Source organism: Paenibacillus sp. P4_A9 (assembly GCF_056402415.1).
In genome coordinates, this window is sequence record NZ_JBFUHL010000031.1 from 1 (window position 1) to 55,683 (window position 55,683).

Here is a 55,683-nt window from a genome sequence, read left to right on the forward strand (position 1 = left end):
TCTCATATTAGAGACTTAATAGACTCTTAATATCTTTAATTATTCTTTAAAAAAGGACGGAATCTACTCCGTCTTATGTGCATTCGCCAAATCCGCTATTTTCTTACTTGCCAGATACTTCTCCAGCTGTTGCTCGGCGTCCATCACAACCTGCTGGATCTGACAACCGCTTCCGTGATTAAAGCTGCATTCGAACAAGGAGGCGGTCCCTTCGATCGCTCGAATAATATCGAGGAAGGAGATTTCTTCCTGCTTAAGTCTAAGTCGATATCCACCGTTTGCACCAGGTGAGGACTGAATAAGGCCTGCCTTGACTAACTTGGTCATCAACTTAGATAAATAGGTCTGTGAGACGCCTAGCTTCTCAGCCAGCATTTGCACGCCAACAGGCTTATCAGACGCTGATGTTACCAGATAAAGCATGGCATGCAGCGCATAGTCGGTCGCCTGTGAATACTTCATTCAGCACCCCCATTAAAGACTATGTGAATCTATAATAGCTTTAATTGAATTGGAAAGCAAGTGCTTCCTCCCAATCTGCCCCCCACTACCAATAGAGACAGTGGATACAAGAGTTACCCTCCCAACCTTATCAGCAACTGGACGATCTCTTCTTTCTTCCAACCAATTGCAATATCAAGTGGCGTCTTATTATCCTTTGGTGTTTTACCATGGATGTCAGCACCACGGTGCACAAGCATCTCTACCATTGTCGTGGAATCGCACCCAGCAGCCCAATGCAATGGTGTACCGAGGAAATGGAAACCTGAAGGCATTGCGCAGAGATCAGCTCCTTGATCCAGTAAGTACGCGGCACACTCTACTTTGTCATTGATAACGGCATAGATTAAGGCTTGCTCCAACAACTCATTCTTACTGGCCTGCGGCTGGATTGCTTTGTTAATCGGTTCCGTGTGTGAACTTGCGTTGGGGATTAATTGACCATCAGCATGAAAGAATTTCTGCATCAAGTCGATCCGGCCTAGTCCCGCTGCGAACTCTAATGTCATATTGGCACCTCGCTTTACTAACACCTCTGCAACTTCAATACACCTGTAGAATAAAGCTTGTGCTAATGGTCGGAGATCATTATGTAAGCCATTTACAGAGGCACCTGAATCAATCAGAAACTCTGCCATGGCGACGTCATTCGAACTTACTGCCCATTGTAAGGAAGTCTCACCCACTGCAGGATCAATGGCTCTGGCATTAATGTCCGCTCCCGCATCTATCAATACTCTCCCCGATTCAATCTCTCTTGGAAAATTCCCCGGCCAATCACATAAGTGATTCAGCAACGTCCTCCCTTGCAACGAGCAAGCGTTTGCTAAATCGGGATGTTCAGTCAACAGTAGCATGAGATTCTCCACATCACCACTCTTTATTGCCTGAACAGCAATTGGAAAGACATCTGCCAACGCATGAATATTTGTTGTATCATCACAATTTTTGGCCAATCTGGTCACCTCATATTCGATCATTGATAATTAATTTGTTTCACTTGTGTTCTTGCTAAAATATCTCCAATCCTTCTTTGTGTGAGGAATAGTAGATCTTCTTTTCATTTGTTATGTGCCTCTTTCTTCATTCGCTTAGTTGCCTCTGATCTGCTCTTCCGCAAATTTATAAAATGCCAAAGCATCCTCTCCACTAGGGAACCCGGCTTGGGCCATTTTATCGCTGCCGCCGCCTTTGCCATTGAAGCTTCCCAAATGAGCTTTGAAAAATGCTCCGCAAGCCTGCGAGTAATTGCCATTATGGGCAAATACGACTTTGTGCTCGGAAGTATCCACAAACAATATTGGCAAATCTGTTTTTGAAGCAAGCATAGTCGCTAGGCTCTGCATGTCCTTCAACGATTTATCCTCGAACTGGCAGGCAACGACTTCCTTACTTTCMGCTAAAAGCTCCTGCGCCAAATACTCATCTAGCTTCTCTTTCAGCTCAGCTAACTCCGTCTGAACCTGCTTGTGTTCTTGCTCCCACTTCTCAATACGATCCATGATTTCATCTTTACCAGTGTTAAATTTGCCAGACAACGCCCCCAGAATTCGGACATTCTCGTTAAATTCAGCGAGTGCACGGAAACCACATAGGAAATAAATTCGTGTATTTCCCTTCTGTTTTTCCGTTTTCACAAGCTTAATCATCCCGATTTCACCAGTTGACGAGACATGTGTACCGCCGCATGCGTTATACTCAACGCCAGCCATCTCAACGATCCGAATGTTCTTCGTCACCTTTGGTTGTTTGACTAGAGGCAGCTGTGCTAGCTCTTCAGGGGTTACGAAATAACTGCTAATCGCATGATTCTCGTAAATCTTCCGGTTCACTTCCGTCTCAATTGCCGCCAGCTTCATCGGCTCAAGTTCAAGCGTCTCCACATCGATCGTGCAGTAATCTGTCCCGAGATGAAAGCTCACCGTATTAGCCTCATACAGATCTCGGCACACAGCCGAAAGCAAATGTTGTCCGCTATGCTGCTGCATATGGTCGAATCGGAGTTGCCAGTCGATTGTGCAATTCGCACTCCTTCCTTCTGGCATTCGTTCTAGCTTGTGCAGGACTTCGTCCACCTCCAGAAGAACGTCCAACACGGGAATTCCGTTGATTTCACCTATATCACAGGGCTGTCCACCCCCATGCGGGTAAAACGCAGTCTCCTCCAAGAGGACATAGATGCCATCTTCTCGTTCGACCTTTTGGTTGATCGTTGTTTGCCATTCTTTCAAATACGCGGAATTATAATATAGCTTTTTCGTCATGATGTTTGTTAACCTCTCAGTCCTATACTAAATCTCGATATGCTCAGATACTCTCGCTTCCAGAATTTCAATTAATTCTTCATCCATGAATTGATAATCATCAGGAATATCCAGAATTATGATCTGCTTGCTCGCGATTTCCATTTGAAATTTATCTTTTAATCTTCGCAAATGCTTCTTTTCCATCACAAAGATAAGATCTGCCCATCCAATATGGCCGTCAGTCACTCGAATTCTTGCGCCTTCTTCGGTGCCCGCTGATTTAACCACGTAATCGTTACGCTTATCAAATATTTTCTCTGCCGTTAAACTTCTCCATTTGTTTCTACTACAGATGAATAATAATTTCGTTTTAACCACTCCCGAATTGAGCTACACTCGAAGCTACGGATATATCTTTTCCCCATTTTCTAACATCAAAATAAATTCCTTAATCCGCTTCACCCGCGTCTCTTGCTTCTTCGCCGTATGAATCCGGAAGGTGATGGCATATTTATTTTGTCGATCCAGCGTATCGTAGAAGGCCTTGGCCTCGCTGCTTTTCTCCAATTCCAAAGCAAAGTCCTCTGGGATGGTTGCATTACTTTGCGGTTCATAGGCGTTCTCCCACTGCCCGTTCTTCTTAGCAGCTTCAATCGCCTTCAAGCCAAACGGCTTCATTTTCCCATTTGCAATCAGTAATTCAGCTTTATCTTTATTCACTTTGGACCAAATGCTTCTGACACCACGAGGTGTAAATCGTTGGATATATGACTGCTCGTCCGCTTTTTCTTTCTGACTATCAATCCACCCGTAACACAATGCGCTCTCAAGCGCCTGATCGTACGAAACAGAAGTGATTCGAGCACCTTTCTTCGCGATTTGCATGCGAATGCCAGGTGAAGTGCTATGATGAAGCGCAAGCCACTTTTCAAAAGCAAGCTGATCCTCAAAAAGAAGCTGCGGTAATTCGTTTTTTGGGTTCAAATGTTTCCCCTCCTAGTTGTCGTACGAACAATTGTGCACATCCATTACACTTTCACCAAGAAAATCTATACGCTTTCATTATACCTTTAACTCGCTCTCCTCGCCTAGGAATCCTAAGATTTCTAGCGCCATTTTCAAAATAACACGATTATTCTCATACCCATTCAAATTGTGTAATGCCCAAGCCTCCGCCGCGTCGTGCCACTGAACACCTCGGATTTCCTCCGTTTGAGCTTTGAGATCCCCACTTACTGCCTCGACTAAAAAATAATGAGTTTCCTTCTCAACATGCCCAAACTCCGTATGTTCGAATTGATAATAATTGATTATCAGGGGTTGAATGATTTTACCTACAATATTGGTTTCTTCTTTAATTTCCCGAAGAGCGGCATGCTCAATCGTCTCTCCTTCTTCCATTCGACCTTTTGCAAAAGCGAGTTTCCGATAACGATCCACAATAAGCAAAATTTGAACATCTTGTCCTATATTACGGTAAACGACACCGCCTGCTGAGATTTCCTTTTTCGTCATACGTTCAATCTTCCTCCAGTCGAACGAAGCTCTTCCTCTCCATTTTACAAATAGTACCAACAAAAAAGCAACCAAAGCGATTAGCTTCGGTTGCTCGCATGTGATTATTTCGTTTCTTGCAGCCATAAAATGCTCGTTACACCGCGTGGGTAATACTTGCTTCCCGTGATTTCACCGGAAATAATTTGATCACTCCAGCTCCAAATCGACAGGGTTGGGTGCGTCAACCAAGCAACATGGGCTGCATCCGCTGCAGCTCCCGTTTCATCCCAAGCCAAGTCAAGGATTTCACGTGCTACGAATTGGCACAAATAAATTTTGCTTAACCAGGAGTTATTACTTGTTGAGGAAAGCTTCCAACCGCCATCCTCGAATAGGCAGGTGCCTTCTACAAGCACTACATCCAGATGCTTTTTCAAAGCTTCGATATAAAACCCATAACGACCATTTACATCGAGCGCAGACATATTGCCTGTGAAGTATGGGAATACCAAACCTTCGATCGCGGGAATGATTTTGGAATCATTACCTTCACCGACAACGGCAGGAATGTAACCTTCTTCGGTGACGAAAGACGTTACCGTTTGTGCGCACTTCAAAGCCTGCTCACTCGCGATAAGAGCCAGATCTTCTCTGCCATTTTGAGCAAAAATACTCTCCATAGCCACGTACGCTGCCCAACATTTGCCCGCCATATAAATATTGTTACGCGATTGTCCAAGTGAGACGTCCAAGCTGTCATATGTTGTGATTTCTGCTCCGCCCATGGTGCGTGTGCTGTCCAGTGACATAACACCATTGCGCAGCTCCGGATTCGGATGATCGCGATTGATCATGCTCGTTAAACATTTTTCAAAAATCGCTAAATTCGCTTGCAGCCACTCTTGATCATCGGTATGTGCCACATAGGTGGCTCCACATAACGTCCAGTTCACCAATTGCTCATGTGTCATATGCGAGAAGCAATCGTCCAAACCGTAAAGCTCATAAGCAGAATAACTAGGACGAGAAAGTGTATTAGCTACCCCCATGTCATGCGTAAAGGAGAGACCACCCGGGTATTCTGTAGGGTCGCCTGGGAAGCAAACCTTATCTTCATAGCTATACCGTTTTACGAACATATCCAACTCATTACGAACCGTCCATGGATTCACAGCCAGCTCATAAAATAACYGATCAACCGTCAAATCGAACGTGTTCATCATCCGATATTCGCCTTCATTGACAATCCAGAATTGCTCATCATCCATATCCAGAAGCTGCGTGTTACCATTGTAGCTGCGGATCGCATGCGCAAGCATGAATTTCTGATCAGCCGACAAGCGAGAGTTCTCTATGTTTGAGTCTGAGCTTTGAGCAAGCGCAGCAAGCTTATCGAAATTGCCCAATGCGTAATCAGCAACGGCTTCAATATTTTTGAATAAACGCGCATACGTATAGGATGCATCACGACCCGCGGTAACGATGCCAGAACGATGAAAGCATATTGCGAACTGATACGTGCGCTTCTCACCCGCAGGCGTATCTGCGAACAAGGCGCCAACCGTACCAAGACCGAAGGTTAGGTTTTCAACTATTTTCATCTTCAAAATATCTTCGATACTGAAATACATCCCCGAACGCACCTCTGGATCTCGGGAAACAATCGCCGTAATCCGGCCTTGTCCAACACCCGCGGCACCTTCCATCGTATCATCCAACCTACGCATAGCACTGTACGGATCTGTCCCTTGATACCCGAAGAAAACTCTTCTAGAGGACTTGCCTTTGGTATTATCAACGGTAATGCTAGCAAGAACGGCTGGGACGAGAGCTAAGCGAAGCTCTTCATCACTTGCTGTTGTTGGATCAGGAACCGACTGTGCCGGTGAAATGATACTGAATTCCAAATCGCCAACTTTCCACGTATCCGTGCTGACTTTGAAATCTCTACGAATCTCCTCTTGTGCAAATGGAAACAATAGCTTCTTCTTTTTCGGCTTCGGATCTGGATTCTCGATATCATAACGAAGGCTTTCGTCTTCACTAACCTGCTCAAAGAAAGGCAATGCATCATAAGTGCCGCCTTCGATGGATTCTAATCCAATATATATATTTTGCTTAGGCGGACGCGCTTGTTCTAAATCGAAGCCTCCGCTTTTGCCTGGAAATCCAAGTGTAAAGCTTGCAAATGCGCCAACTGGCGAATGGTGTGCGTTGAAAAATTGATTCTTCATATAAGGATGATGCTCCTCTCGGTCATTTGCCCTTATTATACAATGATCGAAACCTTGAACCCATGGGCATTACGATCTTTCATTTGGACAAAAGAAACATTTGATTTCCACCCTGTTTAGGTGAGATAGTTATCGTAACGAACAGATCACAACCATTTCAAAGGAGCCTTATACATGGAAGTATTTCAACAAGAATCATTACCCAGTGGTCTCGAAAATGTCGTACATGGCGGCATGCTGCCCGATGTTCAGACATCTTTTCGAATTTTTGCCGCACATCTTCGCAAGGTTAACGCGCAGTGGTCATTCCCTGAGCATCAACATCCGATGTTTGAGTTGAATCTCGTCATAGACGGCTCACAACGTATGCGTGTTGGCGAGAAGTATTTTGTACAGAAGCAGGGAGACTTGGTTTGGATACTTCCGAATGAAGTGCATGCAAGCTTGGGAGCTGTCGATGGTAATATGATGGAGTACGTGTGTGTGCATCTTGAGGTAAACGATCCTTGGTTTCGTCAGCAATTAAGTCAAATTAGGCAAATTGTTCACCCCTCTGGCAGCAAAATGGAGAGCTTACTTCGCCCCATTCTTATGGATCTAGCGCAAATAGCCAGAGAAAATGCCTCCAGCGGACTGAGTCTGAAGCTGCAGACGATGCATGCTTCGTTTCGCATTTTTACCGCGTTAAGCGAGGTCTTACTAGATGAAGCTGTGTCTTCTATCCAGCAAACCGGAGAGTCAGGCTTAGCCGCGCAGCTGGCAACGATGATTGAGCGTCAAGCTTCAATGACGATGAAGGAGCAGGAGCCTTTCCGGATTACGCTCATTGCGAAGCAGCTCGGTTATACACCTGCGCACTGTAATCGTGTTTTTCACAAAGCTTACGGGGTCTCGCCACGAAATTATTTAAGTACAATAAAGCTCCGCCAAGCCAAACTAATGCTGATGGATCCGACACTTTCGATCGAGTATATCGCGGAACAGCTGGGTTACAAGGATTTGTCTCAATTTAGCAAACAATTCAAACGATGGACAAATCTATCCCCCACCGCCTACAGACATCTCTCTTGGTAAAATAAGTTGGGTATTGCTGAAGAAACCATAAGTTTTTCAACCTTCTCCTGTTCTATACTCATAGATATTTCTATGGAGTTATCAAATAAGGAGCCATACATATGAAATTAAGCGCTTATAAATCCTTGTGGGAATGGAATGGTATCTGGGAGGGGAAATTAGCACAAGTTGCTGAAGCTGGTTATGATGGTGTTGAATACACGCCTCCTTCCGACCCTAAGGATGATCAGCAGTTTCGAAAAGACTTAGACGACATGGACTTGTCGTTCATTGCACAAGTGGTGACTCGGGGGCCGAATCACATAGACTCTTTCCGTGAGCAAGTGCATCGCGCAGCTGAACTTCGACCTGTTCTGATCAACTCGCACAGCGCAGCCGATCGTATGGCTGCTGACGAGCAGCTTCGCTTCTTCGAAGCGGCGCTGCGTGTGGAGCAAGAGATTGGCATTCCGATTGCGCATGAAACGCATCGGGGGCGGGCTTTTTTCACGCCGTGGCAAACTGCCGCGGTGTTGAAGCAGTTGCCTGAGCTTTCGATCGGCGCGGATTTCAGTCATTGGTGCGCAGCCTGTGAAAGCATGCCGAGTCCGGAGGACGAGGACGTCAAGCTGAGCTTAGCGCGAGCCATCCACATTCATGGGCGCGTCGGGTACCCGGAGGGCCCACAAGTCTCGGACCCCAGGGCGCCTGAATTCGCCTGGCATGTCGAGAGATTCATCGACTTATGGTTGACGATTTGCCAAAACCGTTTCAATGCCGGAGCAGATACGATGACTTTCACGCCCGAATTCGGCCCGCCGCCGTATTTGCAGGTGCTGCCTTTCACACGACAACCGGTGACGGACTTGTGGGAAGTGAATTTGTGGATGTTTCAGACGTTTAAGACGAGGTTTGAGGCGAGGTTTACATGAGAAAAAGGAAGCCTGGGACGTGGAGACACGTTGGAGGGCTTCCTTTTTTGAGCTTATTACTATTTTAAACTGAGCTTCATATTTATTTTCTTTGCCTCTTCTGTGAGAAGTGATATCGAATATTTACCCTTAACCCCCTCGAGTTCAATAAGACCAGTAGTTGAAGGAGAAATTACTTTCTCCCACATAACCATATTCGATTTTATGACTTGGAGAGTTACCGTCCCTGTTTCAACCGTAAATTCATATGGAATACTGATTTTCCCGGCGGTTTTTATATTAAAATTTTCAATCTCATACGTACCTTTTAGAGTACCAATACTGACTTTAATATTTCCATTCACATTTGATTTACTTGTAAACGTCGACACATTATGGTTAACCACGAAGTCTCCACCGAAAGCGGTAATAAGCTTAATCGTCGTCACAGCAAGAATGAAGATCGCAAAACTGATTATGAAAAGCATTAATCGTTTATTCAATTGTAGGATCCCCTCTACCACTATCTAACTTTTTTCAATTAGAATCTTTAATTGTTTATTCCTATAATTCAAAAATCTCTTCATGTATCTTTTCAAAACAACTCGCTCAACCAACCATCCGATCCCACCCAATGGCGCCTCGAAACATAGCGTATCCTTCATTAAGGTGCTGTTTCCTAAATCGATAAACTCATGTTCGTGTCTCATACTTTTGAAAGTGCCCTGCAACATTTCATCAACAAAGTGATAGGGTCGAACGTAATTCGATATGAGTGACTTGTGCTTTTGCCTAATTAGGAAGTGCCTTGCCTGAAAAGTGACCGTTTCCCCTCCACCTATCATGCCAGTAGTTGTTCCAGCAATCGCTCTTTCCCTGGTGTGAGGCCACACGGTCTGCGTATGTATATCAATATTTCTTGCCATGTCAAAGCAAACATCAATCGTTGCTGCAACTTCGATTTCTGTGGATATCCTTATCACTTGGATGCACCTCTTGATTTTACAAATATCAACTTAGATTCCTAGTTTACAAATGTTACTTTAACTCGTTTTGCTCTTAAAAAATACAAAATCCATAAGAAACTCGCTAATCCAATAAAAATGGATACGTAATATGAATTTGGTATTAAATGATTCCGGAATATAACGTCTCCAAGAGCTACAAATCTTATTAAAATACAAAATGCTTCAAAGCTAATAATCATCTTTGGCGTGTACTTCTGCTTGTATACGAATAACAATAGAATTAACCCTGAAAAAAGTAATTTTATTATTGTTCCAATAGAAATGATGACTTGTAACCAACTTCCTTCAATTACACTACTAGAAAATTGCCTAATTACTGTAATGGATCCCATGCCATACAATGCTGTACTTATTATCAAAATAATTACATAAACAAGTTACCATCCACCTATTGGTTTAGGGTAGTTCTCTTTCAGTAAATCAGACATCATGACATCTCCAAGTTCAAATTATATGATTTCTCACTATTTTCTATAATTCAATTTATTACAACCATATCCCTGCGTGTTTAGGAACAAAAAAACAGCCTCCCAATAGAAGGCTGCCGCGAAGTCGTTAGTTACTTATAAATTCCTGTACCCACTCACCATTATAATAAGCAACGCCAATTTGAGTGAAATTAGGGCTTAAAATATTTTGACGATGACCCGCGCTGTTCATCCATGCTGTCATGACGGCTTCAGGTGTTTGTTGACCCTTGGCGATGTTTTCACCAGCGTAGGAATAACGAATACCGTATGAGCTCATCATATTAAAAGGCGAACCGTATGTTGGCGATGTATGATCAAAATAACCGTTGTTGTACATATCCTTCGCTTTATCCAGAGCCATCGCGGTAAGCGCGCTATTACTAGTTAAAGGCTTCAGTCCAGCCTTAGTTCGTTCTTGGTTAACTATGTTTACCACTTGGCTAGCAAAAGTAGATTGCGTTGGCGCTGGCGTAACCGGTGGTTTGGCAGCAACATTTGTGCCCGTGCTTCCAGGAATATTGAGCTTCATTCCCGACCAAATTACGTTCGGATTAGCAACTTGAGGGTTTGCCTTGATAAGCGAAGATAGACTAACGCCATACTTCTTCGAGATCAACCACATGGTATCATTGCCTGCTACCGTATGAGTCCCTGTTGCAGCAAATGCCGCGTTCGCCCCTATAAGGACGCTCAATCCTAGTGCACCTGTAACGACAAGCTTTTTGTAACGATTCATACTAAACATCTCCTTTTTGCGGCCTGCGAGGTTAGCTGTCGGATTCGGATCAAAGAGTAATCACCCGGCCGCGGATAGCGGCTTCACCCCAAAGATTGGGTCCCCCGTGCTTCAAAAAAAGCTTCGGCCTTCTAAGTTTTTTGATCCAATATGGATCTAACCGATTGTAACATGTGAAATCTTCGAAAACATGGCTCAAAATTTTCCATTTGATTTATGTAAGCGGAAACAATCTTCGCATAACTACCCGCTTTCGAAAAATTAAACTTGATACAATGAGCCCAAGAATGAATCCCGATATGGGAGACACAACCAATATTCCTAAAAGATTTGAACTTGATGTTAAAACCACCTTGGTGATTACCACGACAATTGTTACTAAAATAACAACTAACCAATACATGATCTTACTCTTCAAACCTACTCTTTTGAAAGATCTTTTTGTATAAGGGCTTTTGATTATTAAAAATAGGAGTAGAAGCATCTGTACCAAGATACCAAGGGTTGAAAGTAGGTGTTGTAGTAACTTGTACAATGGTACTGAAACATATAAATGCTGTAAAACAGTAAAATTCCTAACAAAATAACCTGATTGATGTGTGAACGAATCGACAAATACATGACTATAGAATCCAATTACTACGGACAGTAAGAAAACGATCCAATTCTTCCTATTTCGTAGGTCAAAGTGTTTAATCGAGCAATAAGCAATGACATCGATATGTAAAAACGAAGGTAAATGAACGGTAATCACCTTCATAATGATCTGTAGTAAGATTACCATGACAATACATATAGGAATTGCTTGTAGCAATAACCCCTTAAATGTGTGTCCGATTGTTTGATAGGGCTCAAGAGCAATAAAATACTCAAAATCAGGTGACATACTCCCAAGAATAAGACCCAATAAACTAAAATATCGGGGTTTAATAAATTTTATCGGAAAAGAATACAACGGATGAGCAAATGTAAATGGCAAAAAATCACCCCCTGTACAAACCATTCAAATTAATTAGTACTTTTTTCTAGTTCATTTGGTATCCTATTCATTTTAGTCATCTGATCAGTACGTAAATAAATGTTTGAATCTACACTTATAAACCAAATATAATTCTTCAATAATATTTCCCTATTATTTAATGTGTCTGTGTATCCACCAAGTAGATTGAACTTTTCGACATCAAACACCACAAACTTTCTAGTTAACATTCTTGTAGTTATTATTCTAACGGAATTTCGGCTTTTATTAAGATAATATCCAGAACCTAATTGATTAGTTGAAACCCATTGATCTTGCAAAGTATTCGTAGAAATAAATACATCAATATCTTCAACTCGAGTTATCCACTTGTTGCGTTTGATTTCAACTATTTTAACATCTGAAAATCGCAATTTTAATGCCGCAATAGAAGTGAATATAGATTTCTCTTGACTAATCCCAATAATTACAGCTCTCTCAAATATACAAGTAATAAAAATTATTAAAATGAATATTACGAGTATAGCTATCCCCTTTCTCATCATGCACTCCGTTACTTCCTCTCCACATTTCATGAGAAAAACTCTGACATCTATCCACCGCTACCTGGTACCACGAAGTTAAAATATTGCCCAATCGAAGCATCTTTACAGCCATCCAACTTATAAGAAACACCTCTATCTACTTTCTCTGAAATAATACGTGTACATTCTGTTTTCAAATGTTGGTTGCTACCAAATGTGTCATCTGAATCATCATAGGTGAATGAGATCTTATCCTTTTTATATACAAAATCATAATATACGGGATCACCCTCAATGGTCATTTGCATGATCCGAATCTGACTCTCAACGTGCCCCTCCACGTTTTTCAAGAATTGATTGAAACGATCAAGATTAATGATTCTGCCATGGATATTAATGACGTCTCCTTTTGCGGTCCCTTTGTCTATATCGTACTTCGAATCCGAACATGCACTAAGTAACAAACAACTCAAGACGATCAACATTCGTCCGTTTCTAATCATCTTTGTTCCCCCTTACCGTTCCATCTACATGTTTGACGAGAACAACACTGGAAATGTTTTGTAATTTTGAAAAAACTTCAGAAAAAGCATATCCGTCAGTTTCCTTCCCAGAATTCAAAACATGATATACTAATGCTAAATTCTCACGTTCTTTCGCAGTATGTTTACAAGGAGTGGTTTCCAATGTTGAAAAAGGAATTAAGCATTGCGCTAGGTACAAACAATCAAGCCAAACGAGCTGCCGTGTTCTTGGCTTCTGGTATTGAACCGATCTGTCGCACTGTCCCTTCCGGTGTGTCCGATCAGCCGATGACAGAAGACGAAACCATCATTGGTGCAATTAATCGCGCGAAAAATGCGCTTGAAGCTGAGCCCGAAGCAGACCTTGGACTTGGCCTTGAAGGAGGGCTTTCCTATGATGAAGTACATACAAAACAATGGTATCTTTTCTCCGTTTGTGCCGCTTGGGACGGGAAGCAGCTTTACGTCGGTAAAGGGCTATATTTCCCCATCCCCAATGAAATTGGAGAGAAATTGAAGCAAGGCGGAAGCGAGCTGCGACATATTATTGATGAATTGAGCAGCACGGTTGGGAGCAATCATAAAGAAGGCGCTTATGGTTTGTTTACCAACGGGCGAATTACGCGGAGTGAAGTTTTTCGGGACGCGGTTATTGCCGCGCTGACACCGTTTCACTCTTCTTTTTATAAGTAATGTTGTGCTAAGAGAGCGTGCAGGAGAAATGTTCAAAGATGCTAATGTACACTTGAAAAAAGGGTGCCCCTCGCCATTTTTTGGCTTGGGTCACCCTTTCACTGCAGCCCAATTTCACTTGACGCTGCTATACTCCTTATAGAATGGCGCAATGCGATCAATCCGATTTGTCCAAATTCCGCCGGAATAGTTTGACGGAAGTCGCTCCAAATCCTCTAGCGTATCAAACCCGGTTGAAAACTCCGAGCCATTGCCACCAACCACGATAACTCTTGTGTCCACTTTATCCATTCGGTTTAAAAACTTGTTCGGCCATCCCCAAAGTAACGGTGCCAATTTTTCAGGTATATGAATTTGTATATGTTCGCATGCAGCAGGCGTAACACCTGTCCAACCATAGCCAAGGTACGGGAGTAGGCAGCTTTTCATCGTATCTACAGAAATGACGCGCATGTCAGGCAGCTTTTCCTTCACAATGGCAACAGGTACGTTGCCGCCATAAATTGTCAATTGGCTCCTACGTTCTGGCGATAATTTTGTCAAGATTTCAACCAGCAGGTCCCCTTCATGGGGATCATCCGTTTTAATATGAATGAGAAACATTTTGTCTGGAAACTGTGCGAATACGTCCGTTAACGAAGGCATTAATCCGACTCCTTTGCCTCGAAAAGGGTACGTTTTTCCATTGTCGGCCGTGTAGCCGTAGCCAATATCCACCTTTTTCAACTCAGCCATCGTGTAATCTTTCGACTGGCCTTTGACATTCGTCCGACAGTCGAGTGTCCAGTCATGAAAGACAGCAAATTGATCATCTTTGGTCACATGGATATCGAATTCAACCTCATCCGCACCAGCGTCAAAAGCTGCTTGCATCGAAGGGATCGTATTCTCCAGATAGGGATGCTCGGGTTCAAAAATACGTTCAGCCGTACAAGTATCGTTCTTCAGATTTTCAGTGTGGAATGTTTGCGCGAGCCCGCGATGAGCCATCAGAAAGAGATCCCGACTTCGTTCCTTGGCGAGTAACGATGTGTTATTCACGTAGATAAATCCAATCAGAATAAGCAAAGCCCAAACTATTTTACTTTTATATAACTTTCTAAAGCGTTTCATTTGTCCTCCGTTGTAATGATTTGCAATTCGACATGCTATATGGAATTCGTGAAATGCTTCTTATTTCCTTTTTACTGCAGACGAATTAGTCCATGAACAAATAAAACCCGATAGAGCTTCATTCTGAGCTCCACCGGGAATCTATCCATCTATAAAGCTAGCGAGCCCTGTTTTTTCGCTTATGATAGACAAACCACGCTACTCCGATCGTTCCTGCCGCAAGTAAAGCGCTAAAAAATAAAATATACCAGAAATGAAATAACTGCAACTGAATCCCTCCTTTGTGAAAATAACCCCCACCTAACCTTATATTAAGATGGGTCACAGGAAGCTAAATTATGTATATTTGGCATAGGATAGTTGTAGGAGGTGCTGCTACGTGGATAATAAGCGTGCATGTCGACTCATCCGTTCATCACGAACCTCTCATGGGAAGCAAGGCTTTGATTATGCCGAGGCGATTTCCAAAGAAAGTGCTGATTCGCAAGGTATTTGTATGATGCTATTAACCATTCTTCCAGGTCAAAGAGCAACGGCTCATCTTCATCAAGACCATGAAACCGCCATTTATATGCTGGAAGGGAAATCGTCCATGTGGTATGGGGAAAACTTGGAACATCATATGGAGCTGGAAAAAGGTGATTTTCTCTACATTCCAGCAGGAATGCCTCATCTCCCTTATAATCCGAGTGAATCAGATTCTTGTACTTGTGTTATAGCCCGAACCGACCCCAATGAACAGGAGAGCGTGCTCCTGCTTCCTGAGCTTGATGCGTTATGGGATTCCAAAAAACCATAAGTATTAAAAAAGCAGAGAATCCACTAAGGAATCTCTGCTTTTCCTATTTCACATAAACGCTAACGTGTTCCCTGTTTCCAGCAAGCTCTTTAAGTTGCTAATAATGGCTGGCCAGCCGTTGTTAAAGCCTTCGAAGGTGTCGTCTCGCTCCACGATATCTCTTTGAACAAGATTTTCATGCTTTAAGGTTAACTTTACAGTGTCATTCATCGGTTTTAGTTCGAAAGTTACTCGTGTCGGTTGCGGACGTTCGGTTGTATCTGCAACATAATGCCAGGTAAACGACAATAAACGATTCGGTTCACATTGCAAAATGATACCATGATCGGTCACTTTCCCTTCCCGCGAGTAAGTGACGGACGAGCCTTCTTGCCAATCGGATTGGACAGCCGTTCCGAAAAAATATTTTTCCGTAAAATCCGTACGTGTCAATGCAGTCCATAACTTCTCGGGTGTTGTTGCGATATAAGACACATAAATAAAGGTTACATCAGACATTTGGATTCACCTCTTGCTCCCTAGTTTTCTTCAAAATCATGCCTACTAACCATTTTATCAGCTACCAAAAAAATAATCTGCCTCTAACGGACATGACAGACGTTATTTGTGTTACACCTGTGTCCGTTAGCCCTTTCTCCTACCCCGGCTACAGCTCACTCTACAACAAAAAAAGACCCGCGCTACGCACGGATCCCATCTTAAATCTTTTTAACAAACTCCGACTTTAATTTCATCGCTCCGAAATCATCGATCTTACAATCAATATCATGATCACCTTCGACCAATCGAATGTTTTTCACTTTTGTACCGATTTTGATAACGGATGAAGTCCCTTTTACTTTCAAATCTTTGATGACTGTAACGGAGTCACCATCCTGTAATACATTGCCGTTCGCGTCTTTTACTACTTTCTGATCGTCACCGTTCTTCTCATCTTCACTTACTGATGACGACCACTCATGCGCACACTCCGGGCACACAAGTAAATTACCATCTTCATACGTATAGGCCGATTGGCACTTGGGGCAGTTAGGCAACTCTTCCATGCTGTCAATTCCTCCATTCAATAGTGCTTATAGTGCCACAAAATAGGCGAAATGACAAGACATGAACGACCCGCCAACCTACATGCCACCTATCCCCACTACTCCTTCTTCACCTTATATCTACTAACGGTAGTGTCTTTTTCCTCGCCTTCATTGCCAAATAACAAGCAGTTAAGATCGCACCCGATGTCCCGCAGATGATGTCCCACATGGTATCGAGTAAGCTCCCATTTTGTGAATTTAGACCGAGGAGGTGGTCTGTTGCGAACTCATATATTTCCCAAACACCCGCCATCGCGATGGAAAAGAACAAACAAAGCCACACCGCGACATGCGATGCAGAGGGTTCTGCCCCCTCTTGATGAGCAGTTGCTTTACTATAAATTAATAAGCCGATGAAGCATAGTATCACGCCCGAGAAGAGATGTTCCATTTTATCCAGATAGGGAATGACGCTATAATAGCCGAATTCGTTGGCAACGAACATCGTGACGAAAATAAACAGCAGCACACAGAACCGCAACGATGTGAACATGGTTGTCTTCGTCCATTTGACAACAAGTCGAATGAGCTGCAGAACGGCTACAATGAGCACCGCCTGGAACATTTTAGCCCAGTTTCCTTTCACCAAAAAATAGACAAAACAACCGCCAGCCAGTATGTACATCGCTAGTTCAAAGAGATCATTCCATCGATCCTTGCCCTTCATCTGATCCATCTCCCTATTGCAAAATGAGAAAAAGGAAGCACCTTTGCCTGTATTTTTCCAATTACTTATTTATCCTATGCCTTTGTTTGAACGAAATGAATTCTCTCTCCACAAAAGAAAAATCCCGCCTGTCCGCATTAAAGCGAAGGGCGGGTTCATTCCTGCTTATTTTTTGTCTGCAAGCCAAGTGGACAACGAACTAACTTCATCTTCGGAAAGCTTCCCTTTAAATCCTGGCATTGCACCCTTCCCATTCGAAACGATCGTGGCAAGTTGTTCCTTCGAGTGCTTTCCGCCAACTTTCTGGAGATTCGGTCCTACCATTCCTTCCAAATTAGCACCGTGACAGCTGACACAGTTTGCCTTGAAGACCACTTGTGCATCCACTTTGGTAGTTGTCCCTGTACTTGTCGTTGTCGTTGGTGTTGTTGTAGTCGTACCAGGAGTTGGGCTAGGTGTCGTTTCACTCTTTCCGCAAGCCGATAATGTCCCAGCAAGTAAGAGGGTGAGGACTACGATCTTTCTGTTCATGAGCATGCTTCTCCTCACATTCATAGGTTCAAATGCCGTGTATAGAAATCGGATACCTACCACTACATTGCCCGCGTTTCCATATTTTCATGCAAATCGTGCATAGGAAATACGCTTACAGACCAACATATCCATAACTACCCAGATATACATAAGTTGCCAAGGAGGAATGACAAGTTGGCTGACAACAACACGCATAATCATACGCCTGATCACTCACGTCGCCGCTTTCTCAAATACACCGGAACGGCCATTGGTGGCATCGTGGTTGGTGGCGTGATTGGAAGCGCAGTATCAGGAGGATTTAAGAAAGAGTCAACCACCTCCTCTCCCTCACCTTCCATTAGTCCTAAACCGCAAGTCACAGCTGATTATAACCAAGCTCCGATGTTTTTCAATCAATCTCAACTGCAAATTGCCGAAGCCGCAGCTGAGCGTATCTTTCCCAAGGACGATAGCGGCCCTGGTGCTGCTGAGCTTGGCGCTGCCTTTTATATTGACCATCAGTTAGCGAGTCCTTGGGGTGTGAATGCCCGTACGTATCGGATGGGACCGTTTGTGAAAGGTGAAGTGACACAGGGTGATTACCTCAGTATTCAACGTCATGAACTCGTCACGATGGGGCTGAACAGTCTAGAGGAAACAGCAAAGACCAAGCATTCGAAGGGCTTTGTAGATATTAAACCAGAAGAACAAGATGCGATTCTTACCTCGATGGAAAAAGGGGAAATTAGCGTCGTGAATGGGATTACGGGCAAAACCTTCTTTAATCTATTCCGCATGCTCGTCATGGAAGGCGTGTATTCCGATCCCTTGTATGGTGGGAATAAGAATATGGCTGGCTGGAAAATGCGTAAATATCCAGGCAATCAGATGAGTTATATGAATATGATCGACAAAGATCAATTCGTGGCACTCGAGCCACGCAGCTTGCATGATCATTTTGTTCATTAAAGGTTCGATTCTCTGGAAGAAAGGAATACGCCATGGCTACTAAAATGCCGAAAGTCCCCGTTGTCATTGTTGGTATGGGCTGGGTCGGGGGAATTATTGCCGCTGAACTAGCGAAACAGGGTGTCAAAGCTGTTGGCTTAGAGCGCGGGAAGCCGCGTAGTACCGCAGATTACTATATGGTGCATGATGAGCTGCGTTACGCCTCTCGTTATGATCTCATGCAGGATTTATCCAAAGAAACCGTGACATTCCGCAATACGGAGAAAATGGCCGCAGTGCCAATGCGCGAATACGGCTCCTTCCTGCTCGGGGAGGGTCTTGGCGGCGCGAGTGTGCATTGGAATGGACAAACATTACGATTTCTCCCTTACGACTTCGAAATTTACAGTAAAACAGTGGAACGCTATGGGAAACAGAAAATTCCGGAAGGCATGACGATTCAGGATTGGGGTATCACTTATGATACGTTAGAGCCCTATTTCGATAAATTCGAAAAATTAGCAGGTATTTCTGGTGAAGCTGAGCAGAATCCGCTAGTGGGCAAGCGTTCAGCTCCTTTCCCAACTAAACCGATGGTGAAAACACCCATCTTGAAATTATTTGAGGATGCTACCAAAAAGCTCGGTTACCATCCTTATATGATGCCTTCGGCTAACTTGTCGGAGCAGTATACGAACCCCGATGGCATTACCCGTGCAGCCTGTCAATATTGTGGCTATTGCGAGCGCTTTGGTTGTGAATACGGGGCAAAAGCAGATGTGATCGTGACCGTTCTCCCCGTTGCGCAGAAAAGCGGCAATTTCGAGCTGCGCTCTTACTCCAATGTGATCCAAGTCCTGAATGATGGCAAGAAAGCGAGCGGCGTCGTTTATGTGAACACAGTCACGGGAGAGCAATTCGAGCAGCCAGCGGACGTCGTCATTATGGCCAGCTATGTATTTAACAACATTAAGCTTCTCCTCACGTCGAAATTGGGTAAACCCTATGACCCAGCAACGGGTAAAGGTGTCATCGGTAAAAATTACTGCTACCAAACCAACGGTGGGAATGCGACAGGCTTTTTCGATGAAAAACAGTTCAACTTGTTTGCTGGCGCTGGCTCCCTGGGCATGGAGATTCCTGATTTCAATGGTGATAATTTCGACCATACAAATCTGAATTTCATCCATGGCGCGGGTATTCGTATCTCGCAAACCGGCCAACGGCCTATTGCGACGAATTCGGTTCCTAAGGGCACTCCAGCCTGGGGAAAAGATTTCAAGCAAAAATCGCTAAAATATGCGAACAGTGTCTTGTCCGTCTCTCCACAAGGAAGCAGCTTGCCGTGGAAACATCATTATGTGGATTTGGATCCGACCTATAAGGATGCCTACGGCTTACCGCTCCCTCGTATCACCTTCGATTTTGAAGAGCAGGATCGGCAAATGATCAAATTCGTAGCTGGTAAAGCGGCAGAAATCATGAAAGAAATGAACCCTTCGACCATTGGTTCTTCGGATCAGCTTGCACCGTACAATATCGTGCCCTATCAATCGACCCACAACACAGGCGGTGTGATTATGGGTGCTGATCCCTCCACTTCGGCTGTGAACTCGTATCTGCAAATGTGGGATGCGGAAAATGTATTCGTGGTAGGTGCATCAGCGTTTGCACATAACAGTGGTTACAATCCAACGGGAACCGTTGGGGCTTTGGCCTATCGGGCTGTCGAAGGCATTGCGAAATATTTGAAACAAGGCGGAAGTGTCGTTTAATGGAACAGGAAGATTGGATCTTACATTTAACCGAGGTTCGCAAGCGATTGCTCATCGTATTTGCCTGGTTCATCGTCACGCTGTGTATCGGCTTGTACCTCTCGTCAGATATCCTGTTGTACTTGAAATCACAGCCATTGATCGGCGAAATCAAGTGGAATGTGTTCTCGTTTACAGATGGGCTGATGATTTATATGAAATGTGCGTTTCTGTTCGCTGGCTTATTTACAGTGCCCGTCATTCTCTACCAAGCCTGGGCTTTCGTGAAGCCAGGACTTACTGAAAGTGAAGCCAGGAACGCGCTTCCTTACATCCCTGTCGCGTTTGCACTATTTATCATCGGTGTTTCGTTCAGCTATTGGATCGTGTTCCCGATGATGATGCGCTTCATGATCAAGATGAATCAATCGATTGGCGCCGTAGAAACCTATGGCATAGATCGCTATTTTGCTTTCCTGTTTCAAATTGTCATTCCGATGGCCATCGCGTTTGAGCTGCCTGTGGTTCTTCTGTTTTTAACGAAAATTGGGTTATTAACCCCTCAGCTTCTGAAAATGTCCAGAAAATATGCGTATGTCGCGCTCGCGATCACAGGCTCCTGCATTTCACCACCGGATATGATTTCACACTTATCGGTTACCGTTCCGTTAATTCTTTTGTTTGAAATCAGCGTGTTGGTTGCCGGCTGGCAATGGCGAGCTATGCAACGTGTTGCGAAGTTAAACTTAATTGAAGAATGAAAATAAGAGATATAAAATGAAATGAGGATGATTTGTATGTTTAACAATATCGGGGTTTCAGGATTAATCTTAATTCTGGCCATTGCTTTAATCGTTTTCGGACCTTCCAAGCTTCCGCAGCTTGGCCGCGCCTTCGGGGATACGCTACGTGAGTTTCGTAACTCAACCCGTAATATCATGGAAGATGGGGAACATGACCATTTGATTGAAAATGAAGGAAAGAAGCCTCCACTATAAGCGGAAGGTTGCATGCAAAAAGGAGCCTTTCACTTCGGTGAAAGAGCTCCTTTTTTAACAAATTATGATGACAAAAATCGTTACATACAACCTGGGAACATGCCTGTCGAGATCGCGATACGGTTCCAAGAATTAATGGTATTGATCGCCATAATCACAGTGACAAACTCGCGCTCGTCGAATTGCTTTCGTACACGATCAAACAATTCTTGTGGAACACCGGCCGCGGAAATCGTAGTTACGGCTTCTGTTAATTCTAACACCGCACGTTCCTTGTCTGTATACAAGGGTGCATCACGCCATGCGCTAAGCAAGTAGATACGTTGCTCGGTCTCGCCCATCTTGCGCAGCGCACTCGTATGCATATCCAAACAAAAAGCACAGCCATTGATCTGGGACGCTCTTATCTTAATAAACTCATAAAGGGTTGCATCTAACCCGCTTTCCTTAATGAATCCTTCTAACTTCATCATCGTTTGGTATGCCTCAGGGTTAACCTTACCGTGCTGAATTCTAACTTCCATTTGAAATCTCCTCCACATAACTCTTTTTTGTTTTACGCATATAAGACAAATGAGGTTGAAGTTTTGTGACATTACTGCATAAAAAAAATATGTACGTATCTAGTCCCCCATTCCCCTGTGTAGTGTAACCGCAGAAACCTACCACATACATACCTTCAATATTTCCCCATTTTCTTAACAACATAAGTGAGACAATCTGTCTTCAATTGAATCTGCCTACCATTACGCTCGATATCAAATGATAATTTCTTTTAATTGGTCCATCACCGTTTTCACAGGCTTTGATAACCATGAACCTTCTTCAAACAACTTATAATTCTCATAACAAGCTTCATGATATTTTCTTTCTTCATCTCTAATCTTGGTAATTCGCGAGTACTCGATCAACCAACAATCTCTAAGTTGCCCCTCGTGCATCTCATGAGCAATCAGTTCCTTCACTTTCACAAAGCCACAACGTTTATAGCAGCTGATCGCTCGAACATTCCATTGCTGCGGATCCATCACAACGCGATCTGCCTTAGCGACATCCATTAAATAATTAAGCATCGACGTCACAAGCAGCTTTCCGATCCCCTTATCCCAATAGGCCGTTTCACCTATGAACTGATCGGTTCCATAGATCTTCTCACCAGGGTCAGAATAGCCATATTCGAGGCGCTCCTCTTCACCCAGCTCATAGAATTGAATGTAGCCAATCGGCTGATTATGAAATTCGATGATGCATCGGGTCTCCGAATCTTCTTGATAAAAATGCGCATCCACCATATCCCCGTCATGTGGACGATCACGGCCTTCATAGTAGGTTAATACCAAGGGATCATTCAACCATTTAACTAACAGGTCCTTGTCACTAAGTTTGAGTTCTCGTACAGTTAGTGCTTCTGTTTGGTAGATTAGCATAGCGTACCTTCTTTCCAATTCTAACCGCACATAGTAGAGCTTCCTACTTATGGACAACCTCCTATAAGCAATTCCTTATTCGAACCCATCTAAATGCGCAATACAATTGTAGAGCAGGCATTCCCAACGATTGTCCATGTGTCGTAATTTTGTAACAGACGTATTATGCAAATGTTCTTCGATATCTTCATGCGTGATTAAATCCTTTAAAGTTAAGCTTAGTAAGCCACCATGACTTACGATTAGAACCTTTTGATTCGGATGTTTTGCGATCACTTCCTGAATGAAACTAACGCCACGCGCAGCAATAGCTTGGTACGTTTCCCTGCCCAAATCCAATTGGGACCAATCTTCCCCCCATTTTGCCACACGTTCTTCTTGCGTTGTTCCTTCAATCTCTCCACAGTACATTTCTCTTAGTCGAGGATCGGTTTGCACCTCAAGCTGTTTCACTTGACCGATATAGGCTGCCGTTTCCTGCGCTCGCCCCAAATCACTCGCATAGATGACATCCCACTCTTCATCCACCATGCGGTGCGCAAGCAGCTCCGCTTGTTTCCGCCCAGCTGCATTTAGAGGTATATTCGTATGACCTTGTATACGTCTTTCTGTGTTCCAATCTGTTACGCCATGTCGTATAAGTCCTATAACCGTCATTCCGTTTCATCCTCCAAATAAAATATCCAAAATGGTTCCCAAGGAACCTTTACTCTTACTATGTAACACATTCGGATCATACATTTCAACAAAACCACAATTCTCACACGAGACAAATAAGAAATGATGATGCTGAATATCAAACATCTTACTTAAGCCAGTCCCTGTCATGGCTACTTCCTTAATGCGACACTCTTCATGCTTACATTTGCTGCACTTGAATTGATGCGAGATTTGCTCTTCCAAAGTCAGATCTGCGATCTCCTCAAGCTCGGATAACTCCTCGACATCACTTTCATCCCACTTATGATCCAAATGGTTCATGAAAACTTCCTGCTTACACGCAGGACATATCTCGTCAACCAGCTGTACGTGTTCATGACACCAAGGACATTCGATCATCGCAAATCACAACCTTTCATGTTCGTCATTTTATATTTCCATGTGTGTCAAAATATACCTGCAGCTGCAGGCCGTTTTCATCTTCGAGATAGTCGGTTTAGTCCGAAATTGTCGAACTAATCTCATTGATCGCGTCATTAATTCTTAAATAGTCCTAAAAAGCCCAACTAACTCGACGCAAACGACCCTCACGCAAGGATATTGGGTAATTAGTTCGGCAGAATCTGACTATTGGTCTTTTTAGTAAGGAATCCTCGTTTTAGTTCGGATATATCGGACTAACGCAGTTTGAAGCTCAGCGTCCCCGATTTTCACAATGGCAAAAGAAATGTGATCTTTGTTCAGCGGATTTGCTGGTACTTCAAGTTTTCCCGGTACAAGTCCTTAACGAGCTTAATTTGGCTGTTTTAAAGGACTGAGATGGCCAATATAGGGTGTTGAAATAACCTTCACACCTATAAAACTTGTCCCCGCGTTCCTCCCATGAGACAATATATCTATTACTCTAGTTGGAGGCGAACGAGCATGTCTGAACAGGCAGCAACCATGGAAATAGGAATAAGTACTTTTTTGGAAACGACACCCGATCCCAAGACGGGTCAAATCATGAGCCACGCTGAACGGATTCGCAATGCCGTTGAGGAGATTGTGCTAGCCGATCAAGTCGGCTTGGACGTATATGGGATTGGCGAGCATCATCGCGCTGATTATGCAGGTACCGCTCCTGCTATCGTCTTAGCAGCAGCCGCTACAGTAACTAAGAATATTCGACTCACCAGTGCCGTTACCGTGCTTTCATCGGATGATCCAGTCCGTGTGTATCAATCGTTCTCCACACTCGATGGCATCTCGAATGGCCGTGCCGAAATCATGGCAGGTCGTGGCTCGTTCATCGAATCCTTCCCGTTATTCGGATACAGCCTTGACGACTACAATGAGTTATTTGAAGAAAAATTAGCATTATTGCTGAAAATACGTGAATCTGAGAAGGTCACTTGGCAAGGCACTCACCGTCCGGATATCCCAAATCTCGGTGTGTACCCTCGTTCCGTTCAGAGCCCGCTTCCTGTCTGGATTGCGAGCGGTGGAAATCAAGAATCAGCGATCCGCGCAGGTATTCTAGGACTCCCAATTGCTTTCGCCATCATTGGCGGAATGCCAGAAAGCTTTGCACCCTTAGTGGCGCTGTATAAAGAAGCCGCCCGACAATCCGGTCACAATCCTGATACGTTGCAGATTGCCACACATTCTCATGGCTTTGTGAGCGACACGAGTGAGAGGGCTGCTGAGTTATTTTACGCGCCGACCGCTGCGCAAATGAACGTCATCGGACGCGAACGCGGTTGGGGGCAAGCCTACAATCGTGCTACCTTCGACGCTGCTCGCAGTCTTCGCGGCGCACTCTATGTAGGTGATCCGGAGTATGTCGCCGAGAAAATCCTGCTTTTACGCAAAAACCTAGGCGTTACACGCTTCTTCCTCCATCTCAACGTCGGTACGATGCCGCATCGTGAGATGCTTCATGCTATTGAACTGTTGGGCACAAAAGTGGCGCCAATTGTACGTAAAGAGCTTGCTCGTGGCAGCTCGGCTACATAAATGCGACAAAAAATAGCTGGAAATTTCGAGATTTTCGAAATTTTCCAGCTATTTCCCATTTCACCTATAGAAATTGTTCCACGCCCGTCTCCGCAGATCGGTATACAGCCTCTAGCGCAGCAATCACACTTCGCGCATACAGCGGCGGACAACTCGTTTCACTTTTTGCCTCAATCGCGATCAACAGATCCTTATACTGCAATTCGAAAGGGGTATCCATGGATGGCACATCCACCTTTTCATAAGCACCGCCACGACTGATCCATAAGCTATCACCGGTTACAAGCTTCAGCATCCCTGCCGTTCCAATGATCTCCGTCTCATTCCGAGTGGCCCCAGGATAGCCAGACTGTGCAATCGTTGCAGGTAACCCTGAGGCTAACTCCAAATAGATCATGCCGCTTCCTTCGACATTTCCTCTTTTTCCATGGTGACTTACCGAGGCGCTCACTTTACGAACTGAACTCTCCATCAGCCACTGAATTTTATCGATCGAATGCGTGCCCAGATTGGCAAGAATACCCCCGCCTGATTTTTCCTTTTCCAGAAACCACTGAGGCCTCGAGTCTTGAAAATAATTCAGATGCCTGACATCATTAATCATGACAATCTCACCTAGTTCTCCACTTTCAAGGATTCGCTTCGCATGAATATTCTCCGCCATATAATGCTGTGTATGCCCGATTAGGATGCGAATATCCGCTTTATTTACGACTTCAATTATGTCATCACATTCAGCAACGGACAAGGCCATCGGCTTCTCTAGCATGAGGTGACAACCGTGCTCAGCAGCGAAAATAGCTGTTTCTCTATGTAAAAAATGTGGCAATGCTATGACCACGATATCCGGTCGTTCTTGTCGAATGAGCTCTTGATAATCACTGTAGGCCCGAATACCATAAGTTTCAGCAATGGCTACTGCTTTCTCGATTTGAATATCCGCAACAGCACAAGCTACAAATCCCTCGGTACTTCTAATCGCATCAAAATGATGACCAGCAATGGCCCCCGCACCAAGGACTGCTACCTTTAAATCGGCTCTCTCCATCATTGCATTTCTCTCCCTTAGCACCTATGTATTAGGCTATAAGTATACGGTTAGACCCGTTTCTCGGCTTTCATTGGCCGCTTCCATAAATCGAATAATTTGCAGCGTCTCATCTTGATCAATATCAGGTGATCCCGTCACAAACATCGTCATAATCTTTTCCAAAAGACTAGCATAATACGGTTTAGGATGTCTATTTACATCGATAAACTGCGTGTGTGATTCATGATGCAGCAGCGCACCAAATTGATTGTTGCCTTTGCGATTCCCTCGAATTGTGCCCATGACCCCATTTTCCCATACACCCGTAATAACATCATGATCTTCCGTCGTTGCTGCAGTCACTTTAAGACAGCCCTTACCAAGCGAGCGAAAAAGCATCTCCACCGTATGCACACCATACCAGAAAAGCCCTGGTTGTGTCGGTTGTAAGGCCATTGGACCGTAACAATCCATTCCAATAATCTTGCTAGTATCGGATTCTTCTAAGGCAATCGTCAATTCCTCTGCGTATCTTAACGAAGAACAACTCATGATGGAGATATTTTGCGTGTGTGCGATTGAGAAGATATCACGTGCTTCTGAAGAAGAAACTGTCATAGGTTTATCAATAAAAATGGGCCGACGGTACGCTGCTACACGATGAAACTGGTCAAGATGAATGCGACCATCAACAGACGTCATCAGAATACCATCACAATTTGCTGCAACTTCCTCTGGTGAGTCGACGATTTGCACACCTCTATCGCGAAGCTGCGCTGTAAACCCTTCAATGCGGGAATAGCTCATCTCAAAATCTGGCGAACCACCAGGATAAGCAATGGTTACCTGGCCACCTGCAACATGAAAAGGATGATCCTTGTCGTTTAACATTTGTGAAAATGTAGGTGCATGCGAGGAATCGATGCCAATAATACCAATTCGTAATGTAGATTGATTCATAAGTAGAACAGCCTCCAAGATTGATTGAATGATATTATAATTTAAAATGTGAACCCCTTGATCGAGAAACCCTTCTCACCCATCATAATGAACATCCGCATAAGAGACAAGTCTTTTAATAGTCTATATATGATGGGATCAACCCCCACTATCACGTAAATAAGCCTCCCTCATTGGGAAGCTCATCGTCTAAACCTCATCTTGCTCTCACGTATCAATTAACCAATAAACTGGGTAAGGACATAGTTAAACCGATCTCTTTCCTCCCAGAAACCGCCGTGCCCACTGTAATGAAACGGTACTAGCTGAGAGTTAGGAATCCGTTTATTCATGTCAACCGCTTGCTGATACGGAATCACTTTGTCATGAATACCATGTACAATCAAGGTCGGCACCTCGATTCGTCCTAGATCGGCAGCCACATTCTCATCTCGCAGCAATCGAATAACTGCTGCGGTTGACCAGCTAGCTGCTTCTAAACCCATTTGAAAAAACCAATCCGAGAATCGCTCCGTAATATACTGAAAGAAGAACATATCCGTTACACCTTGCAGCATATTCGCGCGATCGTTGGCATTTTGTTTCAACAATGCTGCCGCGGTTTCGTTGGTAAACCCCGTGGGAGCAGCTGCATCGATCAGCACAAGCTTTGATACGCCTTGGCCCTGATGTCTGGTCATATATCGGATAGCGATCGCGCCGCCTGTCGAGTGACCTGCCAGCGTTATCCCTTCCAGCTTTAACGCTAGAATCACAGCATGCAAATCATCCGCCAGCCGATCGAACGTATAACCATCCATCGGTTTATCCGATTGTCCGAATCCCCGCCAGTCCATCCCAATACAGCGATATCCCATTCCAGGGAGCACGTTGAACTGATACTCAAATTGTGTATGCGACAAAGGCCACCCATGTATAAACAGGATGGTCTTCGTCCCTTTTGGATTTACATCTTCAATAAACAATTTCACACCATTTTCGACTTGAACATAGTATCCCACGATTGACGCCTCCGTTATGGAAATCACTTCAGTCCAATACGTTATTCAACTAGGCAAATATCGGTGTCAATGGCGTGCAGCGTGTTCATAATTATTCCTCTTTTTGATGGTTCGTATAGACACCAATGACAGATAGTAACGCAGCTACGCCATTGGCAATGGCATTTGCTGTGTCATCTGTAATCAAGTCCATACCAAATGCGTCCAAAATTAATTTAGCTGCACCTAATAAACCTAAAGCTAACGTGTAATAGTTGATTGTTTTCATATCTCTCACCACCCGTCTGTTAAAGGATGCTTTATACTATGTGAGAGAGTACGAGCCTGAACAGTTCGAATAGAGGGGGGAAAAGGCACAAAAAATTATCTTCTGGCTGGGTAGGGTCTTGGTTGTACCATATAATGGATTTCCACCATTGCGTATTTTGCATGATTTGCAAAAGGCAAAAAGACGACCTACACCCAAAAAACTGGGTAATTAGGTCGTCTTTTATTCTTGCCTCAAAGCTACCCGATAAACCAAACTCCTTCATCGGCCATCTCAACGGATGCTAGCATTTCTTTAAAATAATTCTACTCACTCACTTCAGCCCTAACCTCATAATTCGAAGACACATAAGTCACAGCCTTCGCCTCAGTCATGACTTGTGCATACATCATATCCGGCTGCGGCTCCTTTAAGGAGTACTTCACGATCGCTTGACCACCCGACTGGAACTCGATGCGATCAATGGTAATGCCATATCCAGGATTTGGCTTGATGCCTCTGGAGAGTGTAACTTTGTTCACATCAGCGTTCACTTTTTCAATCGATACCGTGACTTCTTCTACTTGTGGTGGTTTCTGCACATGCGCCTCTAGCACACGAATGGCGTTGTACAACCAGTTCGCGGCTTCTCCTCTTGTTAGCTCACTTTTGGGATTGAATTTGCCGTTCCCATCCAGAGCGGTGATTTTGTAAAGCAGCAATCTTTGAATCGTACCTTGATAATCCACGGTAAGCTGATCTTCATCTTTGATAGGGATATACATTTTCACTAATGGAAATTGACCTTTGGTCTCCAGTGCTTTTACGAGTAAATGACCGAATTGTTCACGGGTGATCGTCGCATTCGGATTCACATCTTTCGGAATATCCAGATTGCTGTAATGGGCAATGATGAACGCTTCGGCATACCAGGCATCATTGGGGATGTTCGAATAGCTATCCGATGCTAGAGGTTGCTTGATGAAACGCAAATTGTCCATATTCAGGTTCAGACCTTTGACGATCATTTGGACACTTTGCGCATAACTGATTTTACCCTTCGGCACAAAATGCTCGTTATCAAAGCCACTCACGATACCTCGGTCTTTTAACGCTAGAATGGCTGTTGCTTGTCCCTCCTCTAGATCTGTGAACGCGTAGGCCGAACCGAAGGTCAAACTACTGCACAACAGGATGGATAAGCTGAAAGCTGCTATTTTTTTCATACGTGTACTCCTCTCGTTACGTGGATGGCATCATGTACCATTTGATTTGGTTACCTTCCTAACGCTGGGATCAGAGAGAATGTTGCAGCCACCTGCCATTTATTATCCAAGAGAAATTAGTAATTCCCGCAAAGCAATGGCCTCTTCATGCTCAGGTGATTGCGAAATCGTTCGATCAATATACTGCTTCGCAGCATCATCCTGCCCCAACTCGTAGTAGCACACCGCCATCTCATAGAGAACAGTCGCATCATTCTCAAGCTTAGGCTGTGTTCGTTCAAAATAAGGAATAGCCTCCTGATACATATCCATTTGATATAACAGAATCGCACAAGCTAACGCAACATCCGTATTGCCATCCATTGGATAATAATGTGCCCACATTCGCTCAATTCCTTGCTGAAGCGCAATCCATTCATGGTCAGCACTATCTGGAATCAACGCAATAAGGCGTTTGGTACATGGTAGTAGAAATTGCGTATCATAGCCGCTTAACCGCCATAAAGCCAGAAGCTGAGGCATTGTTTTATGCTCCACTTGTGTATCGAAGGCTTCTTTTAAATTAAAAAAATCATCGGGACCAAATCGCTCAACAAACCTCTCATAGGCTAGTCGAGTAAGTCCATATTGGACGGGTTCGGAAAAATTGAGAATACATCCAATGTTTATATAGATATAGGGATGCTTCGTGAACAATGGCAGGGCACCCTGCGCTTCGCACACGTAGCTTAACGCATGATAATTCGCAGTTAATGAAATGCTGCCGTGATGAATAAGCTTCGGGGGTTCGTTATACTCCCAGCATTCTAAGCGATGATCCCCTTTATCAGCGGTAATCAACAGAAATTCACCTTGAGACAGTGCTTTCAACCGGTCTAAACATCGCAAGCTTACTTCAGGGATTAGGATATGTGAATCCGATAGGTGCTGCCGATATACATCGATTAACTTACGATAAGGATAGGAATCGTCTTCATACGCTTGCTCACGTTGGTAATGATAACTCCCTACAACCTCTTTCAACTGCTGGGAAGCACTCAGCGAGGACGCCCCCTCTGGAAATTGCAGCGAAATCCGACAATCATACACCTGTTGATCTTCAACATAAATTAATTCCTGCGGCAGGCTATCGAAAAAGTAATTCGCCAATATCACAAGCGGTTGCACCAGATCACCTGATTCAATGCGTTCCCCAGCATGCTTTAAATGAATGTCCTTATCATGAACTGCGTCAAATTTAGCAAAGTCAAGAACCCCTTGCTCCACAAAAGGTGCTAAACTGGCGTGCTGCCGCCAGAAGGCGATATTTTTCTCAGCCAAATCACTCATCACATATTTAAATGGCGGCAATGGAATTCCTGCCGTTTGTGTAAGCTTCGTTAACTCTTGAAGCACATAAAAAGCAAATTGACCCGAACCCGCTCCAAGCTCGAGGATGATCACACGTTCCTTCAATTGCCCCAATCTCGCACGATCCTGTAGAAAGCTGAACAGCATTTCCGCATACGAAATGGCCATTACCCGATTACTGGTTATATATTGTGGAACATCTCCACTTTGCCAAGCTGTAATCCCCACTTCCTCATAATAAGCACGTTGCAGCTCCCATATGGGTGCTTCACTAAATCGGTACATATTCTGCTCTAATTGCGTCATTCGTGGCCCTCTTTCCTTGCATGTCATTTTTTTTCGCACTTACGTCATCTGGGCATATAGTAATACATCACTACGCGAGAGGAAGACCACAATGACATACCTGAATGAGAATTACTCCAATCCCGACACATCATGGCCTAATCCATATCAACTACCGTATGCTCCTACACATTGGCCTTATATGCCAACCCCTTGGATCCAAGAGGATGACTCATCCTACCGTGCAAAAGAGCAGCCGTTAACATTCGTTCTCGTCCATGGCTCATGGGCGGATACCAGCTTCTGGGCAGGCATTGCTTCTGAGTTAAGCAAAAAAGGTCATACCGTCTACGTCCCAGAGTATCCAGGACATGGCGCTGACCCCAATAAAAATGCGACACATGCGATGATGTCCAAATCGATTGCGGATTTCATCATCTCACATAAGCTGCATAACGTAATCCTTGTCGCACATAGCTTTGGAGGTACTTTGATCCAAAAAGTAGCTGAACTTGTTCCCGATCGCTTGAAGCGACTGGTATTTCTGAATGCCTTCGTCCTCAAGGACGGCGGTATGCCCGCCGATGAGTTCCCTCCACACATCATTGAACAATTTAAGCAGCTCGTCGCGAGCTCTAAGAACAACACGCTCATGCTGCCTTTTGAACTGTTTAGAGAAACATTTATGAATTTGGCTACACTGGAGCAAGCAAAACGCATGTATAGTAAGGCATCACCTGAGCCAGCTGGCCCCTTATTCGAGAAATTAGATCTGAAGAAATTTTATAGCCTTCCTATTCCCAAAAGCTACGTATACCTCATGGAAGACAATCTCATTCCATTTGGCGATCCCAACTATGGTTGGCATCCGCATATGTCTAGCCGACTCGGCATATTCCGCTTCCTGCAAGTCCATGGCGATCATATGACGACTCCGCAATACGAGCCCAAGCTCATCGCACGCAAGCTATACGAAGCTGCCCGAGACTAACTTTGGAAGCTTATGATGCGCAAGCTGATGTTCCTGCCTTCGCATTAGCCTTCAACCAATTCAATATATCGTCTAACGTGCGAACAGGCACGATAAGGAGATCACCTGCTCCTTTTCTCGCATCTGCTTCATTCTGAGCAGGAACAAAAAACACATCCGCATTCGTACGGCTCACCGTATAGGCTTTCTGAACGAGCCCACCGACCGGACCTACGGAGCCATCGGGTTCGATCGTCCCCGTCCCTGCAACGTGATGCCCATACGTTACACCACAGGGTGTCAGCTGGTCAATTAGCGTTAACGCAAGCATGGCCCCATGGGACGGTCCACCCTCGTGCAATAAGTAATTATGATACGTCACAAGATCTGGGATATCGTATCTGAGCTCATTCGCAATCATGATTCCGATGGATGCACGTGTTGGATCGTCCGTACTTGCACGTGTAGCAACCGTCAACTCGACCTTCGCCTGATTACGAATCACGGACAGTTTGATGGATTCGCCTGGTTTTACTCCATGCATCCGCTCGCTAAGCTCTTGAATCATCGTAACTGGATGTCCGTTCAATGCCGTAATGACATCGCTTGGCTGCAGCACCTCTGATGCTTTTGTATTTTGCAAAACAGCCGTAATCCGAACACCTTCCGAGATGACCCCTTTGCCCAAACCCACTTTATGGAAGGCAATCGCACTACCCGCGGCGTTCGCATCCGCCTTCATTGTACGCACTTCTTGATTGTACTCGCCTATCGACATACCAAGTGTTTCAATCTTCTCAAACGTGTAGTCTTTAAAAAGCTTCGCATACAACCAATCCACCGGAAACGCCGGCCGTTCGAAAATAAGAACACCCGATATATCACCATGGGATGATCCGCCTTGCGCTTGCGCATACCGATTCATATTGAGCGTTATGCCCGGATAGGTCACTAAGTACTTGGTCGGCCACAGCATCAACAATAAGAGACCAAGTGTCACACCAAATACAATCAGACTTTGGCGTGGCATCTTTCGTTTCTTCCGTTCGTGCAAGACCATATCTACGGAGATCAGAAGCAGACTAAGAATCATTGCGGAAGCAGAGAACTCCAGCTTTTTGGGCATGGAAACCACGATAACAACACTCAATAAACATACGAAACTGATAAGGCCACGAAACACCTTCAACCTCAGCGTTTGCGACTGAACGAGGTGCAGGAGAGCAGCTATCATCCACAGCAATGGAACTAGAGCTATCGCAAAAATTAACAGATCGATGAGATCTATCCAATACAAGCGTGTCCCCCATCTTAACGGATCTGGCAGCCAGACTAGCTCACCCAACATGATTAACAGGAGGATTATACCGATCCCCCAGAGATAAAGCTTGTGCCAAAGTGCCATCGCACACATCCTTTTTGCAGACAAAACTACGGTTACAACGCGATGCTTAACTGCTGGACAACCTCATCATATGAGAGCTTCCCACCAAAAATATCAAGTGCACTGCCAATCGTAATATCTAGTTTCCCTTGAGAAAGCTCTCTAAACAACGCCAAATCCTCAAACGATCTTGCGCCGCCAGCATACGTTGTTGGTATGGTGACCCACTCGGCCAAGGAGCTTACGAGACTTTGTTGAATGCCGCTCTGCTTCCCCTCTACATCCACCGCATGTATCAGAAATTCATCGCAATACTGCTCAAAAAACTGAATCGTCTCTTGATTTAACTCCACATCACTTAACTGTTTCCATTGATTGGTAGCCACATACCACTTGCCATCTTTTTCTTTGCAGCTCAGATCAATGACCAATTTCTCTTTACCGATTGCCGCTACGATACGTGCAAGATTGTCCATATTCAACTGTCCATCGCGGAAAATATAAGACGTCACGATCACGTGAGATGCCCCTTGCTCCAGATAAAAGCTCGCATTCTCCGCCTGTATGCCGCCGCCGATTTGCAGACCGCCTGGATAAGCTTGAAGCGCATGAATCGCTTCTTCCTTATTCCCCTCACCAAGCATGATCACATGCCCGCCGGTTAAACGATCTCTTTTAAACATCTCCGCATAATACGTTGAGTCATACGAAGACACAAAATTCTCAACAACCGGCTGCCCCTCGCCACCCAAGGTTTCACCGACAATTTGTTTCACTTTTCCGTTATGTAAATCAATACAAGGTCTAAATTTCATGACGTTATGTTTCCCCTCTAACATTCGTAGTACTTGAACGATTTTCCATACAGTATACCACAAAAAAGCCCTCCAAGGAGGGCTCACACGTCCGGATTACTTCTTATCGAATCCTTCTTCTTCCAAATACTCTTGAACCTCTTCATACGTCTCAAAGGCGCAATCGAGATTTTCACCCGCGTAGATATACCACAAATCCTCCACGAAAGTAACACTCAACGTATTTCCGTCCTCATCCTCCCAAATTTCTTCTTGGGGAACTTGAACGTCCTCCACCGACTTTGTTACCTTAGGACTACCGCTGCGAGTTAAAGACTGAATCGACTTCGCGATGATTGCGCGGAGCTCGTCTTCACTATAATCCCGAATATTAATTAAACCTTTGGCATCTACCGTACAACCTGGGATGTATTCGGCATACACAAATCCATTTCCATTCGGGTGAAGATGATAAAGAACAGTTGTCTTCTCATAATCACTTTCTACATAATGAAAATTGATTCGTCCCAATGAAACATCCTTACGCTGAAGCTCAGGGAAGGATGCTGCAATTGCTAACTTTTCGTCTAAACTAAGCATACATGCCCCCGTAACTTACTCGATCACTTGAATTTTGAACACGTTCTCCAACTTACCGTCCGCTCTTTTCTTAAGGGGCACTTTAATATCTCTTCCAAGCTCTTTGAAAAAAGTCTCAACATCACACTGTACATTAGAAAGAACAACTTTAAATGAACCATCCTGTACGATATTCTGATTAGCTTCAGCAGGCACCGTAATATCAACTGCATACTTCTTCGTTAGCGTGTTAATATAACGACTAAAAATTTCAATGAGCTCCTCATTATTGAAATTTTCGATTACTACTTTGCCCTTGTTTGTAAAATTTAAATGAACGTTCACTATTAAATGTCCCCTTTTCCTGTACACCCTGTATTTGCTTGTGGGTAAAAGCCTACATCGTTCGAAAAATGCTTCACTTCTATTTTACTTGTTAATAGGGGTATGAAGCAACAAAAAAGCCAAATTCATTTTCAGTAAACAAAAAGAAGCAGGTATTTCCTGCCTCTACGGGTATTGCTTCTATACTAATTATGCCACATTTACCTAATTTCTACGCACGAATGGCATTAAGCTTTTTCAGAAATTCGTCTTATACGCGTTTGATATCGGTTAATGGAAATGATTCGAAACTCACCGAATGTGATTATCCGCTCGCGAACAGCTTCGGGAAAGGTAACGTGATATACTTCCAATTGATCATCAAGCTCGTTATACCAAGGTAATAAATTCATTTTAATGACGAGAACTCGCTCACTCACATCCCAACTCCACCTTTTCGACGCAGCTTCCTATTTGCAATTTACACCCGCGTCTTTTTGGATTCACTTGCTCAATAAATATTTCGCATACAGCATCGGTGTTTCATATGTGCGATAGAATGTCTTGTTCAAATTCAAATGTTTATATTGATAACGCTGATCCCTGCCATTCACTTCGATTAACCAAATCGCACCTTGATCATCGATCCCGATATCCATCCCAACATCGGAGATCGATGGAATTTGCTGACTCAAGCTCTCTGCAATTTGCAAAGCCGCCTTTTCAACCTGCTCCCTTTTCAGAACAGGGTCGAAGCCATTACTAAGGAACAACGTCTCACAAATCATGGCTTCACCGCCTCTTGCCAAATTCGTGACATGACGCCCCTGTGCAGCAACCTTTCCAGCTATCCCAGTCACAACCCATTGTCCTTTGTCTCCACGTTGTACAGATACGCGTAAGTCATAAGGACGACCATCAAACGTCGCTAGAGGAATCGCTTTTTGAATCAAATACGATTGACCGCTGACTTTCTCATCTATAAAATCAATGACTTGTTGTTCATCAAGCTGCCTAGGCTTTTGCTTACTCCACCACACCTGCCATATTTGCTCTGGTAACGCAGAAACCTTCAGCACACCTTTTCCAACAGAGCTGTTAGTAGGTTTAACAAAGAAGGCCGTATAGCGGCTCATCGCCTTTACCACATTATCACGCGAGTAAGTCATGGCTTTAGGAAGAAAGGCAGAGCTTTCGGTACTCGCACGTAACAATCGATGAATGAGAAGCTTATCATGCCTATTTTGACCATTGAAAACATGGCTAATCTTTGCCAGAGTATCGAGTTTCTTTTGTGAAAATGGGGAAAGCGTCATCGCACGGTTATGAATGACCTTAGGGATCGGCAGCCGCATTAATGTGTACTTATTATTTTCATAAAACAAGCCAAGAGCAGACTTCGTGGTCACGTGCTTTAAGCACATGTAAAAAGGAGTCATCCCTAGCTCAACAGCTGCTTTATTATAGAAGTCGATATGTTCAAATCCCGTTTGCTTCCGAAGAATGCCGAGATATGTTTTACGATCTAGGAGAATTCCGATCACATTACGCACATTATCACCTCTCCACGCTTGCGTTCATCCTACTAATATATGCAGAATTGGCCTAAATGGACCTGTTTCACAACAGGAAATCGTGACATCAGGCTATGCCTCATACGAAGTTGACTCATGGGAAGTGAAGTGCTACAATTCAAGCAAATTTGGATTTTACATTGTTTGGAGGGGATGTCTCTGAACCCTTTTACACGTAGATGCTGTTGGACAATCATGGTCTGGCTGATTCTCGGACTATTCGTCTTTCCATTAACACCCCCTATTTCCAACCATGCTTCAGCCGATACCGATGTTCTCATTTCAGCCAATACGACTCAGGTCTTGACCATTCAACAGCAGCCGCCTTCTAAGGAAATCATACATGTTTATGAAAACAAGATTCACCTGCATGACCAGTTTAACAAGCAATATGAAATGACAATCTTTGTTGTTTTCATCGTGTATCTTGCTAGCCTAATCTGGAAAAAGCTTAAAGTTATTCTGCTTGCCTTCCTCAAATTCACATCACGTTATGCGGGCCTCATTCCTTCTTACTCATAAGTAACGAAATGAATGATGAGGAAAAGAGGAAACTTTCATGGCTAATTCATTAACAGGTACGGAACAGGCGCAAGCGCAAATGCAGCATCGGAAATTAACAAGAATCAAATTTGCACGCAGAATTCTTTTTATGATTATTGGTACGATTCTCGTTTCTATCGGGTTGGAAATTTTCTTAATCCCCAATCATATTATCGATGGTGGCATCGTAGGTATTTCCATCATCATTTCTCATTTATCCGGATTTCCAATCGGTATATTTCTTGTCGTACTCAATCTGCCGTTCGTCTTGCTCGGTTATAAACAAATTGGCAAAACCTTTGCGATATCCACCACGTTCTCGGTCATCCTTATGTCCATCGGTACCACGTTACTTCATCCCGTCCAAGCGCTCACCATCGATCCTTTGTTAGCTGCCGTTTTCGGCGGGATTATCCTTGGGGTTGGCGTTGGACTCGTCATTCGATCAGGGGGTTCACTGGATGGAACCGAGATTGTAGCCATTTTATTTAGTAAAAAAATGCCCTTCTCTGTCGGCGAAATTGTCATGTTCTTCAACTTATTCATTCTAGGCAGCGCAGGCTTTGTCTTTGGCTGGGATCGTGCGATGTATTCTCTGATTGCTTACTTTATCGCTTTCAAAATGATTGATATCACGATCGAGGGTCTTGATCAATCCAAATCCGTTTGGATTATCAGCGATGAATATGAGAAAATCGGGGATTCGATCACGAGTCGACTGGGTCGGGGAGTCACGTACCTCAAGGGCGAAGGCGCCTTCACAGGCGATGATAAAAAAGTCATCTTCAGCGTCATTACACGACTGGAAGAAGCGAAGCTTAAATCCATCGTTGACGACTTAGATCCCAAAGCCTTCCTTGCCATTGGGAATATCCACGATGTGAAGGGTGGCAGGTTTAAGAAGAAGGATATTCATTAAGAGTGGCTGGATCATGGAATCCGAACCACATACTACTCGGAGCCGAAGCCGTATGTCCCTGTATGTTTTCCATTTATTAGGTGAGCTGAAACTGCTGCCCACACAGAAAAGCCTACAATCACGCACTCCGTGTGAATTGTAGGCTTTTTCCATGCCGCGCAGCTTACTCTGCTTGGCTCCAATACGAACGCAGATCAACCTTCTGGCCCAGCTTCGCGCTGTCCAGCGCGCCCAATACCATCGCCATGCTCTTGATATTGTCGCGGCAATCGGTCTCCGCGCGGCGTCCTTCGGCCAGCGCCGCGAACATCTCATCCAAGCAGCCGGCATGGCCGCTGCTACCAGACCAGTTCACGTTCGCGTCCACGCGCGTGAACTCCTTAAGGAACTTGCCGTCGTCATCAGTGCCGGCAGCAACAACCTCCGCGTACGGCGCACCCGCTCCGTCCCACAAAGCAGTGCCATGCTGGCCCGTCACGCGCCAATCCGCCTCCCAGGAGGTCGGCGCACCTTCCGCGCACCAAGAGCCGCGGTAGCAGAACACAGAGCCGTCTGACATCTCATAGATGCAGATCGCAGAAGCATTCCCGGCATACCACGAGCCGGGTGGGTTAAATTCCTGGCAGTACACCGAGACGGGGTCTGCCCCGGTAATAAAACGAGCCTGATCGAACGTATGGATCGCCATATCTAGAATAAGCGGGCTTTCCATCGCATCGCGGAACCCACCAAAATGCGGACCCAGGAAGAAGTCCGCACCGACATACCCCACTCGACCAATCGTGCCGGATTGGATCAACTCTCGAAAGGCGCGGATATTCGCGTCATACCGACGATTTTGCATAACAGCTAACGATTTCCCAGCTTCTTCAGCAATCTGAATTAGCTCCCGTGCCTCGTCCATGGTAGCAGCCATCGGTTTCTCCCCAAGCACATCACATCCATTGCGAAGCGCCGTACTTCCGACTTGGAAGTGACTCGCTGGAATCGTAATATCCAGAACCAGATTGGCGCCATTATCACGGATGGCCGTTTCAACATCCGTATACACGCCACAAGTTAGCCCATGACGATCAGCCATAGCTTGCGCGAACTCTGCTTTAATATCAACGAGCGCGACAATCTCACACCCATGTCTCTGCTTCATATTTTCAACCCACACGTTCGCCATACCGCCACAACCCACAACAATTACGCGATAGCTACTCATCGATAAATGACCTCCAACAGCCTTTACTAGCGTGTCCCCACACCGTTTATATCTGCTATTCTATCCCTTTTATCGCCTCATCGCTCTATCCAATCTTGTCGTAAAATGGTCCCATTTTGTGCATTGGAAGCGCATACGTACAAGCCGTTAACAAAAGATTTGAAATAACTCAAAAATAAAGTGCATAGCCTCTTCCTCGTCCTTCCCTCTCGTTAGCAAACGCAGCGTTGTGCCTGCCTTGATAGGAACTAACAGCATACCTAATACACTTTTCACATCAACCTTATGGTGCTTATCATCAAACTGAAAGTCGAGTGTGATATCCGAAATAAAATGAGATGATTTCACCGAAATACCAGATAAATCACTTCGTTCTAAATCTTTTGAAATCTTAAATTCATGTACGCGCATGCCGCTCAACTCCCTTTCCAAGACATTTGGAGGTTTGTGATTTCTCATTATGTGTGGTATTATACAAGGATATTTCTGTAAAGTGAAGTGTTGAAAATGCCCTATATTGATAGTTTACTAGATTCATTCAAAAAAAACAGCCCAATCCCCCGACCTTAGGTCGAGGGATTTTTTTTCCTTCGGGAAACACTTCTGCAGGAGGTCATCATTCATGCACAATAACAACAAGTCATCGGTTTGGGCCATTTGGCTCTCCCTCATCAGTAACATTTTACTAACGATTATCAAACTTATTATCGGCCTCATTTTTCATAGTGAAGTCCTGCTAGCAGACGGCGTTCATAACGCGGGAGACATCATCGCGACCGTAGCCGCACTAAGTGCTATGCGGATCTCCAAGCTTCCAGCGGATGAAGATCATCCGTATGGCCATGGCAAAGCCGAAGTGCTTGGCTCGGGATTTGTTGCTTTTATCCTGGTGATTGCTGCCCTGTATATCGGTTATCACGCCGTGACTGCTTTATTTCACGAGCCTAGCGTGCCAAGTATCATCGCCTTAATCGCCTCTGCCGTTTCGGTTGTATGGAAATACCTCCTATATATATACACCATGCGGATCGGGCGCAGTACCAACAGTAAAAGCTTGATCGCGACTGCGAAAGATCATATAGCCGATGTGTACGCCTCACTTGCAGCAGTTGTAGGTATTGGATTGGCCTTTGTCGGCAAAGCCTATGACATTCACTGGCTTGCCTATGGCGATGCAGCGGCTGGGGTGATCGTGTCCATATTAGTTCTGAAACTTGGAATAGAAATGGCGAAAGAATCCTTCGATGTCCTCATGGAAAAAACCGTCGATCAGCATATGCTTTCGCAATTCACTGCGCTGATCGAAGCGGTTCCTCAGGTCAAACGGATTGATCGTGTACGTGCGCGAGAGCACGGACATTATATTTTGGTCGATGCGCGAATTTCCGTCCCAGGCGATTTGACGATTCAACAAGGGCATGACATCTCACGTGCGATCAAGAAATCGATTATGGAACACCACAGCGACGTGGACGAAGTCCTGATACATTTGAATCCGTGGTACGAGAAATGATCCATTTTATTACTCTTGTATTTCACCTGTTTCAAAATAACTGTATTTGAGCGAAAAAAAACGCCTCTTTCCCTAAAGGGACGAGTGCGTTAGACATACTGAACCGTCGTGAACATGCCTCCGGTAGTCTTCGTCATATTGTTCGATGAGTGGTGCGGCATATGACAATGAAGCGGCCAAATGCCGGGGTTTTGAGCTGAAAATTCAATATCGATGGTGACACCGCTAGGCACAAGTATCGTATTGCGCAGTTCCCGATTGAAGTGAGGAATATCGTTCCCATCTGCGGCTACGACCCAGAACTGATGCCCGTGCAAATGAATTGGGTGCGCGTTCATCCCGATATTTCCAAACCGAATACGCATTTCCTCACCAAATCGAACGGGTAACGGGGTTGTATGTGGGAAGCAGCGACCATTCATCGTAAAAAAATTAAAGGCATCCGACATCGTATCAAGCTCATAGTGCCCTGCCTTCACCACGCCTTTTTCCATGCCTTTTAAATGAAACTCCTGCAGCATAATGAAATAGTCGCGCTGGGCGCTGCATTCATAGGGATCTTCAATGATAAAGCCACCGCCCAAGCCCATTAACTCTTGAAACGCCGTGTCAACATGGGTGTGATACATATGCGTACCTGGTGGATTAACAATTTGAAAATGATAATCAAAATATTGCCCTTGTTCTATATATGGTGAGGGCTCAACGGCTGGCACGCCGTCCATACGATTCGGCACATCAAGTCCATGCCAATGCACGCTTGTTGCCTCTGGCAGCCGATTGTGGACGCGAATGGTCACCCAATCCCCCGGACATACACGTATCGTCGGTCCCGGAATGCTGCCGTTGTATCCCCACCCTTTTAAGAATACGCCTGGTAGAATTTCTTGCACAACCGGCTCAGCTACCAACTCAAAAAACTTCACACCTTGCAGCACGACAAAGCTAAGATCTCGTAGATCCGGTGATACGACCATGGCATATCCCTCCCGATTCAACGCGCCATATTTCAATGTATGCGTCAAAGCTCGGGACTTACCTGAACGGTACTACTTTCCTTCAAAGAATCGGAGATAAGCGCCGTAGCCTGCCGACTCCATATCCGCCAAAGGAATGAAGCGTAAGGAAGCGGAATTAATGCAATAACGAAGACCATTCGGACCAGGGCCATCATTAAAAACGTGACCTAAATGCGAGTCCGCCTCCGTGCTTCGCACTTCTGTGCGTATCATGAAATGACTCGTGTCCGTTACTTCTTTCACATGACCTTCAAATAACGGCTTTGTGAAGCTCGGCCAGCCGCAGCCGGAGTCAAATTTATCGTAGGAGGTAAATAACGGCTCCCCTGAAACAATATCAACATACAGTCCTTTCTCATGTGAATCATGGAACTCATTCTCGAAGGGACGCTCTGTCGCATTATTTTGTGTAACCGCATATTGGATTGGCGTTAGTGATTTCTTGCGTTCTTCCTTATCCTTCGCTGTGTTCCAATATTGTGAAATGTACGCGTCGCGTCCTGAGCCTTTGCGGTAGGCTTTGTAGTGTTGCGGATTTTTGTGATGATAATCCTGATGATACTCTTCCCCTGGGAAAAAGGCTTCGGCATCAATCCGTACGATTTCCGTTACGATTGGACGATCAAATCGACCGCTATCCTGCAACGCTTGTTTAGAAGCCTCGGCTTTGGCTAGCTGCTCATCGCTATGGGCAAAAATCGACGTGCGATACGACGATCCCCGATCATGGAATTGTCCTCCAGCATCGGTTGGATCAATTTGACGCCAAAATGTATCAAGCAATTTGTCATAAGGGTACAATTCGGGGTCAAATGTAATTTGCACAGCTTCCGCATGCCCCGTCGTCTCGGAGCAAACTTCTTTATACGTCGGATTGCTTGTGTGCCCACCTATATAACCGGAAACAACGGAAATAATGCCTGGTAGTGACTCGAACGGCGTCACCATACACCAGAAGCATCCCCCCGCAAACGTCGCTTTATCGGAATGAACGCCTTGTAGGTTATCTGTCATGTTAACGTCACCTCTTTCTCAAAGTATCCTTTTATCATACCAAAAGTTACGCGTATAACCAAAAAACACCGTTCATCAAATGATCTAATGAACGGTGTTCGTATATGCATCGAAGCTATGTATCCTACAGGTTGTTGAAAATGTCTGTAAGCACAGGCACGATTTGTGATTTACGGGAAACAACGCCTTTAAGAACGGCTTTATTGTCTACTAGGGATACGTTGTAAGCTTTCTCAACTGCATCTGCTTTACGTCCAAGAGCAAGTCCTACGGAATCATTGTTCAAAATGTCCGTTACAACGAACAAGAACAAGTCTAGGTTTTTCTCAGCGATAATTGCTTGAAGTGCTGTTTCGATTTCAGCTTGTTGGGAAAGAACATCGTTTACATCAACCGCGTTTACTTGTGCGATTTCTGCTTTGTAGCTGCCCATTTGGAATTCTTTGGCATCTAAAGAAATCAATTGTGCAACTGTTTTGTCGCTAAGATCTGCACCAGCTTTAAGCATGTTTAGACCATAAACTTCAGCGTCAACACCAGCGATAGAAGCTAGCTCACGAGCAGCAGAAACGTCTTGCTCTGTGCAAGTTGGGGATTTGAATAGCAAGGAATCAGAAATGATGGCAGAAAGCATCAAACCTGCGATGTCTTTGTCGATCGCAACGCCGTTTTCTTTGTACAATTTATTTAGAATCGTTGCTGTGCAACCAACTGGCTCCGCGCGGTAGTAAAGCGGGTGGCTAGTTTCGAAGTTAGCAATACGGTGGTGGTCAATAACTTCCACTACGCGTACTTGATCAATGTCGCTAGCGCTTTGTTGGCGCTCAACGTGGTCAACCAAGATGACATTTGCTGCTTCGTTAGCAACGGTTTGAACTTCGCGTGGAGCTGCTACTTTAAAAGTATCAAGCGCGAATTGCGTTTCGCCGTTAACGGAACCCAGACGAACTGCTTCTACTTCTTGACCTAATTTAGTTTTCAGTGCTGCATAAGCAATTGCGGATGTGATTGAATCAGTGTCCGGATTTTTATGTCCGAAAATAAGTGTTTTTGACATTGTACGACTCCTTAAACGACATATTTTAATGAGAGTGGTCATCATTTCTATATACGATTATACTCAAAATTCTGGGTAAATCCACTATTAAACTCGGAGTCTGCCTAAATCCACCCGAAATGCTTGGTAAATTGACACATATAGTAAACTATCACAAGTCTAAAATGAATCTCGCCTACTGTGGCGTCGGCTCGGACAATTGTTGTACCCAATCTTCGAACGGGTTTTGGCTGTCTACCACGATGCGATGCAACTCCAGAGGTGGCTGATCGGATGAAGCCCAGCCTGGGTGCGTGGTAAAGGCATACTGGAAGATAGCCTTACGTAAAATCTTCAACGTCGTGCGATTGTAATCGCCGTACGGATAAGCAAACGTATCCGCTGGTTTCCCCAGCTCTTGCTCGATGCGGGCGCGCGCGGCGAGAATCTCCTCGCGCTGCGCCTTCTTGCTGAGCTCGGGCAGATGCGGATGCGTCACGGTGTGTGACGCAATATCCCATCCTGCTGCGCTCAGCTCCTTGACTTGCGGCCAGGTTAGGTACCCTGGCGTGCCCACAAGGCCCGTCGACAAGTACAGCGTCGCCGGAAAGCCGTGCTTTTGGAGGATCGGCAACGCCACCTCCGCGTTATTGGCATAGCCGTCATCGAACGTGAGCAGCACGGGGTGAGCCGGTGACGGCATCTTCTCTTGGATGACGCTGGCGAACTCAGCCAGCGTCAACGGGGTGTAGTGATGCGCGGCCAAATAGTCCATTTGGCGCGCGAACGTATCGGGGTGGAGCACGTACGTGTTCCCAGGGTCCACCCCGATGCTGTGGTAGTTCAGCACGGGGATGGCAATCCCGTGCTGAGCCTTCGCTGGAGCAGCGAAGCTGGCAAGCAGGAAAAACGCGAGCAGCAAGGCTGCACGCCATATTCGCACTTTCTTTTTCATCAGAAGGTTCATCATAGATCGCCTACCTTTAATTGAACATTTGCTCAGGTGTCCAATGGTTGATCTCCTAAGCCTCCCCCATTCGATTGCCGAATATGCAAAAAATCCCAGATTATATCACTACATCACTGCTGATAACTCTAGCTTTTCGCCGGGAAGCTGTGTTAGTCCGATATCTCCGAATTAAAACGAGGTTTCTTCGAAACAAAGGGCCAATAGTCAGATTCTGCCGAACTATTTACCCATTTTCCTTGCATGAGGGTTGTTTGGGGCGATTTAGTTTGGCTTAATAGGACTAATTACAATTGAATGACGCGGACAGTGAGATTAATTCGATAATTCCGGACTAATGGGTGTTGGATGAGTAGCAACCTAGTAAACCAGCACTAAGACACCGTCTCCATAGACAACTGAATCAACCTGTTCACAGTCTCCCAATTCCGTGTAGTAGCAGCTACGCAAAGCTTTTTCTCAATAAAGTTGTTGCTGAACTTGGAATCACCGTAGTTTTTGCGAATTAGCAGATACACCGTTATTCCCCTAACGTGATACTCGTCCACTTCACTTTGTGCAGCTTGCAACTTAGCAAGTGCAGCCTCTGTCGGAACCTGTGACAGGAACGTCACATAGCGTTGTTCATTTTCATCCACATTTACAGTCGGATAAGGTGTGTCTTGCACGACCTCTTGCAACTCAGCAGGTGTGCGAATAATGACAGGGATATCAAACATCAACTGTTCCTTCAACTCATACACAATGCGATCACGCAGGACCGCCGAGTCCACCTCTTCACTGTCGAAGATCACATTCCCGCTCTGGATATATGTACTCACATTCGTAAACGCCATTGATTCGAACAGCTGCCTAAGCCGCTCCATTTTAATAATTTTCTGGCCACTAACATTAATTCCGCGCAACATCGCGACATACCGAGGCATAGCCTTACCCTCCCTTTTCACTTGCCTTTTACTTATCTGTAGGCATTTTTATCCAAGAATTATAGCACAACCAAACAGAAATTTGTCCATTCCATGCCTCGCTCATTTTCAATATCTTCCAACATGATTTATACTTAGGTCAATTAATTCAAATGAGAAAGGATACGGATATCATGACGCAGCAGCCTGCAGCGACGAATTATGAAATTGCTCAAGTGTGTTTACTCGCTGGTAAAATCATGCTGGAAAACGGTGGCGAAACCTATCGCGTGGAAGATACGATGACCCATGTTGCCGAGGCCTTCGGCGTTCCTAATTCGCATAGCTTTGTCACGCCAACTGGCATTATTTTCTCGATCGACGGGCCTGAACAGACGACGCGACTGATTCGCATCTCTTCTCGATCAACGGATTTACGAAAAGTAACCGTGGTCAATGCCATTTCCCGCAGAATCAGCCAAGGTGAGCTATCACCTTCAGAAGCATATCAAGAGCTTGAAACGCTCAATACGGATAAACGAAGATATCCCGCTTGGTTGCAGGCGTTAGCTGCAGCGATCGCAAGCGGTTGTTTTCTCATCATGTTTCAAGGTGCGTGGTCGGACTTTTTCCCGGCATTTCTTGCGGGTGGAGCAGGTACGATTTCCTTAACTTATTTCCATCGTTTAGTTCCAATCAAATTTTTCGCCGAATTTCTTGCGTCATTAATCATAGGACTTATTGCTTTTTTAACTGTCAAAACAGGGCTCGGTCATAATCTGGATACGATTATTATTGGCTCCGTCATGCCGCTCGTGCCCGGGCTGCTTATCACGAATGCCGTCCGCGATTTGATGGCAGGTCACTTCGTATCTGGCGTTTCGAAAGGTGCAGAGGCATTTTTGACCGCTTTTGCCATTGGCGCAGGCATCGCCTTTGTCTTAACATTTTATCCAGGAAAGGGGTTCTAGTATGGATATGTTTGAGCAGCTAGTAACAAGCTTCATATCGACTTCCGCTTTCGGCATCATTTTCAATGTACCTCGCAGAACGCTAGTGCAATGCGGTTTTGTGGGTATGGTCGGTTGGATGCTCTATTTCTCTTTTCAAAAGGCTTATCTAGATCCCATTTTAGCCACACTCATTGCGTCCTTTGTTGTCACGATTATTAGTCAGTTTTTCGCGAAAATATATAAAACACCCGTCATCGTTTTCAGTGTCTCCGGTATCATCCCGCTAGTTCCTGGTGGACTAGCCTATGACACGATGCGAAATGTCGTTCAAAATCACTATGATGTGGCTGTGCAGCTTGCTGCGAAAGCTTTTTTGCTCTCTGGTGCAATTGCCATTGGACTTGTGTTTTCAGAAGTCATTAACATATTATTGAGACGGACACGAGCTTAAACCATGAAAATCAGCCGAAATAACCAATAACTTAATACCCATTAATAGGATTAACCTATAATTTCATGCCTTTTACATCTTGGATTTTTTCCAGTCTGCCCTTTACACTACGGATATAGAGCAAATAAGCCAAGGATTGGAAATGGAGCTGATGACCAATGAACGACAACGCCAACCATCAGATTTTAACGAAATTCGATGAAATTGCCCAAAAGTATGACAGTCAGCGGAGAAAGCTGATTCCTTGCTTCGATGATTTTTACAATACGGCCGCTTCCTTAGTCCAATTAGACAATAAAGCTCCGCGAATTCTTGATTTAGGCGCAGGCACCGGACTTTTCTCCTCCTATATGCTTCGCACTTACCCGCAGGCGAGGTTAACTTTGATTGACTTATCGACGGGAATGCTCGACATTGCTAAGGAAAGATTCCAGGATGCAGGAGCTGCTGAAGTGACGTACCTTGCTGGAGATTATTCGTCATTCGAGAATGCTGAGCCATATGATGCCATCATCTCTTCCCTTTCGATTCATCATCTTGAGGATGTGGCCAAACAGGCGCTATACGCCCGCATTTTTCATTTTTTGAAACCAGGCGGCGTATTCGTAAATGCAGATCAAGTCTTAGGCGAAACACTATTTCTAGATGGCTTATATCGCTCAGATTGGGTTGCGAAGATTGAAGCAACGGATCTATCTCAAGAAGCGCTGCAAGCGGCCTATGAGAGGACGAAGCTGGATAAAATGGCTCCCTTGGACACGCAGCTTGGCTGGCTTCGCGACTCTGGCTTCCAGGATGTGGACTGTGTCTACAAGTCCTATAATTTTGTCGTGATGTTTGCGAGAAAACCGTAACCCATCTTAGAACGGGAGCACTTTTCTCGCGCTGTTTTACCAAATCATCGGCTTAGACACCATGAACCACATCATCGCAAGCGTTATGATTACATAAAAGATCAAGGCTTTCCGAAGCTTGTTTACAATGAGGTCGCGATCTTCGTGGGGAGCTTTCAGCTGTCTCAGAAGCGGTGAGAATGCACGTGCGATGAAGTACAACGAAGCTACCATGATCAGGACTGTAGCGACAATCCACGAGGTTTTCCAACTCCATGCCGTTATCCAGGTCAGAATAATGCCTGTGGCGACCAACACATGTCCTGCATGCTTCGTTAGTCGAACTGTAATCCGAAATGGCTCTAAGTAATCTGATAGCTGCTCAAATGGGGCTCTACGGATAAGGGCAAGTAAAGGAAACAGGACGAAATAAGGGCCGATGCTTAACACGACGCTAAAAATATGAATATAGAGCATGACTATGTACCAAGACAAATTGACCATCCATTCTATCATTGATTTTAATAAACCGTGTGAATCCAAGGATCCACACGGTTCTTTGTGTTATTCTGCTTTTTGAAATTCGTGTACCCAGACTTTCATCTGTGGCAGCCATGGCATTCCCGGATGCATAGCAAGAATACTGTCGCGATACTCGTCAACGGTTTCGTGACCTTCTTGTTTTGCATGCTCAGGTGTAAGTTCACCTAGTGCTTGTTGATACACATTGGTCACCGTAAAGGCTGTACCTTGTAAGTCCATCGTTTCACCAATATCCGCATAACGTCCATTACGACGACAAGCCGTTTTTTGGCCAGCAAGCACTTTGCTTACTTCTGCTTCTTTCGTTACTAGTCGATCGATAGAACACGTTTTTGGTGGTAAAGTTTCATTCACGTTCGTTTCACTCATGTTAGTTCCCTCCTTTTGCCAGTTTTTATTATAGCGAATCCCATCCACTTTGTCGAACTGACTCGTTTCTTCGTATTTCACTACCGCAATTACTCGCGCAAGGCTTCTTTAAGCTTCGTCGACATGCTCTCCATTGATCCCGACACAGAAGGCTTTACGCCGCGCAGTCGCGCGATTTCCGCCTTCAGCCTTTCATTTTCAAGCGATAATGACTCAACCTTTGCAATGATCTGCTCGCGATCCAAGTGATCCCATTTCCCCATCCGTACACCTCCTAGTATTAAAATACCCCCTCCTCGCAAGTCGATCATCCCATCGGATTCTCTCCATGCATCAAAGGGGGTAGTTCCTATTACTTATCGCTTATTTCGTGATCGTAATCGCATATAAACGAGCTGTTTCTTCCCATACTTCGCCTGGCTCTAGGGAAGCAAGTCCGATTTGATCTGCAGGAAGATCAACATTCGGTGCATTGACTAAATTCATCTGCGGCTCTGGACAGAAGAAGCCTTCTGTTTTGCCATTGTTCCAGATCATCCATTGCTTATAGGAAGTCCCCACATCATAAACTAGTTTGATGCCTTCACGTGCATCTGTCAATGCCATGAAGTTGCGGCTATTTTGCGGAACACTTGTATAATGATTATCCATGTCTGCAAAGAATGGCGACAATCCGCCTACTTTCATCTTCTCTTCATCCGAGGATAGTGCTTGATATTCGCCCGTTGGCAGCATACGCTCGTTCAACGTCCAACGCTCGCCGATTGTCATTTGGAACGTATAATCAGAAGGCTGACTGTTGACTGCAAATGGCGCATTGATTGTCGTATGGAACGCCAACAAGCACGGCATTGCTTCATTGCCTTCATTATGTACGGAAATTTGTTGGTGCAAACCTTGTTCATTTAAGGTGTAGATCAAGCGAATCGTGAAGTCAAATGGTAAGAATTCATGCACAGAATGTCCTTCACGCACACGTAGTGCTAGTGTAACGCGACTTTCATTGCCATCGGCACTAAAATTCTCGACTGCCCATGGAATATTGTGTACAAATCCGTGCAGATGATTGCCTGTTTTAGGTTCATTAACCGGGAATTGCAATACTTTCCCATTCCAAGGAAATTTGCCATCCTCATAACGATTCGGCGGGAATAAAACGGGAATCCCATGCACGATTGGACGCTCTTTAAACGACTCCATCTCTTCCAGCGCAGGCTCGCGCAAGAAACGATATTCCTTCTCTATATCACGAAAAGCAATCAGATTTGCACCAACATCTGGCAAAACAACCGCTTCATAACGCCCAGCTTGCAGCCAAATCGCTTGTTCTCCGTTGTACGTTCCTTCATATGCTTTGGTAGACATCCTCTTCATTCTCCTCCTAAATGACTGCTAGTCCTCTGTCCAATCATTGGACGGACACATTGATTTCACTTTAGCCCATGTTCGCGAAAAAAGTCAATGGACGTAAATTGCATGAATATAGACAAATGTGACTTTACTTTTCTTAAATTGCTTGATTTTAGTATAGCACTTGTACGTACAAGTTGGCTACCCTCATTTTTTCAGATTATTAAATGCGAATTGTTGACTCTCGGATGATTAATTCAGGCTTGTACACTTTCCCAGTTTCACTACCACTAACTCGCTTATTCTCAATCATATTAATCAAAATGCCCGCTGCATCGCTACCGAGCTCCGTTTTGGGATGTGAAAGAGATGTCAATTTCACCTCTGTAGCCGTGGCAAGCATGGAGTCATCGAACCCGATTAGCGAGATGTCCTGTGGCACCCTCAAGCCAATTGTACGTATAGCTTCAAGGAGATGAATCGCAAGCTCATCATTATAGCAAACGAAGGCCGTTGGTCGCTCCTGTGAAGGTCCATGCTCTAGCATAGCTAACGCACTAGCAAATGGCTTTTTCCGTTTCTCCTCCGTTGTATAGTGAATGACAAATTCCGGCAACAGAGGGATCTGATAGTGCTGGTGAGCACGAATAAAGCCTTTAAGCCTGTTCACACCTTGTAAATCATCTGTTTTGAAAAAACCAGCCAACCGCCTGTGCCCAAGCTCGATCAAATGCTGTGCAGCCATATATCCACCCTCTTCATCATCCACGATCAAAGAAGGACAATTCATCTCTGGGTATCGCTCGTTAATCATGAGATAAGGAATATGCTGGTAATCCAGCGACAAAAAGCAGCTAAGATTCGGGTTGCCCTCGGCGCTTTTCGTCGGCTCAATAATAAGTCCACTCAGTGGCTGACTCATCATCATATCTAAGCTTTCTCGCTCTTTCGCTTTATCGTTATCCGTTGATGAAAGCAGAAGTCTGTACCCTCTTGCTCGTAAAGCGGCCTCTGCCCCCCTAACAATATGCGGGAAAATATAATCAGAAATATAGGTCGTCAGGATGCCAATGGTATGTACATCGCGAGATTTTTGAGTTTGTGGCGTGGAGACATAGGTCCCTTTCCCTTGCATCCGGTAGAGCCAGCCTTCCTTCTCCAGTTCGCCAAACGTCTGCCTTACCGTCTGCCGGCTCATTAGAAACTGTTCAGCAATTTCATTTTCAGAGGGCATCTGATCATTGGGTTTGAGCTTTCCTGTATGTAACCAAGATAATATTTCCTGTTTCAATTGTTGATATTTAGGTAATTGCTTATCTTTCATGCTTCACCTCAGGGCATTGATTGTGAGCGTATTATACCATTCGGTTAACTTGTATGTACATTTTATGATGTGATTGTGGAGTAGATGAAAAATGAATCATGCGTGCGAACGAGTTGGTACTCGGTCATAGAAAAGGTACAGAATAAGTGCAGGAAGAGTCCGCTTATATTGCTAAGAAAAAAGGCAAGATGACAAAAATCGAAAAATGTCAGTTGTAATTTGTAATTCTTTGTGTCAGTAAAAAAAATACTGCCAGGCTGACCCTGGAAATTGAAACAGCGACAGCCATGGACGTGAAAATAAGGTCCTAGACTGTCGCTGTTTCATTGAATGCTATCCACTTTCGGGGTAATTCGGACCGCTGTCCGTTATTTCAATCACTTACCTTCTGTTCCGCTACCAGCATATCCCATTACCCTTCCCTTAATAGTAACGACAGGCAAGGCACCAAAGATTTGACTGTCAATACTTCTCCACCACGTATCACCCATAACAAAGACATGCCCCTCAGGAATATTAACCTTTGCCATCTCCATGTTAAAGTATTCTTTCATGGTTTTCTGGCATGAATCATTACATTCAGCTGAACCTGGCTTATTTACTGTCTTAAAATAATCTTCTTCTTCGAGTCCCCAACTGAGAGCTTTACCATAGAAGGTATCTAACCTTTTATGGTTAACATAAACTTGACCTTTTTTTATTTCAATTTCTTCACCAGGAAGAGCGATAACCCTTGCAATATTATACTCTGACGGGTTTAAATTTGGATATTTGTTCTTATCAATTGCAGGTGTTTTATAGTAAATGACATCGCCGCGATTAATATCATTTGTATTAAAATAATTTGGGTCGACAGCTATCTTCCCTTTATCATTGGAGATGTATTCTAAGTTGCGGCGCGCCATTCCATCGGAATGATTTTCAATAGTGATAAGGTCCTGTTTCATTACTACTGTCATTGGCGACTCTTGCGTGATTTCGTCAGTTATGCTTTGCTCTTCGCAACCTAGAACGATTAGTAATAAGAAAACAATCAAAAGTGACTTCTTCAAAGGAATCCCCCCTGATTTGATAATACGCAATTAAACGGAGAATTCGCCATTAAATTCCAACAATTCCCTGAACTTTCCGCAAATTAAGACGTGTGGAACTCATCTACACGTTAGTTTAGCACCCTCATCCACGACAAAAACCCACGCAGTGGCGCGGGTTCTTGTTTAGCTCTCCTATTTATTACTTCGCTAATGCTTCCCGCGCCGCGTTCACAAGCAGATCGAACCACTCATCTTCCTCAAGAAGCTCCTCTACCGCCTCGATATCCTCTTCCTTACCGGATTCTAGTAGAAAGTGAAGGGCATAGCTCCAGTCGTTTTTGCCTTTGGTGCTTTGAAGCGTGATTTCATACGGATGTTCATGGCCTTCGACTTTGAATTCGACATGCCCGAGGTAGCCATCTTCTTTGCTATGTTCCATTCTTGCTTTTAAAATTTCAATCATGTTCAACATCCTTCTCTAATGTTTGTAGCCATGTCCAAATGGTGTGCATGGTTGTTTGTAAATTTGTTGCCTCTTGCCATATGTACGGAGGATGGTCTCGAAAATAATCCGCATGCCCGCCGATAATAGGGAGCATATGTAGGTGGACAGGGGCATGTTTCATGCGATTCCATTTGGGCAGACCTAAGCGTATCCGACTCCAGCCTCCCCAGGTGCCAAGACGTGGAACCAGATCACGCGTTTGATTTTGCTGATTCGTCGCATGAACATACAGCACTTTGTGCTTTAAAGTTATCGGGATCGCGCACTTCGGGGATCCAATTTGGATCACGCCGAGGATGTCATTGCCGTGACGTTCAAGCTCCTTTGCTGCCAAGATTGAGGCTACGGCACCAGCGCTATGCCCGATGAAAAGCAGCTTTTCCCCCTGTTCTCTTGTAGATAAGACGAATTGGAGCAAGCTTTTACCACCATGCACCGATTTCTTCCGATGGGCATTATGCCACATATCACGTATGATTTCCTGCAACTGACCTCGCTTCGAGCGGTCCCAATCGCCATAAGGAAAGTGAATATGAACTCGCACACGCGTTCCAACTAGCTCATATCGCGAAGCAAGTTTAGCCGCAAAGTCATCCAGGAAATTAGACGCGGTTGCAAATCCAGCTGAAACATAAATGACGATGTCCGTGGTATCAGCGTGAATACTCATGACTTGCTCCGTTCCTTTCTCGGATAAAATGGTTCAGGTTCTTGGCTTCGCACGGTTCGTTGGAACCGCCGCCATGGGATCATCAGGCCAGTAGTGCTTGGGGTAGCGGCCTTTGAGATCTTTTTTAACTTCGAAGTAAGCTTCACGCCAAAAGCTTGCCAAATCCTTCGTCACTTGCATCGGACGTTGTGCTGGCGATAATAAGTGCAAGGTCACAGGCACGCGCCCTTTGGCTATGCGAGGGGTATCTGCCAATCCAAACATTTCTTGCAAACGTACGGATAACGTCGGTGACTCCATGTTGCTATAGTCAACGGGGATACGCGATCCACTCGGCACTTGAATATGTGTCGGTGCCCATTCATCTAACGAACGGCGTTGCTCCCATGTTAGCATTCCCTCTAATAGGCTTGTCAAGTTAAGGCGGCTCAAAGCCCCTTTACTTTTCACTCCTAACAGGTGTGGTCCAGCCCAATCCTCCAATGTCTCCAGCAAGGTTTCATCGCGAAGATCAGGCCAATTTTCCGTAAAACGGTGTAAAAAGATGCTGCGCTCCTGAAGCTGACGCGCATTTCTCGTCCAAGGCAGTACGTCCAAAGATTCCGACCGAATCCCCGCCAGCAAAGCTTGCAAGACGAGATCCGGATTAGGTTCCTGAAGCGGTTTGTCTTTAAGCGTGAGTGCACCAAGCTGCCACTGTTCTCTCGCTCGTACAGAGCCCACTGTACCATCCCACTCTACTACTTGTTCCTTGCGGATGTGACTTTCAAAGGCGGAGAAGAGCTCATCCTCTTCCAGAGGAGCCGCTAGATAGATACGGCTCTCTGTTCCGCTGTCGTCCAGCTCCGCTGCGACGATATACCGCTCATTCGAGAGCGGCTGCAGCTCAGGCAGCACGGCCCCGCGGCCGTTCGCAAGCGTAAACCGCCCCGCCGACCGCCGCTGCGCGACGCGGTCGGGGAAGGCGAAGGCGAGCAGCAGCCCGCTCGCCGCAGCATTTTTGTCGCTCGGCCGCACACCGAGCGACTGCATCAAGACCTTGGCCTCCGCCGCGATGCGGTGACAGAGGCCAAGGTCAACACCTTCGCGCGCGTCGCCTCGCCCGGCGCGCCAGAGCACTTCGATGCGGCTGCGCACATCCGCATCCCGACTAGCGGCGCGCATGAAATCGCGCTCGCTCAGCATGACCGCGAGCTCGCACGCCAGTGCGCCGAGCTCAAGCGGTATGGCTTGCAGCACCATGTGCGCAAGCCGCGGGTGCAGGCCTAACGCCGCGACACGCTTGCCGTGCGGCGTTAGGCTCCCGTTCTCGTGCAGTGCGCCTAGCTGCACGAGAAGTTCCCGCGCCTGCTGATACGCAGCAGCAGGCGGTGGGTCTAGCCAGACCAGCGCAGCTGGGTCTGGTGCGCCCCAGGCGGCAAGCTCCAGCGCCAGCGG

Annotated in this window: 67 protein-coding genes and 1 riboswitch (1 of these 68 only partly in view); of the genes, 16 read left to right on the top strand and 51 right to left on the bottom strand. The window is 45.0% G+C overall.

The window, feature by feature from the left end; all coding sequences use genetic code 11:
* Positions 1–63: 63 nt before the first annotated feature.
* The 7 genes from AC1DVJ_RS18755 to AC1DVJ_RS18785 form a co-directional block, all read right to left on the bottom strand.
* Entirely contained in the window at positions 64–462 is a 399-nt protein-coding gene (locus AC1DVJ_RS18755; RefSeq protein WP_477592752.1) for an RrF2 family transcriptional regulator, read from the bottom strand.
* Between the two features lie 113 nt (positions 463–575).
* Positions 576–1,457 (bottom strand): ankyrin repeat domain-containing protein, encoded by an 882-nt coding sequence (locus AC1DVJ_RS18760; RefSeq protein ID WP_477592753.1) that lies wholly within the window; start codon positions 1,455–1,457, stop codon positions 576–578.
* Between the two features lie 135 nt (positions 1,458–1,592).
* Positions 1,593–2,765, bottom strand: a complete 1,173-nt coding sequence (locus tag AC1DVJ_RS18765; RefSeq protein WP_477592754.1) for an alanyl-tRNA editing protein — start codon at positions 2,763–2,765, stop codon at positions 1,593–1,595.
* Positions 2,766–2,792: 27 nt separating this feature from the next.
* A complete protein-coding gene (locus AC1DVJ_RS18770) occupies positions 2,793–3,125 on the bottom strand; it encodes a low molecular weight protein tyrosine phosphatase family protein (RefSeq protein WP_477592755.1) in 333 nt (110 codons plus the stop codon).
* Positions 3,126–3,149: 24 nt separating this feature from the next.
* Positions 3,150–3,731, bottom strand: coding sequence for a YdeI/OmpD-associated family protein (locus AC1DVJ_RS18775; protein WP_477592756.1), 582 nt, complete (start codon positions 3,729–3,731; stop codon positions 3,150–3,152).
* A gap of 78 nt (positions 3,732–3,809) precedes the next feature.
* Positions 3,810–4,262: an NUDIX hydrolase gene (locus AC1DVJ_RS18780; protein WP_477592757.1), complete on the bottom strand. Its 453-nt coding sequence runs from the start codon at positions 4,260–4,262 to the stop codon at positions 3,810–3,812.
* Positions 4,263–4,366: 104 nt separating this feature from the next.
* Positions 4,367–6,478, bottom strand: a complete 2,112-nt coding sequence (locus AC1DVJ_RS18785) for a glycoside hydrolase family 52 protein (RefSeq protein WP_477592758.1) — start codon at positions 6,476–6,478, stop codon at positions 4,367–4,369.
* A gap of 174 nt (positions 6,479–6,652) precedes the next feature.
* Between AC1DVJ_RS18785 and AC1DVJ_RS18790 the strand changes: the two genes are divergently transcribed.
* Together AC1DVJ_RS18790 and AC1DVJ_RS18795 are read left to right on the top strand one after the other, a co-directional pair.
* Positions 6,653–7,552 (top strand): helix-turn-helix domain-containing protein, encoded by a 900-nt coding sequence (locus AC1DVJ_RS18790; protein WP_477592759.1) that lies wholly within the window; start codon positions 6,653–6,655, stop codon positions 7,550–7,552.
* Between the two features lie 101 nt (positions 7,553–7,653).
* Positions 7,654–8,463, top strand: a complete 810-nt coding sequence (locus tag AC1DVJ_RS18795) for a sugar phosphate isomerase/epimerase family protein (protein WP_477592760.1) — start codon at positions 7,654–7,656, stop codon at positions 8,461–8,463.
* A 59-nt stretch (positions 8,464–8,522) separates the two neighbouring features.
* On the opposite strand, the gene AC1DVJ_RS18800 is transcribed toward AC1DVJ_RS18795, so the two are convergent.
* From AC1DVJ_RS18800 to AC1DVJ_RS18830, 7 genes are all read right to left on the bottom strand, one after another.
* A complete protein-coding gene (locus tag AC1DVJ_RS18800; RefSeq protein ID WP_477592761.1) occupies positions 8,523–8,945 on the bottom strand; it encodes a hypothetical protein in 423 nt (140 codons plus the stop codon).
* A gap of 24 nt (positions 8,946–8,969) precedes the next feature.
* Positions 8,970–9,425: an SRPBCC family protein gene (locus AC1DVJ_RS18805; RefSeq protein WP_477592762.1), complete on the bottom strand. Its 456-nt coding sequence runs from the start codon at positions 9,423–9,425 to the stop codon at positions 8,970–8,972.
* 41 nt (positions 9,426–9,466) lie between these two features.
* Positions 9,467–9,802, bottom strand: coding sequence for a DUF2569 family protein (locus tag AC1DVJ_RS18810; protein ID WP_477592763.1), 336 nt, complete (start codon positions 9,800–9,802; stop codon positions 9,467–9,469).
* Between the two features lie 223 nt (positions 9,803–10,025).
* Positions 10,026–10,676, bottom strand: coding sequence for a CAP domain-containing protein (locus tag AC1DVJ_RS18815; protein WP_477592764.1), 651 nt, complete (start codon positions 10,674–10,676; stop codon positions 10,026–10,028).
* Between the two features lie 5 nt (positions 10,677–10,681).
* Positions 10,682–10,815, bottom strand: a riboswitch (cyclic di-AMP (ydaO/yuaA leader).
* A gap of 75 nt (positions 10,816–10,890) precedes the next feature.
* Complete coding sequence (locus tag AC1DVJ_RS18820) at positions 10,891–11,679, bottom strand: DUF4184 family protein (RefSeq protein WP_477592765.1); 789 nt, start codon at positions 11,677–11,679, stop codon at positions 10,891–10,893.
* Positions 11,680–11,684: 5 nt separating this feature from the next.
* Positions 11,685–12,200: a hypothetical protein gene (locus AC1DVJ_RS18825; RefSeq protein ID WP_477592766.1), complete on the bottom strand. Its 516-nt coding sequence runs from the start codon at positions 12,198–12,200 to the stop codon at positions 11,685–11,687.
* Between the two features lie 47 nt (positions 12,201–12,247).
* Positions 12,248–12,682 (bottom strand): DUF4362 domain-containing protein, encoded by a 435-nt coding sequence (locus AC1DVJ_RS18830; RefSeq protein ID WP_477592767.1) that lies wholly within the window; start codon positions 12,680–12,682, stop codon positions 12,248–12,250.
* Between the two features lie 183 nt (positions 12,683–12,865).
* On the opposite strand from AC1DVJ_RS18830, the gene AC1DVJ_RS18835 reads away from it, so the two are divergent.
* Positions 12,866–13,396: a DUF84 family protein gene (locus tag AC1DVJ_RS18835; protein WP_477592768.1), complete on the top strand. Its 531-nt coding sequence runs from the start codon at positions 12,866–12,868 to the stop codon at positions 13,394–13,396.
* A gap of 114 nt (positions 13,397–13,510) precedes the next feature.
* Here the strand turns inward: AC1DVJ_RS18835 and AC1DVJ_RS18840 are convergent, their stop codons facing one another.
* Positions 13,511–14,509 carry a glycerophosphodiester phosphodiesterase family protein gene (locus AC1DVJ_RS18840; RefSeq protein WP_477592769.1) on the bottom strand — a complete coding sequence of 333 codons (999 nt, stop codon included), beginning with the start codon at positions 14,507–14,509 and terminating at the stop codon, positions 13,511–13,513.
* Between the two features lie 379 nt (positions 14,510–14,888).
* Here AC1DVJ_RS18840 and AC1DVJ_RS18845 point away from each other — a divergent pair, with 379 nt between their 5' ends.
* Entirely contained in the window at positions 14,889–15,308 is a 420-nt protein-coding gene (locus AC1DVJ_RS18845; protein WP_477592770.1) for a cupin domain-containing protein, read from the top strand.
* A 48-nt stretch (positions 15,309–15,356) separates the two neighbouring features.
* Here the strand turns inward: AC1DVJ_RS18845 and AC1DVJ_RS18850 are convergent, their stop codons facing one another.
* The 4 genes from AC1DVJ_RS18850 to AC1DVJ_RS18865 form a co-directional block, all read right to left on the bottom strand.
* Positions 15,357–15,806 carry an SRPBCC family protein gene (locus tag AC1DVJ_RS18850; protein ID WP_477592771.1) on the bottom strand — a complete coding sequence of 150 codons (450 nt, stop codon included), beginning with the start codon at positions 15,804–15,806 and terminating at the stop codon, positions 15,357–15,359.
* 200 nt (positions 15,807–16,006) lie between these two features.
* On the bottom strand, positions 16,007–16,354 hold the full coding sequence (locus AC1DVJ_RS18855) for a zinc ribbon domain-containing protein YjdM (RefSeq protein ID WP_477592772.1): 348 nt from the start codon (positions 16,352–16,354) through the stop codon (positions 16,007–16,009).
* Between the two features lie 109 nt (positions 16,355–16,463).
* Positions 16,464–17,063 (bottom strand): DUF2238 domain-containing protein, encoded by a 600-nt coding sequence (locus AC1DVJ_RS18860; protein WP_477592773.1) that lies wholly within the window; start codon positions 17,061–17,063, stop codon positions 16,464–16,466.
* Positions 17,064–17,228: 165 nt separating this feature from the next.
* Entirely contained in the window at positions 17,229–17,594 is a 366-nt protein-coding gene (locus AC1DVJ_RS18865; protein WP_477592774.1) for a c-type cytochrome, read from the bottom strand.
* 177 nt (positions 17,595–17,771) lie between these two features.
* Between AC1DVJ_RS18865 and AC1DVJ_RS18870 the strand changes: the two genes are divergently transcribed.
* Genes AC1DVJ_RS18870 through tatA form a run of 4 tightly spaced genes read left to right on the top strand, consistent with a single transcriptional unit; the run spans position 17,772 to position 21,279 of the window.
* Complete coding sequence (locus AC1DVJ_RS18870; RefSeq protein ID WP_477592775.1) at positions 17,772–18,548, top strand: gluconate 2-dehydrogenase subunit 3 family protein; 777 nt, start codon at positions 17,772–17,774, stop codon at positions 18,546–18,548.
* A 32-nt stretch (positions 18,549–18,580) separates the two neighbouring features.
* Complete coding sequence (locus tag AC1DVJ_RS18875; RefSeq protein ID WP_477592776.1) at positions 18,581–20,302, top strand: GMC family oxidoreductase; 1,722 nt, start codon at positions 18,581–18,583, stop codon at positions 20,300–20,302.
* Positions 20,302–21,042 (top strand): twin-arginine translocase subunit TatC, encoded by a 741-nt coding sequence (tatC, locus tag AC1DVJ_RS18880; protein WP_477592777.1) that lies wholly within the window; start codon positions 20,302–20,304, stop codon positions 21,040–21,042. Before AC1DVJ_RS18875 ends, tatC begins: the two co-directional genes overlap by 1 nt.
* 36 nt (positions 21,043–21,078) lie before the next feature.
* Positions 21,079–21,279, top strand: a complete 201-nt coding sequence (gene tatA, locus AC1DVJ_RS18885) for a twin-arginine translocase TatA/TatE family subunit (RefSeq protein WP_028555878.1) — start codon at positions 21,079–21,081, stop codon at positions 21,277–21,279.
* Between the two features lie 80 nt (positions 21,280–21,359).
* Here the strand turns inward: tatA and AC1DVJ_RS18890 are convergent, their stop codons facing one another.
* From AC1DVJ_RS18890 to AC1DVJ_RS18905, 4 genes are all read right to left on the bottom strand, one after another.
* Complete coding sequence (locus AC1DVJ_RS18890; protein ID WP_477592778.1) at positions 21,360–21,803, bottom strand: carboxymuconolactone decarboxylase family protein; 444 nt, start codon at positions 21,801–21,803, stop codon at positions 21,360–21,362.
* A gap of 234 nt (positions 21,804–22,037) precedes the next feature.
* Entirely contained in the window at positions 22,038–22,706 is a 669-nt protein-coding gene (locus AC1DVJ_RS18895) for a GNAT family N-acetyltransferase (protein ID WP_477592779.1), read from the bottom strand.
* 75 nt (positions 22,707–22,781) lie between these two features.
* Positions 22,782–23,363, bottom strand: a complete 582-nt coding sequence (locus AC1DVJ_RS18900) for a histidine phosphatase family protein (RefSeq protein ID WP_477592780.1) — start codon at positions 23,361–23,363, stop codon at positions 22,782–22,784.
* 6 nt (positions 23,364–23,369) lie between these two features.
* A complete protein-coding gene (locus AC1DVJ_RS18905; protein WP_477592781.1) occupies positions 23,370–23,687 on the bottom strand; it encodes a zinc ribbon domain-containing protein in 318 nt (105 codons plus the stop codon).
* Between the two features lie 603 nt (positions 23,688–24,290).
* Here AC1DVJ_RS18905 and AC1DVJ_RS18910 point away from each other — a divergent pair.
* A complete protein-coding gene (locus AC1DVJ_RS18910; RefSeq protein ID WP_477592782.1) occupies positions 24,291–25,364 on the top strand; it encodes an LLM class flavin-dependent oxidoreductase in 1,074 nt (357 codons plus the stop codon).
* A 64-nt stretch (positions 25,365–25,428) separates the two neighbouring features.
* Here AC1DVJ_RS18910 and AC1DVJ_RS18915 read toward each other — a convergent pair whose 3' ends face one another.
* The 6 genes from AC1DVJ_RS18915 to AC1DVJ_RS18940 form a co-directional block, all read right to left on the bottom strand.
* Positions 25,429–26,415, bottom strand: a complete 987-nt coding sequence (locus tag AC1DVJ_RS18915) for a Gfo/Idh/MocA family protein (RefSeq protein WP_477592783.1) — start codon at positions 26,413–26,415, stop codon at positions 25,429–25,431.
* 33 nt (positions 26,416–26,448) lie between these two features.
* Positions 26,449–27,354, bottom strand: coding sequence for a Gfo/Idh/MocA family protein (locus AC1DVJ_RS18920; protein WP_477592784.1), 906 nt, complete (start codon positions 27,352–27,354; stop codon positions 26,449–26,451).
* 218 nt (positions 27,355–27,572) lie between these two features.
* Positions 27,573–28,355 carry an alpha/beta fold hydrolase gene (locus AC1DVJ_RS18925; RefSeq protein ID WP_477592785.1) on the bottom strand — a complete coding sequence of 261 codons (783 nt, stop codon included), beginning with the start codon at positions 28,353–28,355 and terminating at the stop codon, positions 27,573–27,575.
* Between the two features lie 91 nt (positions 28,356–28,446).
* Entirely contained in the window at positions 28,447–28,623 is a 177-nt protein-coding gene (locus AC1DVJ_RS18930) for a hypothetical protein (protein WP_477592786.1), read from the bottom strand.
* A 305-nt stretch (positions 28,624–28,928) separates the two neighbouring features.
* Positions 28,929–29,828, bottom strand: a complete 900-nt coding sequence (locus tag AC1DVJ_RS18935; RefSeq protein ID WP_477592787.1) for an S-layer homology domain-containing protein — start codon at positions 29,826–29,828, stop codon at positions 28,929–28,931.
* Between the two features lie 102 nt (positions 29,829–29,930).
* A complete protein-coding gene (locus AC1DVJ_RS18940; protein WP_477592788.1) occupies positions 29,931–31,484 on the bottom strand; it encodes a tetratricopeptide repeat protein in 1,554 nt (517 codons plus the stop codon).
* Between the two features lie 91 nt (positions 31,485–31,575).
* Between AC1DVJ_RS18940 and AC1DVJ_RS18945 the strand changes: the two genes are divergently transcribed.
* Positions 31,576–32,454 carry an alpha/beta fold hydrolase gene (locus AC1DVJ_RS18945; protein ID WP_477592789.1) on the top strand — a complete coding sequence of 293 codons (879 nt, stop codon included), beginning with the start codon at positions 31,576–31,578 and terminating at the stop codon, positions 32,452–32,454.
* A gap of 10 nt (positions 32,455–32,464) precedes the next feature.
* Here the strand turns inward: AC1DVJ_RS18945 and AC1DVJ_RS18950 are convergent, their stop codons facing one another.
* The 6 genes from AC1DVJ_RS18950 to AC1DVJ_RS18975 all read right to left on the bottom strand — a co-directional run bounded on the left by AC1DVJ_RS18950 (position 32,465) and on the right by AC1DVJ_RS18975 (position 37,058).
* Complete coding sequence (locus AC1DVJ_RS18950) at positions 32,465–33,838, bottom strand: PDZ domain-containing protein (RefSeq protein WP_477592790.1); 1,374 nt, start codon at positions 33,836–33,838, stop codon at positions 32,465–32,467.
* Between the two features lie 32 nt (positions 33,839–33,870).
* Entirely contained in the window at positions 33,871–34,632 is a 762-nt protein-coding gene (gene hisA, locus AC1DVJ_RS18955) for a phosphoribosylformimino-5-aminoimidazole carboxamide ribotide isomerase (RefSeq protein WP_477592791.1), read from the bottom strand.
* 96 nt (positions 34,633–34,728) lie between these two features.
* The gene (locus AC1DVJ_RS18960; RefSeq protein WP_477592792.1) at positions 34,729–35,211 is read right to left on the bottom strand and encodes a hypothetical protein; all 483 of its coding nucleotides are present in this window, start codon (positions 35,209–35,211) and stop codon (positions 34,729–34,731) included.
* A 15-nt stretch (positions 35,212–35,226) separates the two neighbouring features.
* Positions 35,227–35,535: a hypothetical protein gene (locus AC1DVJ_RS18965; RefSeq protein ID WP_028555908.1), complete on the bottom strand. Its 309-nt coding sequence runs from the start codon at positions 35,533–35,535 to the stop codon at positions 35,227–35,229.
* A gap of 227 nt (positions 35,536–35,762) precedes the next feature.
* A complete protein-coding gene (locus tag AC1DVJ_RS18970; protein ID WP_477592793.1) occupies positions 35,763–35,954 on the bottom strand; it encodes a hypothetical protein in 192 nt (63 codons plus the stop codon).
* Between the two features lie 63 nt (positions 35,955–36,017).
* Positions 36,018–37,058 carry a YheC/YheD family endospore coat-associated protein gene (locus tag AC1DVJ_RS18975; RefSeq protein ID WP_477592794.1) on the bottom strand — a complete coding sequence of 347 codons (1,041 nt, stop codon included), beginning with the start codon at positions 37,056–37,058 and terminating at the stop codon, positions 36,018–36,020.
* Between the two features lie 126 nt (positions 37,059–37,184).
* Here AC1DVJ_RS18975 and AC1DVJ_RS18980 point away from each other — a divergent pair, with 126 nt between their 5' ends.
* Together AC1DVJ_RS18980 and AC1DVJ_RS18985 are read left to right on the top strand one after the other, a co-directional pair.
* Positions 37,185–37,610, top strand: coding sequence for a hypothetical protein (locus AC1DVJ_RS18980; protein ID WP_477592795.1), 426 nt, complete (start codon positions 37,185–37,187; stop codon positions 37,608–37,610).
* Between the two features lie 37 nt (positions 37,611–37,647).
* Positions 37,648–38,550, top strand: coding sequence for a YitT family protein (locus AC1DVJ_RS18985; RefSeq protein WP_477592796.1), 903 nt, complete (start codon positions 37,648–37,650; stop codon positions 38,548–38,550).
* A gap of 163 nt (positions 38,551–38,713) precedes the next feature.
* Here AC1DVJ_RS18985 and AC1DVJ_RS18990 read toward each other — a convergent pair whose 3' ends face one another.
* Positions 38,714–39,760: a Gfo/Idh/MocA family protein gene (locus AC1DVJ_RS18990; RefSeq protein WP_477592797.1), complete on the bottom strand. Its 1,047-nt coding sequence runs from the start codon at positions 39,758–39,760 to the stop codon at positions 38,714–38,716.
* Positions 39,761–39,907: 147 nt separating this feature from the next.
* Positions 39,908–40,171: an HPr family phosphocarrier protein gene (locus AC1DVJ_RS18995; protein ID WP_477592798.1), complete on the bottom strand. Its 264-nt coding sequence runs from the start codon at positions 40,169–40,171 to the stop codon at positions 39,908–39,910.
* Positions 40,172–40,382: 211 nt separating this feature from the next.
* On the opposite strand from AC1DVJ_RS18995, the gene AC1DVJ_RS19000 reads away from it, so the two are divergent.
* A complete protein-coding gene (locus tag AC1DVJ_RS19000) occupies positions 40,383–41,273 on the top strand; it encodes a cation diffusion facilitator family transporter (RefSeq protein WP_477592799.1) in 891 nt (296 codons plus the stop codon).
* An 89-nt stretch (positions 41,274–41,362) separates the two neighbouring features.
* Here AC1DVJ_RS19000 and AC1DVJ_RS19005 read toward each other — a convergent pair whose 3' ends face one another.
* The 5 genes from AC1DVJ_RS19005 to AC1DVJ_RS19025 all read right to left on the bottom strand — a co-directional run bounded on the left by AC1DVJ_RS19005 (position 41,363) and on the right by AC1DVJ_RS19025 (position 46,235).
* Complete coding sequence (locus tag AC1DVJ_RS19005; protein WP_477592800.1) at positions 41,363–42,250, bottom strand: multicopper oxidase family protein; 888 nt, start codon at positions 42,248–42,250, stop codon at positions 41,363–41,365.
* 72 nt (positions 42,251–42,322) lie between these two features.
* Complete coding sequence (gene msrB / locus AC1DVJ_RS19010) at positions 42,323–43,306, bottom strand: peptide-methionine (R)-S-oxide reductase MsrB (RefSeq protein ID WP_477592801.1); 984 nt, start codon at positions 43,304–43,306, stop codon at positions 42,323–42,325.
* A gap of 124 nt (positions 43,307–43,430) precedes the next feature.
* The gene (locus tag AC1DVJ_RS19015; protein WP_477592802.1) at positions 43,431–44,363 is read right to left on the bottom strand and encodes a manganese-dependent inorganic pyrophosphatase; all 933 of its coding nucleotides are present in this window, start codon (positions 44,361–44,363) and stop codon (positions 43,431–43,433) included.
* Positions 44,364–44,538: 175 nt separating this feature from the next.
* Complete coding sequence (locus AC1DVJ_RS19020) at positions 44,539–45,312, bottom strand: polysaccharide deacetylase family protein (protein ID WP_477592803.1); 774 nt, start codon at positions 45,310–45,312, stop codon at positions 44,539–44,541.
* 371 nt (positions 45,313–45,683) lie between these two features.
* The gene (locus AC1DVJ_RS19025; protein ID WP_477592804.1) at positions 45,684–46,235 is read right to left on the bottom strand and encodes a DUF1697 domain-containing protein; all 552 of its coding nucleotides are present in this window, start codon (positions 46,233–46,235) and stop codon (positions 45,684–45,686) included.
* 173 nt (positions 46,236–46,408) lie between these two features.
* Here AC1DVJ_RS19025 and AC1DVJ_RS19030 point away from each other — a divergent pair, with 173 nt between their 5' ends.
* The 3 genes from AC1DVJ_RS19030 to AC1DVJ_RS19040 all read left to right on the top strand — a co-directional run bounded on the left by AC1DVJ_RS19030 (position 46,409) and on the right by AC1DVJ_RS19040 (position 48,472).
* Positions 46,409–47,185, top strand: a complete 777-nt coding sequence (locus AC1DVJ_RS19030) for a threonine/serine exporter family protein (RefSeq protein ID WP_477592831.1) — start codon at positions 46,409–46,411, stop codon at positions 47,183–47,185.
* A gap of 1 nt (position 47,186) precedes the next feature.
* Complete coding sequence (locus tag AC1DVJ_RS19035; RefSeq protein WP_477592805.1) at positions 47,187–47,618, top strand: threonine/serine exporter family protein; 432 nt, start codon at positions 47,187–47,189, stop codon at positions 47,616–47,618.
* Positions 47,619–47,776: 158 nt separating this feature from the next.
* Positions 47,777–48,472 carry a class I SAM-dependent methyltransferase gene (locus tag AC1DVJ_RS19040; RefSeq protein WP_477592806.1) on the top strand — a complete coding sequence of 232 codons (696 nt, stop codon included), beginning with the start codon at positions 47,777–47,779 and terminating at the stop codon, positions 48,470–48,472.
* A gap of 36 nt (positions 48,473–48,508) precedes the next feature.
* Here the strand turns inward: AC1DVJ_RS19040 and AC1DVJ_RS19045 are convergent, their stop codons facing one another.
* The 9 genes from AC1DVJ_RS19045 to hrpB form a co-directional block, all read right to left on the bottom strand.
* On the bottom strand, positions 48,509–48,967 hold the full coding sequence (locus AC1DVJ_RS19045; RefSeq protein WP_477592807.1) for a hypothetical protein: 459 nt from the start codon (positions 48,965–48,967) through the stop codon (positions 48,509–48,511).
* Between the two features lie 48 nt (positions 48,968–49,015).
* Positions 49,016–49,363 carry an ASCH domain-containing protein gene (locus tag AC1DVJ_RS19050; RefSeq protein WP_477592808.1) on the bottom strand — a complete coding sequence of 116 codons (348 nt, stop codon included), beginning with the start codon at positions 49,361–49,363 and terminating at the stop codon, positions 49,016–49,018.
* 89 nt (positions 49,364–49,452) lie between these two features.
* Positions 49,453–49,626 (bottom strand): hypothetical protein, encoded by a 174-nt coding sequence (locus AC1DVJ_RS19055; RefSeq protein ID WP_477592809.1) that lies wholly within the window; start codon positions 49,624–49,626, stop codon positions 49,453–49,455.
* A 100-nt stretch (positions 49,627–49,726) separates the two neighbouring features.
* Positions 49,727–50,728, bottom strand: coding sequence for an aldose epimerase family protein (locus AC1DVJ_RS19060; protein ID WP_477592810.1), 1,002 nt, complete (start codon positions 50,726–50,728; stop codon positions 49,727–49,729).
* A 208-nt stretch (positions 50,729–50,936) separates the two neighbouring features.
* Positions 50,937–52,037 (bottom strand): substrate-binding domain-containing protein, encoded by a 1,101-nt coding sequence (locus AC1DVJ_RS19065; RefSeq protein ID WP_477592811.1) that lies wholly within the window; start codon positions 52,035–52,037, stop codon positions 50,937–50,939.
* Between the two features lie 377 nt (positions 52,038–52,414).
* Positions 52,415–53,089: a signal peptidase I gene (lepB, locus tag AC1DVJ_RS19070; protein WP_477592812.1), complete on the bottom strand. Its 675-nt coding sequence runs from the start codon at positions 53,087–53,089 to the stop codon at positions 52,415–52,417.
* Between the two features lie 181 nt (positions 53,090–53,270).
* Positions 53,271–53,534, bottom strand: a complete 264-nt coding sequence (locus tag AC1DVJ_RS19075) for a hypothetical protein (protein ID WP_477592813.1) — start codon at positions 53,532–53,534, stop codon at positions 53,271–53,273.
* Complete coding sequence (locus tag AC1DVJ_RS19080) at positions 53,527–54,246, bottom strand: lipase family protein (protein ID WP_477592814.1); 720 nt, start codon at positions 54,244–54,246, stop codon at positions 53,527–53,529. Before AC1DVJ_RS19080 ends, AC1DVJ_RS19075 begins: the two co-directional genes overlap by 8 nt.
* Positions 54,247–54,279: 33 nt before the next feature.
* A protein-coding gene (hrpB, locus tag AC1DVJ_RS19085) for an ATP-dependent helicase HrpB (protein WP_477592815.1) crosses the window boundary here: on the bottom strand, positions 54,280–55,683 show its 3' portion. It continues 1,083 nt past the right edge of the window; the window shows 1,404 of its 2,487 coding nt (coding positions 1,084–2,487); the start codon falls outside the window, past its right edge; it ends in the stop codon at positions 54,280–54,282.

What these genes read in the sequence shown, in the direction of transcription:
- AC1DVJ_RS18755 (WP_477592752.1), bottom strand. Translation starts at nt 462, where the DNA reads ATGAAGTATTCACAGGCGACCGACTATGCGCTGCATGCCATGCTTTAT.
- AC1DVJ_RS18780 (WP_477592757.1), bottom strand. Translation starts at nt 4,262, where the DNA reads ATGACGAAAAAGGAAATCTCAGCAGGCGGTGTCGTTTACCGTAATATA.
- AC1DVJ_RS18790 (WP_477592759.1), top strand. Translation starts at nt 6,653, where the DNA reads ATGGAAGTATTTCAACAAGAATCATTACCCAGTGGTCTCGAAAATGTC.
- AC1DVJ_RS18795 (WP_477592760.1), top strand. Translation starts at nt 7,654, where the DNA reads ATGAAATTAAGCGCTTATAAATCCTTGTGGGAATGGAATGGTATCTGG.
- AC1DVJ_RS18810 (WP_477592763.1), bottom strand. Translation starts at nt 9,802, where the DNA reads ATGGGATCCATTACAGTAATTAGGCAATTTTCTAGTAGTGTAATTGAA.
- AC1DVJ_RS18815 (WP_477592764.1), bottom strand. Translation starts at nt 10,676, where the DNA reads ATGAATCGTTACAAAAAGCTTGTCGTTACAGGTGCACTAGGATTGAGC.
- AC1DVJ_RS18820 (WP_477592765.1), bottom strand. Translation starts at nt 11,679, where the DNA reads ATGGTTTGTACAGGGGGTGATTTTTTGCCATTTACATTTGCTCATCCG.
- AC1DVJ_RS18825 (WP_477592766.1), bottom strand. Translation starts at nt 12,200, where the DNA reads ATGATGAGAAAGGGGATAGCTATACTCGTAATATTCATTTTAATAATT.
- AC1DVJ_RS18830 (WP_477592767.1), bottom strand. Translation starts at nt 12,682, where the DNA reads ATGATTAGAAACGGACGAATGTTGATCGTCTTGAGTTGTTTGTTACTT.
- AC1DVJ_RS18835 (WP_477592768.1), top strand. Translation starts at nt 12,866, where the DNA reads ATGTTGAAAAAGGAATTAAGCATTGCGCTAGGTACAAACAATCAAGCC.
- AC1DVJ_RS18840 (WP_477592769.1), bottom strand. Translation starts at nt 14,509, where the DNA reads ATGAAACGCTTTAGAAAGTTATATAAAAGTAAAATAGTTTGGGCTTTG.
- AC1DVJ_RS18850 (WP_477592771.1), bottom strand. Translation starts at nt 15,806, where the DNA reads ATGTCTGATGTAACCTTTATTTATGTGTCTTATATCGCAACAACACCC.
- AC1DVJ_RS18855 (WP_477592772.1), bottom strand. Translation starts at nt 16,354, where the DNA reads ATGGAAGAGTTGCCTAACTGCCCCAAGTGCCAATCGGCCTATACGTAT.
- AC1DVJ_RS18860 (WP_477592773.1), bottom strand. Translation starts at nt 17,063, where the DNA reads ATGAAGGGCAAGGATCGATGGAATGATCTCTTTGAACTAGCGATGTAC.
- AC1DVJ_RS18865 (WP_477592774.1), bottom strand. Translation starts at nt 17,594, where the DNA reads ATGAACAGAAAGATCGTAGTCCTCACCCTCTTACTTGCTGGGACATTA.
- AC1DVJ_RS18875 (WP_477592776.1), top strand. Translation starts at nt 18,581, where the DNA reads ATGGCTACTAAAATGCCGAAAGTCCCCGTTGTCATTGTTGGTATGGGC.
- tatC (WP_477592777.1), top strand. Translation starts at nt 20,302, where the DNA reads ATGGAACAGGAAGATTGGATCTTACATTTAACCGAGGTTCGCAAGCGA.
- tatA (WP_028555878.1), top strand. Translation starts at nt 21,079, where the DNA reads ATGTTTAACAATATCGGGGTTTCAGGATTAATCTTAATTCTGGCCATT.
- AC1DVJ_RS18890 (WP_477592778.1), bottom strand. Translation starts at nt 21,803, where the DNA reads ATGGAAGTTAGAATTCAGCACGGTAAGGTTAACCCTGAGGCATACCAA.
- AC1DVJ_RS18895 (WP_477592779.1), bottom strand. Translation starts at nt 22,706, where the DNA reads ATGCTAATCTACCAAACAGAAGCACTAACTGTACGAGAACTCAAACTT.
- AC1DVJ_RS18900 (WP_477592780.1), bottom strand. Translation starts at nt 23,363, where the DNA reads ATGACGGTTATAGGACTTATACGACATGGCGTAACAGATTGGAACACA.
- AC1DVJ_RS18905 (WP_477592781.1), bottom strand. Translation starts at nt 23,687, where the DNA reads ATGAACCATTTGGATCATAAGTGGGATGAAAGTGATGTCGAGGAGTTA.
- AC1DVJ_RS18910 (WP_477592782.1), top strand. Translation starts at nt 24,291, where the DNA reads ATGTCTGAACAGGCAGCAACCATGGAAATAGGAATAAGTACTTTTTTG.
- AC1DVJ_RS18915 (WP_477592783.1), bottom strand. Translation starts at nt 26,415, where the DNA reads ATGATGGAGAGAGCCGATTTAAAGGTAGCAGTCCTTGGTGCGGGGGCC.
- AC1DVJ_RS18920 (WP_477592784.1), bottom strand. Translation starts at nt 27,354, where the DNA reads ATGAATCAATCTACATTACGAATTGGTATTATTGGCATCGATTCCTCG.
- AC1DVJ_RS18930 (WP_477592786.1), bottom strand. Translation starts at nt 28,623, where the DNA reads ATGAAAACAATCAACTATTACACGTTAGCTTTAGGTTTATTAGGTGCA.
- AC1DVJ_RS18935 (WP_477592787.1), bottom strand. Translation starts at nt 29,828, where the DNA reads ATGAAAAAAATAGCAGCTTTCAGCTTATCCATCCTGTTGTGCAGTAGT.
- AC1DVJ_RS18940 (WP_477592788.1), bottom strand. Translation starts at nt 31,484, where the DNA reads ATGACGCAATTAGAGCAGAATATGTACCGATTTAGTGAAGCACCCATA.
- AC1DVJ_RS18945 (WP_477592789.1), top strand. Translation starts at nt 31,576, where the DNA reads ATGACATACCTGAATGAGAATTACTCCAATCCCGACACATCATGGCCT.
- AC1DVJ_RS18950 (WP_477592790.1), bottom strand. Translation starts at nt 33,838, where the DNA reads ATGGCACTTTGGCACAAGCTTTATCTCTGGGGGATCGGTATAATCCTC.
- hisA (WP_477592791.1), bottom strand. Translation starts at nt 34,632, where the DNA reads ATGAAATTTAGACCTTGTATTGATTTACATAACGGAAAAGTGAAACAA.
- AC1DVJ_RS18960 (WP_477592792.1), bottom strand. Translation starts at nt 35,211, where the DNA reads ATGCTTAGTTTAGACGAAAAGTTAGCAATTGCAGCATCCTTCCCTGAG.
- AC1DVJ_RS18980 (WP_477592795.1), top strand. Translation starts at nt 37,185, where the DNA reads ATGGGAAGTGAAGTGCTACAATTCAAGCAAATTTGGATTTTACATTGT.
- AC1DVJ_RS18985 (WP_477592796.1), top strand. Translation starts at nt 37,648, where the DNA reads ATGGCTAATTCATTAACAGGTACGGAACAGGCGCAAGCGCAAATGCAG.
- AC1DVJ_RS18990 (WP_477592797.1), bottom strand. Translation starts at nt 39,760, where the DNA reads ATGAGTAGCTATCGCGTAATTGTTGTGGGTTGTGGCGGTATGGCGAAC.
- AC1DVJ_RS18995 (WP_477592798.1), bottom strand. Translation starts at nt 40,171, where the DNA reads ATGCGCGTACATGAATTTAAGATTTCAAAAGATTTAGAACGAAGTGAT.
- AC1DVJ_RS19000 (WP_477592799.1), top strand. Translation starts at nt 40,383, where the DNA reads ATGCACAATAACAACAAGTCATCGGTTTGGGCCATTTGGCTCTCCCTC.
- AC1DVJ_RS19005 (WP_477592800.1), bottom strand. Translation starts at nt 42,250, where the DNA reads ATGGTCGTATCACCGGATCTACGAGATCTTAGCTTTGTCGTGCTGCAA.
- msrB (WP_477592801.1), bottom strand. Translation starts at nt 43,306, where the DNA reads ATGACAGATAACCTACAAGGCGTTCATTCCGATAAAGCGACGTTTGCG.
- AC1DVJ_RS19015 (WP_477592802.1), bottom strand. Translation starts at nt 44,363, where the DNA reads ATGTCAAAAACACTTATTTTCGGACATAAAAATCCGGACACTGATTCA.
- AC1DVJ_RS19020 (WP_477592803.1), bottom strand. Translation starts at nt 45,312, where the DNA reads ATGATGAACCTTCTGATGAAAAAGAAAGTGCGAATATGGCGTGCAGCC.
- AC1DVJ_RS19025 (WP_477592804.1), bottom strand. Translation starts at nt 46,235, where the DNA reads ATGCCTCGGTATGTCGCGATGTTGCGCGGAATTAATGTTAGTGGCCAG.
- AC1DVJ_RS19030 (WP_477592831.1), top strand. Translation starts at nt 46,409, where the DNA reads ATGACGCAGCAGCCTGCAGCGACGAATTATGAAATTGCTCAAGTGTGT.
- AC1DVJ_RS19035 (WP_477592805.1), top strand. Translation starts at nt 47,187, where the DNA reads ATGGATATGTTTGAGCAGCTAGTAACAAGCTTCATATCGACTTCCGCT.
- AC1DVJ_RS19040 (WP_477592806.1), top strand. Translation starts at nt 47,777, where the DNA reads ATGAACGACAACGCCAACCATCAGATTTTAACGAAATTCGATGAAATT.
- AC1DVJ_RS19045 (WP_477592807.1), bottom strand. Translation starts at nt 48,967, where the DNA reads ATGATAGAATGGATGGTCAATTTGTCTTGGTACATAGTCATGCTCTAT.
- AC1DVJ_RS19050 (WP_477592808.1), bottom strand. Translation starts at nt 49,363, where the DNA reads ATGAGTGAAACGAACGTGAATGAAACTTTACCACCAAAAACGTGTTCT.
- AC1DVJ_RS19055 (WP_477592809.1), bottom strand. Translation starts at nt 49,626, where the DNA reads ATGGGGAAATGGGATCACTTGGATCGCGAGCAGATCATTGCAAAGGTT.
- AC1DVJ_RS19060 (WP_477592810.1), bottom strand. Translation starts at nt 50,728, where the DNA reads ATGTCTACCAAAGCATATGAAGGAACGTACAACGGAGAACAAGCGATT.
- AC1DVJ_RS19065 (WP_477592811.1), bottom strand. Translation starts at nt 52,037, where the DNA reads ATGAAAGATAAGCAATTACCTAAATATCAACAATTGAAACAGGAAATA.
- AC1DVJ_RS19075 (WP_477592813.1), bottom strand. Translation starts at nt 53,534, where the DNA reads ATGATTGAAATTTTAAAAGCAAGAATGGAACATAGCAAAGAAGATGGC.
- AC1DVJ_RS19080 (WP_477592814.1), bottom strand. Translation starts at nt 54,246, where the DNA reads ATGAGTATTCACGCTGATACCACGGACATCGTCATTTATGTTTCAGCT.